The organism is Paenibacillus oralis, from assembly GCF_003863965.1.
GTDB classification, from domain to species: domain Bacteria; phylum Bacillota; class Bacilli; order Paenibacillales; family Paenibacillaceae; genus Fontibacillus; species Fontibacillus oralis.
Window position 1 is genome coordinate 64,569 of record NZ_RRCN01000002.1, and the last position, 57,671, is coordinate 122,239.

Consider the following 57,671-nt stretch of genomic DNA (forward strand, 5'->3'; position numbering starts at 1 on the left):
GTTTGGAAGATCATATGCATCGTACTTCTTCCGAGCGCATGCTTGATCAAGCAGCGCGTTTGTTATCTCCTTTGTTATAAATCTCAAAAATTACATGGAATTGAATCGAAGTCCAATTTACACATGTATATGGCGAAGGGGGAGAAGGCTTCCAACGAATACAAGTAATATCGGATTTGGGCAACAGTCTATGGTGCAAATATCACGCCCGGCATATAGTGTAGAAAAAAAGGAGCTGCATCATAGATGATCATGATGAAACCGATTGAAGTTGAAGGTCATCAGGTTATAAGTATCGAGGTCGCCCTGCCCAAAACAACACTTCTGGCCATCACAACCGATCACGGATATATCATGTGCGGCGCGCTGGATATCCGTTTGTTAAATGAGAAATTAAACGATCGCCGCATTGTCGCAGGACGCGCAACCGGGGTGCGAACCATAGAGCAATTGCTGGATGCCCCACTCGATATGGTTACTACAGAGGCGGAATTACGCGGAATTCGCCCTGGAATGAAAGGAGCAGATGCGCTTTTAAAGATGGTAAGCGGGGGCAGGTAATTGTTGAGTCCATTCTTAAGGAAAGTAGGGGGATTTTTTGTTAACGGGTCTGCATATTGTCTTCCTTGGAGGCGATGCCCGGCATCTTGAAATCATTCGGTCATTCACTGACCTGGATGCAAATGTTGCGGTAATCGGTTTTGAAGATTTGCACGAACAACTTCATGAAGTCCATTATTCCAAGCTTACGAAGGAGGTTCTTCGCAAAGCGGACATATTGATATTACCGGTTGTCGGTACAGACGACCATGGCAGAGTAGAATCTTCATTTTCAGCTGAAACGCTATTGCTGAACAAGGAATATATGTCTTCCTTGCCGAAACACGCAAAAGTCTATACTGGCATAGCCAAGTCCTACTTGAAGAACCTTTGCGCGGAACTGGGGATCGATCTGATTGAATTATTCAGCAGGGACGATGTTGCCATCTTCAATTCCATTCCCACTGCGGAAGGCGCCTTAATGATGGCCATTCAACATACGGACATTACCATACATGGTTCGCGTTGTATGGTGCTGGGCTTGGGGAGAATCGGTCTTACGTTAGCCGGTATGCTTCACCGCCTGGGGGCACGCGTCAAAGCGGGTGTGCAGAAACCGGAGGAGTTTGCACGTGCCTGGGAGATGGGGATTGAGCCGTTTAATACGAAAGATTTGTACGATGAAGGCGTAAATGTGGATATTATTTTTAACACAGTTCCGGCGCATATTCTTAGTTCTCGTGTTTTAACCCGTATTCCGCATCACGCTATCATTATTGATTTGGCTTCCAAACCTGGTGGGACTGATTTAGCAAAACGGCTTTTTGCACCTTAGTTCCGGAACAACCGTGGTTCAAATGGCCCTAACCAGCGCGGTTCTTGCCGACCTGCATATAACGCGAGTACGTTATGTCAATTGATCCAGGACGAACGGAGTCGAAACCGAGAGCAAATGGACATACTTTCCTGTCCTTCCGGGATATGAGATCGTGAACACTGAATAACGAATCAATTGAAGGTGTGATTACTTGTGTATACTTGATCATAGAGGCTGGCAACTTTGCCGGCCTCCGTCTTATTTTCGTAAGAATTCGGATGATGAAGTGCGTGGTGAAGCGGCTCTTTCGCAGATCACAAGTCGGTTCCGTTTCCATGGCTAGCGTTCGGGGACTCCAAGTTAAGTTGGTCTCGGAATCTTGTTCCAACTGTTACAAATGACCTATATAATAGAGTACATACATAGGTTCTTAACAGAAGAACGTTACGTATGCAACTATACGCTTATTGCACAGTCGGAGGTTACTTGCACAATGGATATTTCAGATTTGCTTTCGCATCCTGTCGCCCACCACGCATTTCATTATACACTTGTCGGAAAAGCTATGGTTCGGCTCGGCGGGGAAGTGGAAATGGTCAATCGCTCGCTATGCAACATGCTGGGCTATACAGAACAAGAACTGCTGCGAATGAGAATACATGATATCATTTATACGGAAGACGTTCCATTATATAACGGATCCATCAATGACTTGTTAGGCGGTAATTCCGATTATGTCGAAATGGAAAATCGTTATATTTGTCTTGACGGCAGACACAAATGGGGAACGACAACCCTATCGATCATCGAAGTGGAGGAATATCCGGAAAGGATATTCTTGATCCAGATTCAGGAGATCACGTATCGCAAAAGGCTTGTTGAATTGAACGAGGAATACGCGGATAAATTCAGAATGCTTGCTGACAATCATTCCGATCTTGTTTACGACGTCATGTTGGATGGAAGTATCAGCTATGTGAACCGCGCCTGCACGAAATTATTGGGCTATGACTTATACGAATTGGAAAGAACACTTGGAGACATCATTTGGAAAAGTCTGGAGCACGTGACGGAAACGTATACCAATGCCCCGTTTGAAATGGAAACTTCAATTGAAGCGAAAGACGGCCAAATATTAAAATTCAGCGTATTGCATATCCCGAATTTCATTCAGAATGAACTCGTAGGGCTGCATTGCATCGCAAGGGATATTACCCTGCAATCCAGTATGGAAAAGGCCCTGAAGCACAGCGAGAAAAAGTATCGTTTGTTAGCGGACCACACGGGGGAAATGATTGCTACACTGAATATCAATGGCATTATCTACTACATATCGCCGGCGTGCAAACCATTGCTGGGTTATGATGCGACGGAATTGATAGGAAGACCTGTCTGGGAACTGTTCTATCCTCCCGATATAGAAAAATTGGACAACTCGCAAGAGTGGATGAATGAAGACGGTTATGTCAACATTTTGCGATTACGTCGAAGAGACGGCTCCTTTGTTTGGGTGGAGGTCGTAAGCAACACGCTACGGTACGATTCGGGCAATGTTCGTGAAATAGTTAAGGTTTTTCGAGATATCACGAGCCGAAAGACGCTGGAAGACGTCCTGGCTACTCAAGAACGTGTCATGAGTGGTATTGTCGAAATGATGGATGTCGGCGTTGTGATTTGTGATGAAAATGGGATATTGACAAGCATGAATAGAGCCGCAAGACAATTGCACGAATTCGTACAGATACCTCTTTCGCCCGAACACTGGAGTTCTGTATACGGATTGTATCAAACAGATGGAAAAACGCTGTTGAGCAAGGAACGCGTCCCGCTTTATCGGGCGTATCGAGGCGAAAGTTTCCGGGATTTAGAAATGGTGGTTAAAAAGTCGAATGGCGAGCATCGCCTCATTCTCTGTCATGGGAAGCCGATCATTGTTCAAAATAAAATTGTGGGCGGCATTTGTGTCATGCATGATATTACCGAATTTGATGCAGCCAAGCAATCTGCTCATCAGGCAGACAAATTATCCATAGCGGGTCAAATGGCCGCGGGAATTGCGCATGAAATTCGAAACCCGCTTACCGCGCTGAAAGGATTTCTGCAATTGTTAAGCGCCGGCAAAGAAAAAGGAAGTAAGTATTACGATATTATGAAGGAAGAATTAACTCGTATCGAACTTATTCTAAATGAACTACTGGCTTTAGCCAAACCGCAAGAGATGAACATGACACAGCATGATCTTTCTGAACTGATTCAGGATATCGTCGTGCTACTTCAGACGCAGGCCACATTACATAATGTAGAAATTCACTCTCATCCAACCAAGGAACCCGTGCAGATCCGGTGCGATGGAAATAAAATCAAACAGTTATTTATTAATTTGATTAAGAATGCCATTGAAGCGATGCCTGAAGGGGGAACCGTCTGGATCGAACAAGTGCAATGCGATGAATGGGTTAAAGTAAGCATAAGGGATAATGGTGTTGGAATTCCGCAAGAATTGTTGCAAAAGATCGGACAACCTTTTTTTACACAGAAAGAGACAGGGACAGGTCTCGGGCTATCCATTTGTTATCAGATTGCAGAGTATCACAATGCGAATATTGAGGTTGCAAGCGAGGTTGGCGAAGGTACAACTTTTACCGTATCCTTTCCCATCGCTCTGTAACGGCTTATAGGTATAATCTTAGAAATCGGGTTCCACTTCGTGACGAGAAATTAGCTGGCTTGTTTACTGCAGTTTGCACATGATAAGTGGCCGGGAAGGGAGTTAATGGAGGAAGCAAATGGAGGACGTTAATAGAGATGAAGCAAATCGTAGAGTTCCTTATGAATTCCGATCAAATGGATATTGGACTGGCTGTCGTTGATTCAGAAGCCAGAATTTTATGGTTAAATACAACCATGAACACATGGTACTCAGTAACCCCCGAAGAAGAATTCCCTGCACACTCGGCAATACAAGCGATCGTGGGGCAAGTATTGCAGGATAAAAAGAATTACCCGGGAGTACTCGTACAAGAGAAGTTAGATGGCAAAGTGCGATCCATGATCGCCTATGTATACCCTCAGTTAAAAGGGGAATGTTTTGTTCTAATGGCCGATATCCAAGATTTTCAACAGTACGTGCAAATTCAATGTGAGAAAGAAAGAAGGGAAACGATTGGGCATATGGCGGCGGGCACAGCCAATATCATTTTAAATCCTTTAGCGGTAATCAAAGGGACGCTTCAACTTCTGGAAAAAAGTTCGAAGGATTGGATCGGCTACACTTAGTTGGACAATAAAAATAAGGGCTTGTAGAATAGACCTATCATACGAAGGAGCGGATTTCTACAATGCCAAAACAACAACGACGTACCTTTACCGCAGATTTTAAAAGACAAATGGTGCAGCTCTATGAGAATGGGAAATCTAGGGCTGCGATTGTGGAGGAGTACGACCTCACAGCTTCTGCTTTAGACCGCTGGATCAACCAAGCTCAGACTACGGGTTCTTTTAAGGAAAAGGATAATCGTTCGTCAGAAGAAACCGAACTAATGGCGTTACGAAAAGAGAACCAACGCTTGAAGATGGAGGTAGATATTTTAAAGCAAGCGGCGCTGATCATGGGACGAAAGTAGCTATCATTCGGAATAACCTCGATAAATACTCGGTATCAGCATTGTGTAACGTCCTGCAAATCGCTAGAAGTACGTACTATTATGAAGCCAAAGAACGACAGAATGAAGATGTACTCGTACAGGCGATTGTGGATATCTTCCATAAGAATCGAAAAGCCTACGGTACACGAAAGATCAAAACCAAACTCCAGGAACAAGGACTCACCGTGTCCAGACGGCGTATTGGCCGAATCATGCGCGAGCAGGGCTTAGTCTCCACCTATACCATAACCCAGTTCAAGCCCCACAAGACCGCCCCTAATGAGGCAGTAACGACGAACGTGTTAGATCGTGAGTTTGATCAGGCTGAAGCTAAGCGCTTCGTGGTCAGCGATCTAACGTATGTTAAGGTTGGGCACCGCTGGCACTACATTTGTGTCCTCATTGACCTTTTCAATCGAGAGATCATTGGCCATAGTGCAGGTCCACATAAGGACGCTGCTCTAGTTTCGCGCGCCTTTGCTACGGTAGAAGGCGACCTGAGTCATATCCAGTGGTTTCATACGGACCGTGGAAGTGAGTTTAAAAACCAGAAAATGGACGAGCTTCTGAAAACCTTTGAGATCGGTCGATCGTTAAGCGCCAAGGGTTGCCCTTATGATAACGCTGTGGCAGAAGCTACCTACAAGGTTATGAAAACGGAGTTCATCTATCAGATGGAGTTCCAGAACCTTGATCACCTGCATTTGGAACTATACGACTATGTCAACTGGTTTAACAAGCATCGAATTCATGGATCATTAGGGTACATGACGCCAGTTCAGTATCGCCAAGCAGCCCTTAAAAAAGCTGTCTGATTTAATGTTGACAATCCAGGATCATGTTTCCGTTTTGCAATTTGCGGCATCTCCGCCTCATCAGAAAATGACAGGATACTTTAAGCTGCTCGATGAGCAAATTCAGACGATCGACAAAGCGTTGCAGCGGTTTTTGCTCTTTGGGAAACCTTTTGAATGGAAATTTGCTCCTGTTTCTGTCCTTTCGTTTATGCAAGAATGGGTCCCCGATATACAGGTTCAAGCGTTGGAGAAAACAGTACGTTTCGCTCTGGAATATCCGGAGCGAAACGGTTTTGTGTTTGGACACCCCAAGTTGCTGCGAGCGGCGCTGCAAGAAATCATTGACAACGCATTAGATGCAAGTCCCCCAGGTTCTGTCTTAACGCTCCGAATAAACATTACGGATAATCATATCCACATCATTGTTCGCGATCAAGGAGCAGGAATTCCAAAAGATCTGCAGTCCCGAATCATCCTACCGTTTATTACAAGTAAACCGGACGCTATCGGATTTGGGCTTAGTTTCAGTCATGCTATGATCGCAAAAATGGGGGGCTCTTTGAATTTCGAAAGCTCGGAGGTCGGCACAAATGTTATCGTTCAATTACCGACATTTACGGGAACAACTTAAAATTGTCGGTAACATTGCTGTAAATGCCAATGGCTACACAACAAACCCTCAAAAAATTTTTTCGGGGGCTATTGCCGGGAGTTTCTGACCAAAGGCATATTCCAATTCAACTATGCAGGGTAGCAAAGAATAATATTTTCCGAAGAGTACAAAATAAAGCTGAAAAAAAAGATAATGTGACAATGGAGGAACTTACATGCCGCTCATTCCTTGGGATTCGTTTCGCAATACCGATCTATGGAGAAGGGATTTGGAAAAAATTTTTAACGAAGGTTTTCCTGAAATAGGCGCGCGTCTGGGATTTGCTACCCCTCGTATTGATGTATTTGAGACTGAACATGAAGTGATTGCTTCTTGTGAAATCCCTGGTTTGGATAAAAAAGAAGACCTTCATATCGATGTGGATGAAAACATGCTTACAATTAGTGGGACCATAAAGCAAGCGAATGAAGTGAAGCAGGAACAAATACATCGCAAAGAACGGTTTGTCGGACGGTTCCAACGGTCGGTGTCTTTGCCATCACGCGTTCAAACGGAAGGAACGACAGCCACGTACCGCAACGGTGTCCTTGAAGTTCGCATGCCGAAATTAAAAGCCGATACCCAACGGCAAATTGATGTGCAGTTTCATTAAAATGAATTGTGAGATCACAATATAGGCGTTACATGAAAAATGGGCGCTTGCACATAATAAGCTTTGGGGGATGAAGTCCTACCATATTGAAGGAGGTCAAAAATCGTGTATCAACAAAACCTTTCACAGCAAGCAAGCCAATGCGCGCAGATTATTCAACAGTTGATCCAGCAAACCCAGCAATCGAGCAACATGTATCAACAAATGTTGCAACAGGAGCAGCAAAACGCCGCCCAACTGGATCAGCTGGCCCAGAAAGAACGTCAAGCGGTTCAAACCATTCAATCTGTTCTGCAAGGACATCAAACTGCCATACAGCAGATGCAGCAGGCGATGCAAATTTGTTCTCAGCTTCAACAAACAGCGCAACAACAACCCGGCTTGCAGAGTGCGGGCTGGCCAACGGCTCAGAGCTGGCAGAATCAGAATTTGCAGCCACGGCAATATCAATAAAACAGCAAGTGAAAACGATCGTATTCTTTAAAAAGAAGGCGGTCGTTTTTTCACTTGACGATGCGTATACCCCAAAACCATCCAAGCCAAGGCGCGCTGGTTTGCCCGGGATGCTGAAGGCGCTGGGCGAAGCAGAGGTGCAAGTCACGTTCGGCATGCTGCCTCTTGCGCGGCATTTGCGACTATTTGCAAAGAAAACAGGGTAAGCTTTTAGCGGCGGACATTTGTCCATCGCTTTTCTGGTTGCAAAAAGGAATTTCACTCCCGTGAAACTTGAATTGTTGAACCATGCCGAATTGCCCAGCAAGAGGCGAGGATCTGACCATTAAAAATGTGTATGTACCACGAACCCCGATTTTGTGGAACACGTGAACCGATACGTGAGGGATGTTGAGCAAGGAAGACCCGTTTAGCGGATTTTTCGAAGAATTTAGCGATATGGTTCAGCGAATTTTTCCAAATGTCCAGAGTAAATTGAATGAGGATCCTGCCTTCATAGGCGGGGGATTTTTTTCGCCTATCTGATTAGGGATTTTGGTGCTAGGAAAAAGCAGATTGTACACTTCGTCCTTCATCTCGCGGCTAATTCGTATTTTTTGCGACGTGTTCAAAGCCTTCTTTGGCCAGGGCGTGGTATGATTGATAACCGGCTTGCCCGCCGGGACGGCGCGCAGTCCACTTTTCTCTGTCGGCCGCTCATACCGACGACGAACTAACCAATGCCGCCACCCGCATATGCGAAGGATACCATTAGAGTCGCTGTATCACTTCTCGTACAGGCTACCAAGGCGCTGGCGCCGACAGCATTTATCGCATTAAAGTATCGCTGAAGGAGAGGATGAAAAACAGGAAACCGTCTACGGAAAGTTAGCGTATAGTATGAAAAATAACAGGACAACGAGGGCTTAGTACAAAAATTACATATACATCTTTCGTCTGGGAACGTTTAAATTTCTGCCTGTTTAGTTCTGGAGAGACAAATAGACTACCATAACTAACAATCGTGGTAGCCTATTTGCTCTAAATGCAAGGAGGGGACTGTACCCCACCATTAGTATATACACCGAGGAGGTTGTATAAGTACGTACAATTATCGAGGCGGAACGTGGCCCGATTAAACATTTGATTTTTAGATGTATTTGTGGTAATTTAAGAAAAGTGAATTCACGATTTACACAGCGACGTGTGTGTAATCAATAAAAACTCAATTAGAACAAGGGGTATTGGGGAATTACACAGTGTACGTTCTTCAATATTGCCATTTTGAAACACGAGAGCGTGAAAACTGTAAAATGTCCTCTAACTCCATTTGTGCTGCGGTTATGGTTTAGATACTGTGTAATCTGGAACATCATTAGAATGAATGAAAAAGCATTGCGGAGCAATTAGACCAGGAGGCAATATGACCAGTCAAAAGTACCATCTTGATGCACTGAATATACGACTTTCACATGAACGGTCCTATTTAGCTCAAGCTAAAACTGAGAAGGAAAAAGAGATTCGCAAAGTGTGGATTAAACAAATTGAAAAAGAGATTGCAAGAGAGAAAAAAATACTCGGCATGGAAGAAGTTGAGGTAGATGCAATCAGTGATGATGATTTGTTGAACAGTTTGCTTTCTTAAGATTTTTTTCTCTGGCCTAGAAGGTACGGAGCCATTCGGTTGGTTTAAACAACTCGACATGAGGTTTAAGTCTGTCTTCAGACGACAATCCCCCAGGGATTAAACCTTGTGCCGAGTTTTTTTAATTTTATTCTTCTGAAAGGAAACGATCCAATGAATAAGTTTGACATTCGTGCCATTGAGCATGAGAGACATGCATTAAAGCAAATTAAGAAAACCGGCAGCTTATTTACATGCACAAATCGTGAAAACTTTATCAAAAAGGTAGATGGAAAATTCATTTACTTTCGGACTAATCACAGTAAATCTATACACAAAGTACCGCGAGAGCATGTTCGCAAGGCTATTTCATTCTTACTTTATAAGAGGAGTGTAACTAGACAACAACTCGAAAAATTCCACAACTTTAGTTCATTTCTTATGGGTTTCCTTCGTTTGGCGCTTGTGGATATTAAACAGATCGCTCGAATCCAAGTTCTAAGAACTCGGGCATATCGCATTGTCATGAAGGCGATCCGTTTCTGGTTTGCTGGTCTCGATAGAGATCCACAAATGATGTATATGGTGGGGGAATATACCCAGGCACCTGGTAACTGGATATTGATGAGTTACTGGAATCTACGTCATGATAAGCATGAAAACTGGAAGAAAAATGCCCGGAAACATAAATGTAAGATACTTTTGGATTCTGGAGAATTCTCGTACTTCAAGGCAAGAAGAAAATTAAGGGCTGCCCAACGTTTATTGGCAACGATGATCGAAGGCACATATCAATGGAGCCAGCAGCTTTTAATGATTGAGGAACTCAGACAAAGGGTTGCTCCAATTTCAATCAAAGAATACGCTGAGTTCGTTAAAAGACACCAAGACATTTTGTTCGGATGCTTTAATCTTGATGTGGTCGGAAACCCAATTCGTAGCAAGATGAATGCGAATTTTTTAAAATCACAAGGTCTGAATCCAATAGAAATCTGGCACCCTCAGAGTGGGTTTGAGGCACTAGGAAAGCTGGTGTCTGAGGATCACGATCTTATAGCTATTGGGGGGTTGGTTTTCCTCAGTGACGAAGAACGGACAGAGGTTCTTGACAATGTATTCGCTTTGTATCCAGACCAGCCGTTTCACATCCTAGGCTGCAGCTCAAGTGCATTATATCGGTATCCCATTCACTCCAGTGACTCCACTGGTCCAATTATGGGCAGACGTTATCTATCTCTGATTACCGAGACCGGACATGACAAGGCAGATGTCGACCATAGTTGGCATGAATGGAACGAAGATGAGGCACTTGTCTTTAATATTCGCCAGCTTTCAAGGCTGGAGGAGGCTTACGATGGGGTTCAAATTGAATTAGTGACTCCGCCCGTTATGCATACTGGTGTTCAATTGACGATCTTTTAGAAGGAGGGAAAAGATGATGGAATTTGTTAAGGCGCACTATTTTGATATCGCAGTTGTAATTGTTGCGATTTATCTTTTGATGAAAGTGAAACGAATGGCACAGAAGGTAATTGGTATTACCTTCAGCTTGGCGGCAATCGCTCGGGTTATTGTGATCTATACAAATCTTCATAACTGAGAGAGTTTACACAACACAATGAAAAAAGAAGCTCTGTAGTTAAATGGACAGGGCTTCTTTACTTTTTTTCGGGTATTCAGATGCCAGGTTCAACGAATTGAGTCTATATGAACCTGGCATTATTTATCCGGAAACAAAATCTGAAGAGCCTTTTTTTCTATTTGTGTTTTGGTGGGAAAGCAACGACTTTTCCTTCAGAGGCTCCGGCAATTTCGCGGTTTTTCTCGATAATCCGTCGTCTATCTTGAATGCTTTGGTCAAAGAATGTTTTTTCAGCGGCATCGGCACATTCCGGCACTTCTTCGCTAGGAAATGGTTTTGGAGCGAGCCCTTGACTTGTATATTCCATTCGGACAGGAATAGGTCGGCCGGATGCTTCGTATGCCAGACGTTGCCTTCTTTCGCAGTCAGCTCTCCAAGCAAATAAAATAGATTCGCCATAAGGCCGATCCGGGAAAAGATCACGCCAAGTAATTTTAGGTTCTTCCTCGTCAAAATGCTTTTTGATTATCCCATAGGACTTATTTGGGTTTGCCATAGTGAAAGCTCTCAGGATATTGGCATTCTGAAACAAAAAGAACGCAGCTACAGGGATGAATGCTTTTCCCCAACCTTCTGTAATGTTTGCAAATGGATTCATGTAGAGCATGCCGGCGATGATAAGTAGAATGGCAGTCGCGTTAACGAGAAACTGGAGCATCAGGGATTTACCAATGACCATCACTACTGACGGTTTGGAATAAGGGTCAAACTGTGTATATTTAGCGTTAATATACACACGGTCCCTGAAGTCAGAAACAACAGATCTATAAAATGGATCGAGAGCTTGGCTTTTAGCATCGCTGGTTAGTGCTACTGGAGGTGCCAATAGATAGTACAAATGGAGTGGAGCAATATACGGCGTATCCTTCCAGCGATAGAATTCCAATTCATAGAGCCGGTTTCTCATCTCTTCTACATATTTGAAGAATTTGTCTCCAGATCGGGTTAACAACAAGGTAGCAATTACGACCAGAATCCAATCCCAATAGTGGCCGAAGACATACCCAATGTAATGATTGTATTCGGTAAACGGTTTTTTATCCTTGGAGAACCACTGAACAACCATAGTGACAGGATAGGCTGCGATCGCCAAGAGAATTGCATTTTTTATGATAAACCATACTGGTTTAAAAGCATCTCGCATCTTGCTCACCTCTTAATTTGATGATGTATTCTCATTATACCGTCACTTCGTCAAACCTGCACTTTTCAAAGGGATGGACATGAAAAAATGGTTATGATAAGATCAAGATATACCTTGTTTTTATCTTTTGCCCTTCTCGGTGTCATGCGACTTATCCGAGTATTCTAATGATAATCAAACTTATTTTAACTTGAAAAATCGCGTTTTAATTAAAACGACCAAAGAGCCTGCTTTAGGCTGGATTTCCTTCTGGTTTTTTTAATTAGTACGCGTTTTTTTGCATTTAAAAAACAGAAGGGAGAACGATCATGAACAGCTATATTGAACAAGAGTTTCGTAAGTTGGTCAAAGTTTACGGCATTGCGGAAGTGAGCGCTGCTATTAGGAAGCTGCTTCCCCAACCCGCAAAACCTACCGGCGAAAAGAGAAAATAAAAGGTGAGTTGTCGATTGTCTATTTTAAATGATCAATTGGAGTTTTACTGAGGGACTTATGCGAATCACAAAGCATAATGTCCCTTTTTTATTTTTTTCTTAACAAATTTATAGGAGGTCAAGAAAATGGAGAATCGCATTGGTGTTTCATTTTCACCTAACGGCACTGTAAACAGCACGATTGTCAGCTTTGAGAGTTTGATCAGACAACTCCCCAATATGTCAGCGAGGGTTTCACATGTATCTTTCGAGAAGAATTGGCTAAAAATCGTATTTGATGAACAGAAAGGAAGCTCCGACTATACGGTTCAACATGAGGGCTTGTGCTTAAGTATGACATTGAAAAACCTCACCATGAGTGCTCTCAAATGCACCATTTATGAATTCATGAATCTATTGTTTTCGCTTCAAGTAAAGTATGGGGGGATTTACGACGTACAAAATCTTGTACTTCAAGATGGGGTGTTCTCTTTGGAATTGAAAGAATCTAAACAAGAACAACAAAGTCGTAGTTTAGACTACAAAGATGAGGACAGCCATAAGGCCAAAGACCCCAAACAGTTTATGGATTTAGCTGGCCGGTTGCTGTTAATTGATTCAAGCAATCTAATCAATGCTTGTTATTATGCTACTGCTGGGGGGAAGAAAGAGGAGGAACTTATGCGTTCTTCTGCTGGCGTGTACACCAATGCAATTAAGGCATTGATTGATCGATTCATAAGTATCGTTCGTATCTATGCCCCTACCCATTGTGTTGTGGCAATAGACCCGGAAAGGTCTGAGCTTTTCCGGAGGGATATTTACTCGGAATATAAAGCCAATCGTGATGGGAAAGAGAAGCCGAATTCCCTAGAAGAGCAGATCCCATTGGCTTATGAACTTTTTGATGCAATGAACGTCCCGCAACTGAAAGTCGAGCGGATGGAAGCAGACGATACAATAGCTGCTCTTACAAAACGGTGGATACGAGAGAATCGCGGTGATGTCATTGTATTAAGCAATGATAAAGACTTATATCAACTTCTGGATGGTAATGTGATTCAAGTACTGAGTGGAAATGTAGAAATGACACGTGATTTGTTTATTGCAAAGTACAGCATTACCCCAGAACAATTAGCTGATTATAAAGCATTGTGCGGGGAAGTTAGCGATAACATTCCCGGTGTTCCTGGAATAGGAGATAAGACCGCAGTGAAGCTTTTGACGGAGTATCAGTCATTGGAAGGGATCTTGACTAATGTCGGGCAATTGAAGGGGAAGGTAAAGGAAAATATGGAGCTCTACGCTGAAGACGCAAAAATGAGTAAGCGGCTTGCAATCTTGTATACCGATCTTCCTCAACTCGAATCCATCAATCTGGACGAACTGGTGATGAAAATTAACAAGGATGGCATGCGCAGAGTACTTGAGAAGTTAGAAATTAAATTAACTCGATCCGCTGCATAAGGCGAGAAAAGGGGGAAACCAATGATTATTTTAAATCACAATGCCGTTCTTGAAGCATCTCAGGCATATTTCAAAATGGTCTATAAATATTGGATATGCGAAGCTTCCTTGCAAAAAATCACTGAAGAAGTCGCTAAAATCGAGCTTTCGAAATTCTCGGAAGGGTTCCTAAACGAATATGAATCCTTTAAGAAATTATATGAGCAACACGAGGGAGATCTAACTGATATAGAAGATGGGAAGTCTGCTGCAGCCGCTCTGTTTATGGAGATGGTTTTACGATTTACCGAGAGGTTGGCCAATGCTAGGGAAATCGCTCTTGAAATCACTTATAGCGACCCAGAGCAGTTCACAGGTGGGCTTTCGAAAGAGTGGGGGACGTTTATAACGGACATTAAAAATGAAGAAAGGTAATTGCCAAACAATGCCGTGCATTACTGCACGGCCAGCCTGTTGAGAAACCCTCAACAGGCTATTTTTCTGTCTCTGCTACTTATGCCGCAAATCGTTATGAAATTGATGTGGATCATATTCTCCAACAATTTATTTCAGAAATCGAAACATTTGTATATCCACAAACGAATGATTTGTATAAAGTCAGGTTATTCCTGATTGCTACCCTGGCTTTTTATATGAATTATCGCTATATTTGCATCGTAAGGGTAATCACATCAAAGGATTTAGATATATGCTGCAAGGTTTAGAAAATTCAGCTATGATCAATAAAATGGTGGTTATTAATAAAAGCTCAATACAAAACATACTGCTTAAAACTAAGAAATGAAAATGCGTTGGCTATAAATTTTCAATTTGATTAACAATGTGGTGAGACTACACCCTTAGCCCTCGGTTGTAGTGCCTATGGAGTTATGGAGATATTGGATTGAGAAAAAAGACGGTTGAGTAAAATTCTCAACCGTCTTTCAGCCTGTTGAGAAACCCTCAACAGGCTATTTCTTTGTTTCTTTTCTTTATGTATTCACCGCGTTAATATGATATAATATAGTTATCCTAACAAGGCGGTGGTTGCATGCTTCGCTCCAATCCGAATGTGCAAAACAGCTACGAATTCGTTTGTTTAGAAGAACTTGTACCTCAAAATCATTTGCTTCGTAAGATCCATAAACACATCGACTTTTCCTTTATTCTTGAAAAAGTTAAACCTTATTATTGCGAGGATAACGGACGTCCCTCGGTCGATCCGATCATGCTCTTCAAAATGATGTTTATCGGCTATTTATATGGCATTCGTTCTGAACGCCAGCTTGAACAGGAGGTCCAACTTAATGTGGCCTATCGCTGGTTTGTCGGATTAGGTTTGACGGATCGCGTTCCGGACCACAGCACATTAAGCTTGAATCGCAAGCGACTTCAGGACAGCGATGTTGTTCAAGAAATCTTCGACCATATTGTATTCAAAGCTATTGAGCTGCGGATGGTCGCAGGCCGTGTATTGATTACAGATTCAACCCACCTCAAAGCCAACGCTAACAAGCGTAAATTCGTCAAACAAGAAGTTGAAAAGAGCGTTAAAACCTATCTGGATGATTTGGACGAGGCCGTTCAAACCGATCGAGCGGCTCATGGAAAAAAGCCTTAAAACCCCGGAAGGAGGTGACCCAGACCAAAGAAACAAAAGTGAGTACAACAGACCCCGAGAGTGGATATATGGTCCGCGACGGTAAACCGGAAGGCTTCTTCTATTTGGATCACCGGACGGTTGATCATAAATACAACATTATTACCGATGTACATATTACGCCCGGAAATGTCCATGACTCGACGCCTTATCTTGACCGCCTTGAACTACAAATCGAGAAGTTTGGGTTTGTTAAGACATTGGAAGCCGTTGCCCTTGATGCTGGTTATAACACCGCCGATATCTGCAAGAAACTCCATACCCGGAAGATTTATGCCGTCATTGGCGGTAGAAGCTATACCCCAGTAAAGGGCTTGATCGCCAAGTGGCGATTTAAGTATGATCACGAACGCGACTTGTATATCTGTCCACAAAAACAGGAATTGACTTATGCTACAACGGACCGGGAGGGTTATCGCCAGTACAAATCGGCCCCCCAGATCTGTAAAGACTGCCCGTTGCTTGGGGAGTGTACACGTTCAAGGAACAAACAAAGGGTCTTGACCCGGCATGTCTGGCAAGACAGCAAGGAGTGGGTAAAGCAAAACGGGCGCTCTCGCTCGGGCAAATATTTGTACCGCCTCCGATACCAAACGATTGAGCGAAGTTTCGCGGATGCCAAAGAGCTCCATGGACTTCGCTATTGCCGGTTTCGCAGCAAGAAAAAGGTCTTAGAGCAAGCGCTCATGACAGCCATCTGCCAAAACATCAAGAAGATCGCCAACCACCTGGCCAAGCTGGCTAGATAGGGCGATCTTCTTGTTTTTTAATACTCGAACTTCAGGAATTCATCTAACTTTTTCAAACAAACTCAAAACCAACAGAGCTTTGTCAACAGCCTGGCCGTGCATTACTGCACGGCTTTTTTGGTGCTCTGTAGCTACTTCCGTTTTAACTATTTTGGTGTTATTATTGGTTCATACCTTACTTCCAATTTTATCTTAGGTTCCCGCCAGCGCAGGAATCCATTCTAATGTAAATGCACTCACCTTTCGAGTGACCGAATTTTATTTCATAGGGCTAATTATGTCCTCTGAGATTTGGTCATTGGAAAGGCGCGTGCATTTTTTTGTGCCTGACAACCCATTTTATTTAGGAGGACAAGCGATGTTAACAACAGAAAGCAAGATGGAAAGAATGAACTATTTGGTGAACGAGGTCAACCGGCTCAACTATCACTACTACACATTGGATAATCCCCTTATGTTAGATCCGGACTACGACAAGCTTTATGACGAACTGGTTACGTTGGAAAAGGAGACGGGAACGGTTCTTCCGCAATCCCCCACTCAACGTGTAGGCGGTGAGATTCTTTCGGGATTTACCGAGCACACGCACCTGGCACGACTATGGAGCCTGGATAAGGCACAGTCGGTAGAAGATCTGCTTGCATGGGAAGAGCGCGTTAAAAAGGCAATTTCGACGTTTAACGCAGCGAATCCAAGGAACCCGCTTCCTGAGCTGTCATTCGTAATTGAATTGAAATTTGATGGTTTAACGCTCAATCTGACTTACAACGATGGGGTATTGGTTCAAGCTGCCACGAGGGGGTCGGGTGTTACTGGGGAGGGAATCCTCGCTCAGGTAAAGACGATCAAGTCGATTCCGTTGGAAATCCCCTACAAGGGTCTTGTTGAAATCCAAGGTGAAGGGATCATGAATCTTTCTGTCCTTGCCAAGTATAACGAAACCGCAGCAGAACCTCTGAAAAATGCTCGCAATGCAGCGGCCGGTGCCCTTCGCAACCTGAATCCGAAAGTGACAGCTGAACGTCGTCTGGATGCCTTCATCTATAATGTTGGCTACGCTCCAGATAAGTATTTTTCCCACCATAGCGAGATGTCTGACTTCTTGATTGAGAATCGATTCAAGGTCAATCCGTATACCCGTTATGTAGGGACGATCAAGGATGTTATTAGTGAGCTTGATTCCATAGTTGCGTGCCGTGCAGACCTTGATTTCTTGATTGATGGTGCAGTCATCAAGATTGCTGACATGCATACCCGCTCCGTCCTGGGATACACGGAAAAGTTCCCACGATGGGCCATCGCTTACAAATTTGAAGCCGAGGAATGCTCCACTACATTGGAGTCAGTCAATTGGGAGGTTGGTCGGACCGGCAAGCTGACTCCGGTGGCCATGCTTATGCCTGTGGAGATCGGCGGGGTTACTGTAACGTTCTGTACCATGAATAACGTGGCCGACATTGAGCGTAAAAACCTCAAGTTTGCTCTCGGCAAAGAAGTCATCTTGAGACGATCGAATGATGTCATTCCGGAACTGTTGGGAAAACTGACGGATGAGAATGATGGTCTCGAGATTGTTACGCCTACACATTGCCCATCTTGTAATTCGAAGTTGGTTCAACGAGGCGCACATCTATACTGCGAGAATAAGTGGGAGTGCAAACCACAAAAAGTTGGTTGGCTGACTCACTTTGCCTCCCGTGATTGCATGGATATTGAAGGCTTCAGTCAAAGCACGGCTGAACTCCTTCACGATAATCACCTGCTCCGGCACCCCGGTGACTTCTTTGATCTGCAAGAGGAGCAGCTGATCTACTTAGAGGGGTTTGGGAAAAAGAAAGCCCAAAATCTTCTTAAGGCCATTGAAAACTGCAAGACAAAAGGGCTTTCAAATCTGATCCATGCGCTTTCCATTCCAAACGTTGGTAAGACCTCTTCCAAAACTTTCGCTGAAGCTTTTGGTTCTTTGGAGCGCTTCAGCCAGGCTAGTAAGGAGGAACTTCTTGCCTTGTCAGATGTTGGGGAAATCGTTGCAGATAGTGTACTTGAATACTTCGCTAATCCAGTCACATATGGCATTGTTCGTATGATTCGGACGGCCGGTTGCGATCCAGTGTTTGAGAAGGTGGAAGTCAGCGTACCAGCAGATGGTTTATTCAACGGTAAGACCGTTGTCATCACCGGCACTCTGTCCACAATGGGGCGCGACGAGGCATCATTCATCTTGGAGGGACTCGGCGCAAAGGTTACTGGCAGCGTTTCGAGGAAAACGGACTTTGTGGTCTGCGGGGAAAATGCAGGTAGCAAAAAGGCCAAAGCTGAAACACTCGGGATTCGCATCATTTTGGATGAAGAGTTCATACAGTTGATCGGAATGCAGTAACTACACCAGGTTGGAGGCATACTTTTTGCGCCCCAACCTTTTATAAAATCCAAAGTACGATAAGAGGGGCTTTCTAAATGTAGTGGGACAGGACTAATCCGGAACAACTATTTCCTAATTATTATCGACTGAGGGCAGAAGCAGAATGTGACCGGGCGAGAACTGATCGTATTCGTTGGCAGGCATGCGGCGGTACGGATGTATCTGCTGAATGGTCCTCTAACGGCAATTTTTCATTGGTGATTAATCCCGGAGAAGTGGGAAACCAATTCTGCTATGTCTGCGGCCTTCATTCAAAATTCACTGGTCGAGGAGCTTGGAAAAGGTCTTACTACACCCTTTATGTTGGTGTGAAGTATGACACGTTTTCAAGCGAGTGTATTCTTCGAGTCAAAGTCACAAATCGTAAAAAAGCCCTTCTCCAAGTGCTTGAAGCCATCCAACACTATAAAAAGACAAACCACTTTTGGGGGGAGTATGGCCGAGAATTTGGCACCGAGACGCACGAAAAAAGCACATTTTTAAAGAGTAGCGGGAAGGGAGCCAAGTTTGGGTCTGCACTACCGGTGACGAAACATACAATGTGATCGATGGCAGCCATTTAGGAGAGAGGCCTTTGGACAGGTGTATTCTGGGTGTTCCAGCTCAATGAAGATTTTCGTTGGAGCGGCGATTCCTTGATTCTGTCGAATCGATCCTTTCATTGGGGGAGGCGTCATGTTACGGGAAGTTTGATTGGGACTTCATATCCTGGCTGCCCAATTGGAGGGGGAGCTGCCATAAACCAGATACAAGGATTGGTCGGCAAAGATCCGCTCGCAGTAAGTTTAAATCGCAGGGAATTGAAACAGGGGCCCAGATAAGGTCCCTGTTTTGCTTTGAAAAGGTGTGCAAAGTGAACACTCTTATGCTAATATTGTTTTATACCTATCATTAATATATTTTCCCTCTCTAGCAAGCGCACAAGAGAGCATTCTAACGTACTCAAAGCACTTTTTTAAGTGATTAAGGCTAAATTGCACGCTACCAGTGTGTTCTTTTACCCTTCACTTGAAAAAGTGCTTTTTTGCGTTTTAACGGTTTTTCGTGTGTGAAGCATTTGCAGGCACTAGCCTGTTTTTATCCAATCCCAGTATAGGAGTGGTTGTCATGCAATTAATCATTATCTGCTCATTGGTTTATGTTATCCTCACGGCGGCCCTGGTCTGTATGTTCAAACATGAATATAAAAAAGGGCGTATCTCTGCGAGGATGGTATTATTCCAATATGCCAACTTTCATGTTGTCGCATTGATTAGTATGGTTGCTGTGTATCAGAATGTAATTTTAGCCTAAATACGGTTTATACCGGCGCTTTAGAAAAGGATAGGTGGCTAGCCGCCTATCCTTCTTTAATTAAGAATTAAGAATGCTCGCAACAAGCGATCATTTTGTTTCTGAGGATTGATCGTTTGTTGGGTGCATTCTTCACCCTACAACCCAACTTTTTAAAAAAGGAGATGGAAGATGAGCAAGATCCCCCAATTCTGTGGAAGAGGTTCTCGGTTCGCGATGACATTGACTACTTTGAAGACTGGCTAGTAGTGAACCAAGGAACCACACCTGAACAGCTTCGTGAGTCTTTAATTGCGTAAGACAAGTCGTCGGGTCAAATTGGAAGTCATTTCGAATTCGAAAAATTGGTGCGAACAAAACCAGCTTCACCCAAATTGATTAATATCTATGAGGAGGAAAGAAACCATGGCAACTTTGGAATTGTCGTATAGCGAAATTATGGAATCGAATGTAACTGGAATTCACGCAACCATTTATGATGACAGCGGCCGCATCGTTGCTCGCTTTCGGAATTTTGATCCTGAAGCCGGGGAAACTTACGGGAACCAAGCCGATTCCTTTTTCATCCCTTCAGTTGAAACGGGTCTCGCAATGATGCGAAGCAATAAGGGGTATCATCAAATTCCGTTGAAAGAAGAGGACTTGGAGCAGAATTCGAACATCTTCGGGGTCTCGTTTACCACGGATCAAGTGCAAATCAGTATCCTTAGCAGCATGGGGCTCGTTACCGCTCAACTGGAAACAGAGGAGTCTTATCCAGGAATTCAAATACTTGTCGATGGTAACCTTTCTTCAGTGGTTGAATGCTGCGAAGACGAAGGAAGACTTATGATTCGTAACTATGTGGAATCCCATGATGTTCCGGTCTCCGTGAATGTTAAGACAGCCGATATCTCGATTCCAAAGGACTGGCCGGCTGAAATCAAATCGGTTTAGTTTATCGGACGATTGAAAAAGATTAATGGAGGGAATAGTCGAATGAATCACTACTTAGCAAATTATGAGCAGGGCATCGGCGACTTCAGTGTCGAGAGTCAGTGTGTTATTACTACTAACGGAGATGTAATGGAAGCTATTTCGTCTGTGTTCTCTCAAAATTGGGGCGACGAAACAATTCAGCATGATGGTGATAACTATCGGTGGTTTGATGCTGAGGAGGAATGCTATATCAAGGTTTTATCAATAAATCCGATCGGGGACGCCGATGCTGATGTCTTGAAGCAGTACATTGGGCATCATGAGGTAACTCTTGGACCCGTTATCCGCCATATCAGTAATGCCTGGGATAACCTCAGCATGAGTGATGTACAGGAGTTCTTGAATAGTCTTAGCAAAGAGTTCCCGAACATGCCATTTTACTTTTATGATGTAGAAAGTGACCGGTTCAACGAAGTGGGTCTCATTGCTGCAAGTATTCCCATGACGACCGACGAGGCGATCGCATGGTATTTCGGCAAGTTAGAAGAGAATTATATCGCAACTGGGATGGAAGCTGCAGATTTGAATACTCTTGAGAAATGATGAATTTGCAAAAGAGTTAAAAACATTCATGGAGGGCTCGATATGCCAAAAATCCATTGTAGAACAACCGGCGAAATATGGGAATGTGATAGATTAAAGCCACTTCAAAATGTTATCTCTGTACGTATCGTTGAAACAACTGAAGCTCAGAACAGAGATGACTTTGAAATAATAGAGGCGACAGAGGACCAGAAACAAAAACTAAATCATCATATCGGCCGCTGCTTAAGGTTTTCAAAGCAATTTTATGAAAATGAATTACGGTATGTTTTTTGTGAGGATTGGTTCATATATGCCAAGGATCGGTGTGGTAAGCTTTATTTTATAAATACCGAGTTGTGGCATAACTGGGCAGACCTTTCGGAAGAACAGCAGGACGACGAGAAAGCCGTTGAAAAGTATATGCTGCCTATTGCCAGAAAGAATTGGAATAGTTTGCGTTGGATAAGAGCAGACGAGAACCATTTCTCCGAAGTAAGTTTTCTTTTGTTGAGGTATCCAGCCTAGTAATCAGGCTTTAATACTCGATATGAAGCAGATATAATATCTCCTACAGAAGAAAGGTAAATTCATTTCAAAATAGTTTATATAAAAACAATGAAAATGAGGAAAAAGCCAATGGAAATCTTTACACCTTCATCAAATATACTTAAGTCAAATTTGTATAGAGAGGTGATTGAATCAATTGAAAGTATAGGTATGAATTTAACATTCTTTATGAAAGATAATCAACCTGAGTCTGCGCTAACAAGGTATCTAGCAAATAAAGAGGTACAAATTATATTTAAATCTTCTGAAATCCATTACGAAGCGCTATATTATCATGAATTGCTTCATGTAAAACTAAAATTATTGGGCTTTCCACAAATACGAAGGTTTAACAAAGTGAAAATTCCACTGTGGCTAAAAGAATCTATCAATTCGTTATCAAATACGTTAGATCATACTTACATCTTTGAAGAAATGAGAAAAATAGGCGTTAATCAATCTGAATTAAATCAGGCCTTTTTGAATGATGTACTCTTAACTGTTGAATTGGAGAATGTGGCCGACCTGTGTCATGCTGTTAACTTCCTGGAGTTAAACTTACGTAATGAGCAAGCATTCAATGAATTAAGAGATCAATTATCTCAAAAACAATATATTGGTTATAGGCTTTTTAAAGAAATGGAGAAACTTGTTGTAGATGTTTCAACACCTGAGAAAATGAGGGGGGCATACGCAAGTTTATTTAAATTGATTGATAGTTTTCTTTATGATCAATTTGGTAATAAACAGTACCTGGATTTAATATACGCAGTAAATCCTGGGTACCCGAATGACTTTTTGTATAAAAACTCCCGGGAATTGTTATATACCAAAGAAGTTTCAGATTTTGGATCTTATGTTTTTGTTTTAGATAGGATACATCATCAGAACTGTTTCTTATTGAGTGATAGCAATGGAAATAGTGTATCTAAAGAAATAATAAATGACTTTCTGCAGGAACGTACATTGGCAGAGGTTGTTGAATATTTTGAGCATAATTAGAAATACGTTTTTTCTTGAGAAAGGAGCTGCAATCTTACAGCTCTTTTCTCATATTGGTGGTTTGTACTCTATGTAAAAACAGACTTGTTATATCGGTGCTCCGTGGGCGTAGATATGTTGTTAAACTGATGGTCATGATGATGAACCTCGAGGGCTGACCACCGTTGTTGAAGTCTGTTCGAAACCCTTCTGGTTGTTTGCCGAAGAACTGCTACAATTCCGAAATTAATGGGGAATATGTATAAAAGGAGGGATGAAACTTTGATAGCAATAGGCGACATTTTGAAAAAGTATCCAGTACACATAGTAACCTTATATTTTTAGGTTACTCTTCTTCAATATATAAAAATAAATACTTGAAGTTTTAGGTGCATTATTGGGACCCGTTACTATTAATTTCATAAAATATACTGCTTCAATATTCATTATGGGAGGAATGTGTGTGATCCACCTATTCGTTAGAAAGGATGTTCCTAACGTTTTGATTCGGTTATTTCGTCCCTTTCCGCTTTTATCTATTCTTTGATTGCTGGTGTTTATGCAGTCATTTCAATTTTGGGAGGACACATTGAAACTCTTTTTCCCTTTCGCCATGGGTTCTGTTAGTCACGACGCTTTTCACGAAAGCGATCGGTGCAGTTTGTATGGCTGTCATTGCTTTATGCTTGTTGCAGGAGCGCCAAGCCAGATGGGATTAAGAAGGGGATTGTGCTATTCAATCGCAATCTTTTTTTCTTCAATCCTCTCCTTTATGATATAATATTTTCATATCCTAATCTCTGTTAATTTGTTCTTCTCCCAGCATGCGCAAAGGGAGCATTCTAAGCCAACAAAACACCTGACAAGGTGATCAAGATTGAAACTCACACGATTCGTGTGTCCTTCCTCCTTGGTCGGTTTGTCAGGTGTTTTTTGCACCTACAACACAATTTGATATAAGGAGTGACCAAGATGAAACAGGAATTCTTGCGAAGCGGATAGAAGATGTAATTCAACAAAATGGACGGCCCATGAATTAAGGAAAATCGCATCCGTTGAGCACTACTGATCCTCGTAATGAGAAAATGTAAAACATTCGTCGTGATGGAAATAAGACGTTTTCTGCCTTGCTAAAGGAAAAGCCAACTGTGCAAAAACCCACATCATGTATTTGTGTGAGAGTGTCCATAATCAAGGAAATATCATTTCTATTAATAAAGAGCGGGAGGGCTTTATGAATACAACAATCGGAAACTTTAAGATTTATGATTTGGTGGAAAAATGTATTGTCGAAAATGATGTTGCCATTACATCGAACAATGATATCGCTACGGTGTCCAAGTTTGAAGAAATCCAAGAAGGGCTCTTTCTTCGAGCGATTGGCCGGCGTGATAGGTATGTATTAATACCTGAAGTACCGTTCAATGATATCGCATCCGGAGCCCCTTTATATTCCGGTGATATTTTAAGTAACGGAAAGAATAACTGGGTCATTAAGTTCGACCTTGTGCGTGGCGTATTCTGCACGATGATCGAGTTCCCTGACGCATACAATCGATTGGAAGCCCTCCAGGAGTTTGGGTTTGAGAGGATCGGTAGTATTTTTTCTAATCCTGAACTCCTTACAGATAGGGAAATTGAGGTGTTCCTCTAAATGCAGTTCTTCTACCAGCAAATGCTATGCCAAACCTGCCCTGACAAGAGAAGGGTGCAGCAAGCATTAGATGAAGCAAAGCGGATTACTAACCGCCTTCGGGAAATGATGGACGACAAGAGCAGAATGTTGCATACTCAAAATGTACGGGCCACTCTTTTTCATACACCGATACAGTGCTCGGCGTCAGAAAATTCGTGCAATGAATTCAGCCAATATGAAAATGACCTTCGTCTAGCCGTGCGGGAATTGGAAGCCACTTTCCTGGCCTTCCAAGAGGAACTACAAGGTCTTGAGGAGAAGAAAGCCTTAGCTCGTAAAGGCCGCGCTTTTGATCTGTTGAGGGGCTATTATCCTAAAGCGGCTTGTCTTATGCGAAGGTAAGCAGAAGGGAGTCTTAAAACTGAAATTCAAGGATATTCCCAAATTCACTTCGGTACACGGTTATCAGATCAATGTTTTTCTTCATCAACTGAAAAGGAACATTGATGAGTATTTGGAGGCGGGACTTGAAATAAATCCCGATTTCCAAAGGGGCCACATTTGGACAGAGGATCAACAAATTCGATACGTGGAATATTTCTTACGCGGTGGAACATCAGCACGGATTATTTACTTTAACTCTCCGAATATCATGATGGGCGAGCTGCCGTTTGTCCTGGTAGACGGATTGCAACGACTTACCGCTCTTCTACGGTTTCTGAACAATGAAATCAAGGCCTTCGGATACTATTACATGGAGTTTGAGGGTCGGACCGATGTAAATCTGATTTTTGTCGTTAACGACCTTAAAACAAGGGAAGAAGTGCTTCAGTGGTATATTGAAATGAATAGCGGTGGAACGGTTCACAGCGACGAGGAAATTGCTCGGGTGAAAATGCTCCTTGAGGAAGAACGACAAAAGGTAGGCTAATTTATCTAAAGTGACAGGAGGCTTTATATCCGTGGTAATTGATATCGCTTTTGAAATGATGCGCGAACTCAACGGAGTGAAGTATATTTACAGCACGACTTTGACCGATTGTTTTCATGCGGTATGTAAAAAGTACGGGCTTGATCCAAAAGAACAAAATCAGGAAGACGCCGTTCAGAAAGTGCAGGCAGCCCTGCGGGTCACATACTAAACATCATCCTTCTCCCTTGGTTGGGATGAGTTGGTACAAGGGAGCGGAGCCCCGCTCCTTTGTAAGCAAAAAAGAAGCGGGTGGTCTCCCGCTTCTTTTTTTATAATCAGAATTCGCTCGGATGCGTAAGTATCGAGATCGTTCCTGATGAAGAAACTTCGATATCCGCGTGTGATTGGATCACAATTCGCTTTTTCTGCTTTTTGACTTCAACCGTTGCCGGGATTTGATTAGAGAATAAGACATCTCCATTTTTAAATATTTGTATCGTGAGAAGAGTGAAGTCAGCTTTTGCCGGCATCAGAACGAATTGCTCGCATTCTCTTCCTCCGGAAAATGCAGTGCGAAAGACTCCGGTAAACATATCTTCATTTTTCATGTTTACAACCTCGATGACCCAAGGGGAAAACCCTGGCCTGTCGTAGATCATGCTGCAGGTTTCTTGCGTTTCATCCTCAACTACGTAGTTTGGCATTTTGGAATAGACCTCCATTGTTTTTTATCTTTCCCAGTCTGAAGTAAGCTTCGAGAATTTCTTGAAATAGGCTTCGATTGATTCGTTGTTGGACTTTTGTTTCTGGTATCACATGATATTTTTGGTATCACATGATATTTTTGGTATCACATGATATTTTTGGTATCAAATGATACCATCATATTGACTGTTGAAAGTGTTTTTGTCAATTCTTTGCATACAAAGGTACCTATGATAGATATATTTTGTAAGAAGTTATAAACGGATATATTTGTTTGAGAGGGAATGTGCTTTGAAAGGCATAGGAATTTTGATGAAGCACGTACTGATCGTATATTTGCTCAACTCTTCTTTTTTTCATTATGTAAACATTATGAGATAAGGGCGAAGAAAGGGCCATTTCGGAGCAATCCATATTCTTCTTTCATCGTACCCTTTATGATATAATTCTCTTGTATCCTATTTCTCAATTTCTTCTCCCAGCGTGCGCATAGGGAGCGTTCTAAGCACATGAAGCACCTGACAAGGTGATCAAAAATCGAAATTCACACGACCCGTGTGTCTTTCTTCTTTGGTCGGTTTGTCAGGTGTTTTTTTTGCACCTACAACCCAAAAAGGTTTAAGGAGTGAGCAACATGAAACAAGAAATTCTTGCTAAGCGCATCGCAGATGTCATACAACAAAATGGCAGGCCCATGCACATTAAGGAAATCGCAACCTACTTTCCCGATAAGCCTGAATCGACTATTCGCGGAAGGTTATACACAAATCTTAAAAAGCGGTTTGAGCGTGTATCGAGGGGAGTATACATGCTGCTATCGGAAGATGGGGCCGCATTCGTTGTAGAAGGGGATGGAAGGAATCTTTCGGCTTTTGAGGATGAGAGCGTAGATGCCATTGTAACCGATCATCCTTGGAAAGATGAAGTGTCCAATAAAGGGACCAACCGTGTTTTTGACAAAACCTACGATCACACTTCGTTTCTCTATACCATTGAGGATTTTAAAGAAAAAGCGAGAGTCTTGAGGGAAGGTGCCTTCTTGGTCGAAATTCTTCCGGCAGAAAATGAAAATAACTGGAAGTATCTTTTTAAGATCAAGGCTATGGCTGAGGCAGTTGGCTTGAATTACTACGCGAAAGTTCCGTGGAAGAAAGGAAAGTGTGTTTATAACACCGGTCGCAAGAGCAAAAATAGTGAGGATATCATGTTTTTCGTGAAAGGCAAGGCTCGACCTCTCCGTCCGGATAAACAACGTGGCGGTTGGATGAGTGGTACTTCCTATATGCTTCCAACAGAGTTTGATTTCGAGCCCATTCCCCCTAAGAAAAGGATTCATCAAGCCGAAAAACCGGTTGAGCTTTATGAGGCTATCCTTGAGGCAATTACGCTCCCAGGGGAAGTGGTAGTAGACCAATTTGCCGGAAGCGGGAACCTTGGCCGCGCGACGATGAGGAAAGGACGAATCGCCGTTTTATTTGAGATTCTGAAGAAAAACGTAAGCCGTATGATTCAAAATCTCTCCATTCCAGAGCTAACTTTACAAGTGTAAAGGGAGGGAAGGTCTGCTATCCGCAGGCCTTTTCTTATCTTATTTAACATCTCCTGGTTTCGTGATATACTGAATACATACCATTTTTTTCTTTATGAACTCTTACTCTTCGGCACGAGCAGAGGAGCATTCTATTTAAGAAACACCTAACAAGGGTACTAAGGTTGAATTCACACTATCCGTGTGTCTATTCCGACTTTGGTTGCTTGTTAGGTGTTTTTTATTTGCACCTATAACCCAATTTTCTTTAAAGGAGCGAAAAGGATGAGAAATGCTTATGTGACATTCACCCGAACGGTGAGAGTTGAAAACGTCAATAAATCTAGCCGAAGCAAATCCGGGAGCGAGCTGTACAGGTTTTCTACTAGGCGGAAATGGATGACTTCTATGCGTCCGAAGCAAACATTCAATCCGTAGATATTGAGGAAAACGGTGAAGAAAAGAATGAAGAAGCAGGGTGATCAACCCACTTCACTTTTTTGTCCAAAAACCAAAACTAATCAAGGGAGCGATATTTGTGCAAAACAAAATGAATTTTCAACTTACACTGGGTTTATCCGACCCTATTCAAAACAAGGAAGAGGTTGCAAGAAACATTGCGAATGGTATCTTGAATCAAGTAATGGATTTTGGTATCACTGCCGAAGATGATGAGGGGTTTGCGAACGATATCATTATCGGATCTGAAGACGGTGTGCCACTTATTCATGCCGAAATTAGCCCCCATGACCTTAATCTAATTCCCATTTCCAATCTGACGGAGAATGAGGTTGCAGGGTACATTCAGAGGGAGGCTATTCGGCGGGTATCTCGTGGATTATCGACGATTTCTAGACAGATGGAATCTGATGATCGGTTCCGCGAATGGATCGAAGCAACGCCGTTCTTCAGCTTCTTTACGGGATGTATCGACGAAGTAAGCCGGGAAATTCTGCATATCGTCTCGGAATCTGAATCTGTTGAGGAAAAGCCGGTACCCGCCAATCGAATCAAAATTGATAATGTTCCCGTTGAGGGACTTATTTCGGAACAGACAAAGAAGGATACGCGGCCGGTGCTGGTTAGTCAAACCGGATTAGTTCATGAGCCGAAATATCAAGTGTTTTTCTCCCCGGTTCGCCAGCTCGAATCCGAGTTCGCCAAGTTTTTAAAAATGGAAACCGGACTTGACCTCACCATTTCCTTGGCTGGCGATGAGTTTGGTAATCTGTCCTTAAACATAAAAGAGGAGAATAACTCCATTACCATTGCGGGCGAAGAAATGACGGTTGCTGAGTTTCTGGACAATAAACATAATTACACCCTGTACTGCAACGATGAATCTCAAACCGCTCGGGATGTTGCTGCTCACTTCTTCGATATTCACGTCAACGATCTTGCTCATCTTCAGTATTTAGAAGACGATGATAATTCAGATAAGTCAGAAGTTCGGTTCTCGATTGCATCTTTTGCGCTTCAGCCCAATGATAATGAGGAAACGATCGGCGGGAGCTACATCGCACGCCGCGCGGTCAGCAATATGTTGTATTTCTTACTGAAAGCAGCTCAAGCTGAAATTAAACTTTCACTTTTGTACCCGGAATGCACTCACTTTGAGGACGTAATTTATGGGACAATATTAGAGTGGTCCAGTGATGTAGAGAAGCAGTCTTCTTCATGTGATCCGGCTTTTGATGCCTTCGAGGTCCTTCTAAAAGAAGAGCTTGTGGAGGGCACATACTTGGATGAGGGAGCTCAAAGTTTCCTTCAGAAAGTCGCGGCTGCTCTGGATCCCGGAAACGTCGACCCCCAAAAACTCGTCTTTTACCAGATCATCGAACGCCTGGCACTAAAAGCCGAAAGAATCCGCAGCGAACGTGAAGAAAACTAAAGTCAATGGTGGAGGTCAGGCCTGCAATGCTGCAGGCTTGGCTACTTCTTTCGGAGGGAAGGTGCTGATTTCGATCTCACCAGCCCGTTGTAGTAACCTAGGAGGTCTTGAGGAACAGATTATACTTTTATGATGCTCCAATCGTTTTGATTAATGTCCTGACTGCAGAGTTTGCTCCGGTCCATTTGGGAGTGTTCTTGGCTTTATCGGTAACATGGTTGATCGGCTTTACTTTTCGCTTTGCGATTGGGTTCAGCATACTATCGGCGGAAAAAAAGACCAGTTTGGGCTATTGGCCTTGTGCTTGCAGCATCTGCTTTGAGTTCTCATTTGCTTGAGAATATACTTTATATTGTAGGAGCATTAGCGATTTCATTTCTTATTTCTGAGTCGGCAGATAGAGAATCTTTACAGGTTTTAAGACAAGCTTGGTGAAGCGGATGTTGGTCAGCGGAACAGATGCCAGTGTATTGGATAGCTTTTTTATTTCGTGGGCGGTCGTATCTTCTGTCAATGCCGGACAGGTTATTGTGAAGACAAAGCCCCAGCTGCGAATGATAGAGAATAAACGAGCATATTTTAATCAAATAATAATGGGTGGTGCTGTCATGCAAGTATTAGCAGAGAGAATAAAAGAGGTCAGAATGTTAAGAGGTAAGACGCAAGAGCAACTTGCGGAGGGTGTTGGGGCATCGAGTGCGACGATTTCTAACTGGGAACGAAGCATAGCTAATCCCGATCCAGATCAGGTTGTCAAGTTGGCAGCGTTTTTAAAAACATCAACTGATTATTTACTGGGGATTACGGATAATCCTCTACTCCAGAGGAAGGAACCCAGCACGCTTTCGCAAATCGATTACGAAATTGATCAACTGAACAAACTTAGGGAATCACTCAAGAAAGCGGCACTCGAGAAAAAAGTTGAGGAGTATGTTGATCAACTTACCGAAAAGCCGGCAACTGGAAAAGATGATTTGCGACGCATGTTGCGCTTTTTGGCCATGGACGTAAGGGAAATTGAGAAGTCCTGAAAATAGTGAGATGCCCTTGCTATCGCAAGGGCTTTTTGATTTTACCCAAATATCTCAAAATCAACAAAAGTCGATACAAGTCTTTGCACTGAAAAAAGTTTTTTAAACTTTTACAATTACGGTTGTGATGATATTATTGTTTTATACCTTATCTTAATTTTTTTGGTCCTGTCATGCGACACATGGACCCATTCTATTTCGAAATGACGCTTAACGAAGCGTATCAATGCTAAATTGTGCAGGTCTGCACTTTTTTGGGGATTGATGCTTTTCGTTAGGCGTTATTTTTTGCCTAAACAACCCAAATACTTAGGAGAGGATGAGAAAATTGATTGATGGTCAGTTATTGATTTTCGATGTTTTGCCAGCACATGAAACTATTTCTGCAAGCGCAATTGAAAAGCCCGAAAACGTTGCAACTGAAGAGGTTAATGAACAAGAACCGAAACCTCTGGAGGATAGTGATTCAGGGTTTGATTTCGACATCATGGCCAAGTTTGACGCTGTTAAAATTGGAGGCAACATGTTGATTTCTGATGAGGATAAAGAATTTTGTGAACAGCATCAGATTCGCATTGATGCAGCGGTAGCACTCATTCTGAAGGCAAAACAATTTTACGTGGATAACGAAATGTCGAATATCTTTTTAAGTACGAAAAACCTCATCAAGGATCTCGATGAGAAATTAACTTCCAAGATTGACTCATTTGTCAGCAAGATCGTAACGCATTTCCGGACGACGTACTCTGTCACGATTAATCGTGAGAAGTTCCGGAAGTATGATCATACGATCACATACAAGGATGTCGTTGACGATATCCTGCTGCAGATGGACGGGATGAATTTCTCCGAAAAGGCGAATGAGGAAATCAAAGAAGCTGTCCGGAATACAATCTATAATTCGTCGAAGGTAAAAGTTCAGTCGCTGAAAGTGGCTATTGCGGACTATCTTTATTTCGAATCATGGTTTTCTGGTTCTTGGCTTAACAAGCGAGATGAAAACCTCGCCAAGCTTCTTCGTGGGGTGGAATTGTTTGAGTCTGGAAAGACCACGACAAGAGACACTTTGGCAATAATTGCGAATGATCGGATTCGTAAAGACTGGTTTGATGAATTCAGTTTCACGTTCATGAACAAATTCGAATCCCTGAAATGCTTCAAGAATGGTAAGGTCGAGCTTAAGTTCAAAAGTCATGAGCTGGCCCTTCAGTTTGCAAAGGAATATTTGAAGTATACCTAACCCAATTTATCCATTCCGGAGCGACACAGCAAACAGCAGAATTTATCTGCTTTTGCTGTGTTTTTTATTGATCCGAACTTACGGGAGGCTAATATGAAATACAAACATTTGGGGCGAATTATCCCGCAAGAAAAGCGAAAAGAGATTAACGAGAAGATTCTCCATATTATCGAATCGAAGATGGATTTCGGGATTACTCAATCGGATATTTACCAGGCTTACACGGGTGATGGTGCCCTTCACGGTCTCTTGCGATCCAACTTCAGTAGTTACTTTGACTATTCTGAAGCCAAGAAGGATATTGAGCAGGGCCAGTTCTTCACACCTCATTCCTTCTGCGAATTTCTGGTTGCAGCTATAAATCCAAGTCAGGAAGATTTGATTGCCGATCTGACCTGCGGAATGGGGGCTTTTATAAACCAGGCTCCTGTTGAGTCCAATGTATATGGGAGTGAATTGGACATTAAGGCATACAAGGTAGCGAAACATCTTTTTCCTGAGGCTCATATCGAGTGCACTGATATTCGTCTTTACGAACCGGAAGTACGATTCGATGTAGTGTTTGGAAACCCGCCATTCAATTTGAAGTGGGAGTACAAAAACGAACGATATCTGAGTCAATTGTTTTACTGCATTCGCTCCTTTGATCTCCTTCAGCCGGCGGGGTTTCTCGCTTTGATTGTGCCTAACAGTTTTCTAAGCGATAACTTTTCTGATGGCGGTATGATCGAGGAGATCAATAAGAGGTTCTCATTTATTTGCCAAATGGATTTGCCGGCGGATGCTTTCAAAATGTACGGCTTGGAGTCGTTCGAGACAAAGATGATGATCTTCCAAAAGAAGAGCGAACACCTATCGGCAGTTCCGTACTCTCAGGATAAGATCACGGTCCCTTCTTTCGATTTAGTCGGTGCGCGTTTTGTTCATGAGCGCTATATTAAGCCGCTCTTGGAGGACAAAAACAAAATCCGTCATAAGATTTTGTTTGAACAGAAGCATCAGGATATAGAAGCGAATGAATTCACGTTTCAGGTGAAGAAGCTGCTCTTCGATATTAAGCGTCATCCGATACTGGCCAAACATTACTCAAAATCGGTGGACTACGTGAATCGTTTTTATACGGAGAAAATGCCGGATGGAATGAGTGTTAAGGAGTGGGAAAAGAAGCGTTTGACCAAAGGGAAAGTGCTCGCTTATTTACGGAGAGTGGTTAAGAATCAGCACGTGGTTCATAAGGATGAAATCCGTCTCGTCAAAAGGAATTACAGCTTGAAGCTCAAGGCTTATAGTCCCAAAATGCAGGCAAAGTTGAACAAGCTGAAGACCATTACGGAGATCTCATTTAACGATATGGTTCTCAACGAGCGGTATCCCTTTGAAGACGAAAGCTTCATGAAGTTGGTAGATGAAAAGAAACTGGCTTACTTGAACCAATGCCAAGCCTTTGATTCCATGAAGCGAAACGCTGGCATTGACCAATATTTAGATCAGTTTCAAATCTTCGATTCGTCCCGGAATGAAGTCATTAAGCTGAATGAGAAGCAGCGGAACGATCTGGGGTTGGTCATGCAGAAGAGGTACGGCATTCTCAATTGGCAGCAGGGAAGCGGGAAGACGATCGCCGCCATTGCTTGGTATAAGCGGCTCTTGGAGAAGAAGGCGGTTCGCAATGTGTTCGTTGTAAGCGCGGCACTTGCGATCCATCTTACCTGGGAGGAGAAGCTGGGACACTTTGGAGAGAATTTCATCGTGATCCGTTCACTAAAGGACATCGAAGCCATCCAACCCGGTCAGATTGTCCTAGTTTCCTTGAAGCGTCTGCAGAAGTATAAACGGCAAATTATGAAATACCTTCGGATGCAAAGCCAGAAGGTGGCGTTGGTGGTCGATGAATCGGATGAGGCATCCAACGCCCGTTCACTTCAGACAAAAGCAATCCTTGCATGCTTCCGGAGATCTAAGTATAAGCTCCTAACGACCGGCACAACCACACGTAACAATATCGTCGAATTGTACCCACAGCTTGAGCTGCTCTACAACAACTCCATCAACATGATTTGCGATTGCGAATCTATTTATGAAGTGAACAAGGAAGGCGATATTGAGGAAAAGATGAACCCCGTTTTCAACCAGCCTTATCCGGCGTATGGGGGACTAAGCTTATTCAAGCAGTGCTTCAGCCCGGCGAAGGTTACAGTGTTCGGGGTTAAGAAGCACAATCAGGATATTTTTAATAAGGATAGTCTGGTTCACCTCATTCAAAAGACAATAATTACCCGTAAATTTGTAGAGATTGTTGGAAAGAAAATCTACAATCACATCACCCATCGAATTGTTCAAAACGCTGCAGAAAAAAGTGTGTACAGCAAGATCATCCATGAATTTCACGAGATGATGCACTACTTCTCCAGCACCGGCAACGTCAAGAAGGATAGTATGCTAAAGATTATGCGGCAGCTCCAGTTGCTGATCAAATCGACATCGTGCCCTCATTTGATGGACGAATACGGGTCGACGGTGCTGCCAAACAAGTATTATCACATCATGTCTCTTGTCGACCAGTTCGATGAAAAGGTCGCGATCGGAACAGTTTTCCTTGAGACGGCAGCCGAATATCAGCGTTTTATGCAGGAACGGTTCCCAAATCGGCCTGTATTCCTTATTAAGGGGGATGTATCGTTCTCGAAACGAACACAGCTGATAAAGGAATTTGAAGCTTCTAGCAACGGAATTCTCATAAGTACCCAGCAGAGCCTCAAGTCCAGCGTCAACATTCCGAGTTGTAACAGAGTCATCGTGGAATCACTTCAATGGAACATACCGAAATTGGAGCAATACGGGCGGCAGATGATGTCTGCGTAGCAATGTAGAGAGCCTGTATTAATACGGGAATCTACCGCGACTGTGTAGAGTCGTGACCTAATCCCTCCCCACGAACAAGAGCAAATCCTTGTATCGGCGGGTCAAGCTTGGAGGGTGAAAGTTGGGGCGTGAGCCGAAAGGATTGTAGGCAAGAGCGTCACTTCAAGGTGCGAATATCTAAGGTTAATAGGTTATTTATGAAGCTGAGATGGATGGGGAATTTTCCGGGCTCTAGAGCGAAAGAATCCTTGAAAAGCTCTATTCATTCAATGTGGGGTACAGTATTGGCCTTGCAAAGCCGGCAAAGCTGGTAGGACGGAACACTACATATGTCACCGTCTGGATGAACATGAACGCCGATGGCGTAAACCATTTGAAGGCAACCTAAGGATATTCAATGCGTGCTACGTTTTATTGCACTTACAAACCCTAGTCGTAAATGTAGTCGATTATCTATTTTTCTTTTGCATCCCTGAGTGGGGGAATTTATTCAGACAATCTCCCACTTGAAAGGGATTGTTGAGAGGAGAATATTGAATATGAAAGCTGTATGTCCTTATGATAAAAATCACGATAAATTTGTAACGGTTGCACACGTAACTCAAGACTGGGTGGTAACACCAGAAGGTGAGTTCCTTGAGGTGCTGGCTACGGTGGAGACAACTCATGGTCCTGACAAAGATAATACTTGGAGTTGCCACATCTGCGGAGCAGAGGCTATCATTACCGACTAATTACAATAGGGTGAAATAAGTGCAATAACAGATAACCTGCAAAGGAACCTGTATGGAGGGTGCTGGCTACCCTATGATAGACAGGTATCCGAAGGAAGCGTTAGAGTAATCGGGGCCAGGGAAAGCCTGTGCACACCTATGTCGAGGGACATAGGACACCTGCGCGGCGGTGACGCTGTGCACGGTGCTGGTGAATGACGCTAGGCTAATTTAAGCAATTCCGACCATTGAATAGGAGGTTGATCCTCTATGAATGTCATGGAACGAATTGCTTACCTGTCCAAAGTGGCTAAGGCGGACAAGAAGCACAGATTCAGCAAACTGTACAAAATCGTCCAGAACGAGGCAATGTTATCGTACGCATGGGACTGCATAAGAAGCAACAAAGGCATCAAGACTGCAGGCGTGGACCGGATGAATCGAAGCGGGTTTGAAGAGCGAAGGGACGAACATATCCTTACTCTATCAGCCCAGCTGCGTAACGGTGAATACGTGCCGGCACCGGTCAGGCGTGTTGAGATCCCGAAAAGTAATGGTAAAGGTAAGCGGCCATTAGGGATTCCCGCCATTAAGGACAGACTTGTCCAACAGGCGGTGAAGCTCATTCTGGAAGCTATCTACGAGCCGTTGTTCTCGGATTCATCTCATGGCTTCCGGCCACGTCGGAGCTGCCAAACGGCGATCAGCGAAATCGTTCCTAGAAAGTTCGACTGGGTAATCGAAGGAGACATCAAGGGTTGCTTTGACAATATCAAGCACTCAAAGCTTCTGAATGTCCTGCGTACCAGGATTGCGGATGAGCGGTTCATTCAACTCATCAATAAATTCCTGAAAAGCGGATATCAGATGGGATTTGGCACAGACGGGTCCAATCCAGTTTTTGCTACCAAGGACGGGACTCCACAGGGCGGTATTGTTAGCCCCATTCTGGCCAATATCTATCTCCATGAATTCGATAACTTTATGGCCCCGCGGCAGCAGAACATGGACCGGAAGAAGCGTAGAGACTCCAAGGAGTATGCGGACTTCCAGAACAAGTTGCGAAAACTGTCTAAAGCGTTGTCGGAGAATCGGACAACCTACAAGGTCGAACTGAAGGAGAATACGTCATCCAGTGAACACTCCGCGCGAGGGAATCAAACGTATTAGGAGACGGCTACAGGCGTTAATGGAGCTACACTCCAACAATCCTGCCTTCGACATGATTGTGGCGATCAACAGGGTTGTAAGTGGGTGGAGCAACTATCACCTGATAGCGAACAACTGGAGCTCAGTGGCCAACGCCTTGGGCAAGGAACTCTATTGGATGGTAATGCATTGGCTTGGACGGAAGCATAAGTGCTCGATTGCCAAGGTAATCGATTCTTACGTGGTCAATAAGATACACGTCTACGGAAAGACGAGACAGCGGATTCGTGCCAAAAGTGGAAACAAGCCGGTATTCCTGCGCTATTTCAGCGACTATAAATACCGAACTCCTCTGGAGGTCGCGAATAAAATCCGAGATGCGTTCGAACAGCATGGATGGCATTCTACTGACGATGACAAGGTGGAAAAGGAAACACTCGGCCGCCTAGTTCAGGGTAACTCACTGCGAGATAAACTTGAGGCTCTCCTCGGATGGTAGCTGTACAGAATGCGGTGGGGATATAGAAGTTCAACTCCACCACAAAAGAGTGGTCAAGAGGAATAAGCGGAGGGACGCACTCGCAGTAATTGCGGCGAGCAGAGACCTTCCGAAACAAACTCTGTGCCCTGAATGCCACGCTAAGAAACACCCGAACACTCGGGTAATCAACGGATAGGCTTAAATTAGTCGCGAGCCGTGTGCTGTGAAAGCAGCCCGCACGGTTCCAACGGGGGCTTGAGGGAAACATGCTTCGTAGTTAACCAGACTACGCTGTAATGCGTCCTCTCTCTACCCACCTGCTTCCGGTTTATCCGGTACAACAGCACAGAACAAAAAGAAATCCATATGGTGACCTATGACCACACGATTGAACAAAATCTCCTCGCATTGCTTATGAGCAAGGAACGCATCAACGAGTATATCAAAACCCTCGACTTCAAGGAGCAATCCGAAATTTACGACGAGTTCGGAATCGACTTGGATGTTCTCAATAGCGTTATTGAGAAAGAGGTGGATGAAGAAGGACGGGTGCGGTTGACTTGGGGGAACCAACAAGTCTCGTAACTATCCACGAATCGCTGAGAGAGCCGCGAAATATAACGCGGCTCTTTTTGCTTTCACTTATTTTTATGTTGAGTACAAAACGGAGCAAGGGTAATGCAATGATCCTCTTGCTTTTTTATCTTAATAAAATGGGAGATGAGTATGGGAGCTCTTTCGTTTGAGAATTTTATACGGCCGGTCCCTTTACCCATTATTGAGTATCAGGCTTGCCGGCAGGCCGAAATGCGAATTCCCAGACACTTTGAGACACCTGAAATTAGTGCGACCTATACCGGAAAAGGATTTATCCGGCATGCCCGTGTTAAGGGATTTATCTACGCTGAGGTTCCGATCGATCTTCTGGAAATATCCAAGACGGATTTAGCTCCAGAGAGAATGGGTCGTCTTGAAATGATCGGGGGTACTGATGATCCCATTTGGGTATTTATTGATCGGGATATGGAAAGTGACGGCCTGATTTACAGTATCATGGACGGAAATAATCGTGCCCAGTATCGTTCGAGCCGTGGTATTGAGACGATTCCGGCATTTGTAACGGGCCACGACTACCGGCATTTTTATGAAACGCTCAAAAATCGTGATCTATTAATCAATACCATTAAAAAGCTCGAAAAGATGGCACTTGCCTAATAAAAATATAGAGGAGAATACCTATGGAGAAGAACTACCGGGGATAAACGGATTGGGAGTTTATACTGCTTAAGGAGATTTTTGCAGAGAAGCTTTCCTTTGATGTGAAGTTTCATAAGGAGAAATACCTGGGCAGCTTGGTTAGCATCAAGCCCACCAAGAATGAGCGATATTATTGGAACAAAGCCCAGTTCGCTAAAGTTCTTGAATTGCTGGTGCAGCTTGGGGCCGAGTACAATCGAATTGGGGTACCGGAGAACATGATTCACTCGGTATATAATAACGAATTCTCTCATCTCGGATTCCGGTTTGATGGGTCCAATCAATTGTTCTTTCCCGGACTTGTGCCCAACATATGCATCAAACATGGATGTTTCGGAACCCGCTCTGCTGCTGAGAAATATAAGAAGAAGAATACGGGGAAGTTGTGCTCCGAACTATTAATCGGGATGCATCCGAAGGACTGTTATGTCTAGTCCGCATGCAAGGATCGTATGAAACTGGGCAAGTGGGAAGTGAGGACAAAAGCTGAACTTCATATGGTCGACATTTGGAGAAAAGGAAAGTTCCTTAACGGACCCGTTCCCAAGCCTTTATAACCGGATTTACTCCCGTTAAGGGATTGGATGATGAAGGGCTCCAGTATACGTATGACGGGATCATGGTTTATATGTATTTCCGTGCAACTGGAACTGAACTCGTTGGGGAACGCGAATTTCTGCCCTGTTTTGGAGAAAAAGTCAGAAACGTGGATGTCTCTTCCGACTTAATCGGCGGTACCCGTAAAGCTACTAGAAAAAATCCTCCTCTTGTATTGTAGCCTGCCTTATCCTAATCAACACTCAGGAGATCCTGTAAGACCAGGGATCTCCTTTTGTTTTTCTATCGTCTATGCTATATTAAATTCATGTCATGTCTTCATTTTCTTTTCCTGAGCCCTGGGGCGTGCAGGCATTCTAAGTTTTAATTCGATTCCCACAGGGATAACTTTGCCTATAATTTAATCCGCTTGAAGCGTAAGAGTGATCTATTAGAATCCAAACGGAATTCTAAAGGGTCGCTTTTTTTATTGTCCAAATATCCAATCCGGATGAAAGGAGTATGATGATGAAGTTTTCTCAATATCGATCGACCTGATGTTAAGCTAGAGTCCAACGAAATTGTTCTCAGCACGACCGAAGAACACCATAAGTTGGTTCTCTTCAATAAAGCTGGTTTACTGAATGTGTACGTGAAGCCATCCAAAATCCATGTGTAACGAAAAGAGGGAGGAGTTTTTATGCGTTCTACAGCTAAAATGACGATTGAGCAAAGTATCAAAATAAATAAATTTGTCCCAAGGAAGCCCAACTATAAGGACGAGCAGTTCTATTACGCGGGAATCTGGTGGAATGTCAGCAGCATGCTGGAGTACATCGAAGCAAAAGGTTTGCAACCCAGGGAGTATGCGATGGTCCAGTTGAGGACAGCGAATGACCTTGTAGAAGTGGATCATGAGTACGCGCTTACTACTGACCTCTCAAAGCCGGGGATTATCATTCAACTGACTCGGGAACATAGCCTTATGGTGGATGGTCACCATAGATTGTACCGGGCCATTGTCGAAAGCCGTTCAACGTATCCCGCATACTATCTGTCACTGGACGAACAGATCCATTTCATCACTGATCGTGACGGGCTAAATCGACTCAACTCGTTCAGGAAGCTAAGTGGGCAGCCGTTTAATAATGGGGAGCGGGAAGATCTGAGATGGAACAGATACAACTAAACAATAAACGGAAATATCAAAGAAAAAAAGGAAAGCATATAGCCATCGTTGGTGCAGAAATTACCCGATTACGGAATGAAGAAGGCATTACGACGATTGAACTGGTGGAAGCCTGTGGCGTGTCTGACGCGTCCATATCGCGATATGAGAATGACCTTTCAAAGCCAAGTCATAGAAGAGGGGAGTAGCAACCAGGTTGCTCCTTCTTATTGATCCGGCAATGCAACGGGAACCACTTCCTTTACATTTAATCGCATACCCAATATGATATAAGTAATTGAATACCTAAACAGGGAAGTACCCTCTTACATTGATGCGTTTTGTCATGTTAGAGGGTACTTTGATTTCATTATGGGGGTTAGCAACTTACCGTGATGGGATTTGCATTTGCTTTTCATCGGCAATGGAAGGTGATACAATGAATGCTATACAGTTTCCTTTCATCCCCGTCTCTCGAGCATGCGCAAACGAGAGCATTCTAACTAAGATGCCTCTTCAAGAGTGATTAACTATGTCCAATTTCGGACGGAATCCCCACTTTTTTGTGGAGTTAATCAATGCTGAAGGTCGCATCTTTTTTTGCGCCTTAAAACCGGAAATTAATTCCAGAAAGGAAGATGAAGATTGGAAAACAACAATTACATGGTCTGTTGGACAGATTCTGATGGACAGAAAAAGTGGGAGATCGTACCCGCCAAAGATGAAGTGCAGGTCGTTTCTGAACTCTTTTATCGTTCGCCATTGGTTTTTCCGATGTCAAGTGAATTGGATGGAAAGACGGATGGCGGTGTTGTAACTGTGGAGGCTCCACAGCACATTAAGACTCCCATTGGAAGTATTGCGGTTAACCAAACTAGCGATCCGAATTATCCTGGGGTTTATGTATCTGTCGATGACACCAGCTTGGTTTTGGTTGAATATGACCCAAGCCAAAGAAAACATGCTATTCGGGTTTGGAGCCAGGATGAGCCGGAGAATGATCCTGAGTACATTCAGATGATCGAGTCGAGATCTGCAGATCATTAATTGACCATACTTATACGGGGAGAGATATACTCATGGCTATTTTAACTGTAAATAAATCGGTCGATCGGAACGCATTGGAGCGTTTTGGTTTCTAGTTTGGAATCGCTGATTGGGTAGAGGCTATCATAGAAAACGAATACCTCGAAACCAATAAATATGAAGCGATTTTAACTTGCGGGAATGGGGATCAACTGTCGGTAATGTTTTATTTCGATGAGGACTCCACAACACTTTTGGGTGTAGACGAGGTGGTTCACGACCATGTATTGATGGGCTTCTCCTACAAACTGGAGACCACACCCGCATGGGATAAAATTCACACCGCCATTAAGGATTATGAGATTTGAGTTCATGCCGAACTTGATCTTTCATTCGAAAAGCGGCCCGAATTATACCCAGATGTTCGATTAAGGATTATTGGAGGAGGCAACGGTGTTTGGGAGCCTTCTTCTCCAATCGGAGGGGACAAATGAATCGATACTGTGTTGAATTTGTAAATGGCGGCCATAGCATAATCGAAAACAAAGAACCTTCATACGCTCAGTATGAACGGCAACAAACTCGCGGCAAAGATGGCCGGTATACGGAAATGGCTAGGTGCGAGATTTGCAATAAACCGGTAGGAGCCAACTACTATAGCGATGAACGGGTAGATTCCAAGTTTCATGGGCTCGGTCTAACTTTATGCAAAAAGGATGCCTTTACGTTGGCTAACCATACGGATGATGCAGCATACCGGATACTTCAAGAAGCTGAAGCGAAACGCAATCAATCGAAAGGGTAGGTAACCAGCATGGTTAATTATTTTTTTTAATCTAAAGGGAAATAGTAATCGAGCTATTCTTAGCATGTTACAGTAGTTAGCGTGGGATTTCTTTTTCCAACGATAACCCATGTTAGGGACGAAGATTTCATCAATCCTGAATTTGACCATTACCTGAGTGTACGCGAGACTGCAAGACTGTTTAGTTTGCCCAATTCCTTTTTCTTTTGTGGCAGTTTGACGGCCATTTTCGAGCACCTCGTGGATTACCGAACTTCTCACATTTTGGCAAAGATCATTAAAGATCAGGTGCATCCAATAATTAAGCGTGGGACTGTTTTGAACATAGAAAAACTTGATGAGATGTCTTAAAATGATTTTAATTTCGAATTATGAATAAGGAGTTATATATAACAGTGAACAAAAAAATGATTATTGATAATCTAACGAATCAGGAACTGGAATTTGCATTCTGGGAGATTGTCTATTATCGGGAGAATAGTGGTAAAACAGTTGATGGTGTTATTAGTTCTACCATTTACTTTTCAAAGGAGGAGCATGGCATCGTTTGGGACAAAGAAGCGCTCATATGTGAGATCTTGTTTGAGATTGCTCGTCGCAAATATGCTACCTAGGGTGATAATAACCAATCATAAGGGCAAGCTGCCTATCACGAATTGTAACAAACAAATTGAGAAGAACAGGAGAGGAGGTACTTTTCCTGTTTTTCATTTTTATTCAAAAATTACGGAGGTAATCTACCTATGAAAAAGATTGCACTTATTAGCTGCACGAAGAAAAAGCAAACTTACGAGTGTCCGGCCCAAGAATTGTATCTTCCGTCATCCTTGTTTAAGAAGGCGAAGCTCTACGTCCAGCGGAAAGAGTATGATGGATGGTACATCCTTTCTGCTTTACATGGTCTTCTATCGCCAGATCAGGTTGTAGCTCCCTATAATCAGACCCTGAACAGCATGTCCATCGTTGACATTAGGGACTGGTCGAAAAAAGTTGCTGACCAGGTCATTTCCCTTAATCCGAAAGAAATCCACTTTTACGCAGGGGATAACTACCGAAAAGAGTTGATTCCTCGGCTGGAGAAAGCGGGAATCGTCTGTTATGTCCCCTTAAGGGGAAAGCGAATTGGTGAACAATTGGCCTTCTATAATGAAGAGTTAAAGGGCTTTTAATCGTTTAGAGAGGGGCCATCCCGGTACCCTCTCTTTCATTACACTTATTAAGCAAATGATGGTATGATAGAAACATACCATAAGTTATTTTTTTCATACTCCAAGCTTGGGCATATGGAGCTTTCTAATTCTTTAATGCGCTCTTCTTTCGAGTGACCGATCTGTCTTTATGACAGAAATCCCTTCTATTCGGATTGGTCTCTGGAAAGGGCAGCGCATTTTTATTTTGCCCTAAAAACCAATTCTATTTTAGGAGGTGTCTTTGTGGCCATGCTTATTGAGAAAAAACAAGAAAGGAATATTACCATTGATTCTAATCGAGCGGAATCCCTAAGACAGCAGTTCACTACACTGCAGAAAGAAATGGTTAATCTGGGGATGGAACTAGGGCTATCTCACCCATCTGTTATCCGGATTAGCCAAGAGCTAGATGAAGTTCATAATCAGATGTTGAGGGCACGCGTTTAGAGCATAACCATTTATGTATGTGAGGAGTGTTTTGCGACTATGACGAAGAATAATAGATCGAGGTTTGAGAGTAATGTCTCGGACGTAGTCTCTGAAGCGGGTGGCAGATTGAAGTGCTGTGTTAAGGACTGCTCGGTTAACGCTAAAGAAATATTAGGAATAATTGATGACGGTACGTTCAGAACGGTTCTATGTCCAAACGACCAGGTCAAGTATGTGCTATGGATGTTGGAACACGAAAACATGGATCTAATTCCGTCATTACACACTGAAAAAAGCAGGTGTGAACTTTGTGAACAGAGTGCTATTCGCTTTGAAGTCTCAGAGACGACGTATGAGCTCTGTAGTCATCACTTGGAAAAGCTCATTCGACTGAATCTGAACCGAGAGGAATTCTCAAAACTATATCTGAAGCACGGGGATACCTACTTCCTCCATGATGATTTTTACTCCGATGACGGTGAGGCGATACAACCGGTTGAATAAGTTTAGTGAAGGGGAAGGATCATGCTTGATTCTTCTCTTTTCCTATCATATAATACAAACATACCATTTATTTTTTCATTTCTCCATCCTCTAGCCAAGGCATAAGAGGACATTCTATGTTCCCTAATTCTTACCTTATTTAGGTATGTCTATATTTTTTAAAATAACGCTCGTTTGCAGCGTCCAAATCATTTATTCTCGATTATCGAGGTTGATCTTTGGGCTTTGCAAAGGAGCGTTTTTTTGCTTCTACAACCCAAAATCTAATCACATTTAGGAGGAATAATTTCATGACTCGTGATCAACACATTGCTGCATCCAAATGGGCACGTTGGCAGGCACTGAGAAATCAAAAAATACACGGAAATTTATTATTAAAAAGTGGTTCAAAGTCTCTCACAAGCGCGTTCAACGAAGCAATCAGTAATGCTCGTTGAATCCCTAATCATTTTTGAATCAACTCTCATAGTGCCGATAAAGGTAATTAGGAACTTACACTTTAGTTCCGACAGCAGGGCTTTGCTCATTTTGGGCAAAGCCTTTTTTATTTTGTAGATGCAACGCATCAGAGTGAATTTAGAGAAGAACTAATTTGAAGAAGATTTTTCGGATTTAAATCCGTATGTATCCCCTTAGGATTTTCATTTCAATCAAAGCGAGGATAGCGCCGGCTCCAATCAACCATAGAGCGAACGTTGGGTTTTCTATTCGAAAGGTTTGTAGAATACGATAAGTAAAGACTAACGCAAAAGAACCATTAGAATAATGTCGAGGTTCAACCCGAAACAACCTTTCACTTCATGAAATCCGCTGCATTGCGGAAGATATTATACTCTATCGACTTAAGTTGATTTTGTAGCTGTTCCAATTCTGCTTCTTCGTCCCGAAGGATATGATAGGAGGACGATACCTCAGTAATATCATCCAGAATGGAGGTTCTGCTGTAAGTATTTGCTTGAATCAGAATGAACGGACCATTTAGCTGGTGAGCTTTCTTAAAAAATTCTCTCTCTGCCTCCATAAGATCCAGAAGTTCCAGTATAAACCCTACGTTATCCTCCAATGTTGCCGGATGGTCCTTAAAGTATTGGTTTACTCGCTCGTTGAACTCAGTTTCTGCCTCCATGCTGTAAAAATCGAATTCTGTACAGCCATCTTCGCCTTCATTTTCAAAGATTCCAACCTTATGACCGTCCAACATAATATACCCCATATAATACATACCACTATCCGTGACACTTTCAATGTATTGGTCAACGCTTATTCCTCGAATACTAGCCATAGATACTGCCTCACTCTCTACACAGATATCATTAGTATAGCAACATTAGGGATAATCAACCATTTTTGCTCTTAACTTTTCAAGGGAATGAAATAATGATAATATTGATCCATACCATTTTTCACTGTTCTTCTTTGTTTATTTTACTCCCCAGCATGCGCAGATGGGAGCATTCTATAAACGATTTGTTTCAATGCACTCTTCTTACGAGTGACTACCTGCATTCTTCTTATGCAGAACTCCCAATTGGTTTGGGTTTAGTCATTGGTAAGGGCAGTGCATTTTATTTTGCCCTACAAACATAATATCTCTAAGAGAGGAGTGAAACGCCCAGTGAACCTTAGAAAATTTCAGATGATCGAAAAGTCCGAGATCCCGCCTGTTAAAGCAGATGGTTTCCAGGTCAGTCGTGTGTAATAGTACACAACCCACGAAGATTTGCTACAAATCTAATGGCTACGCAAGTCGCCGCGATTAATTAAACAACTCGATCCACAACTTCTCAATTTATACCACAAGGTGTACTTCAATGCTCAGTTCGCACAATCCAAGCCGACCTTTAACTCAAAGGGCGTGGGAGGCATACGAGGAGTTGTGAAAATAATGATGATTCCTAAATTGGAGGTATGAACTACGTGAGTGAAAATACTTACTTGGCAGTTCTTGAATCGATGCGAAAATCGATCGACGAGAAACTTGTCCCCATGCGGCAGAATTATGTATACCATATGGAGCGAATGGGAGGAGCGGGCTGGTTTCTCATTGCTCTTAACCGATCGCTGTTTGATTTTAAAGGCTACAAAGAAGTTCGTCCAGATAATGTCGGCGTTTTGAAACAGTTTGCTGGATCGGCAGCAACAACCTATCTTGGATTCGCAGCGTTTAGCGGGCTTAGTTATTTGTTTCACTTCGAGCTCACTAACATAATGACTTGGATCGTTCCCTTTTTATGGCTCGTATATCGTGTTCGAACGAATATTAAGGATATGTGTACGATCGGGAATCTTAAGTTCGATATCAGAGCCTATAAGTTCAAGAATAAAGAGGAGTTCGAGATTTTTTCATCATTCTTGCACCATAAAGAGTTTACCTATGAAGGGCTTTACTCGTGGATTCGAGATGAGCTTATTATTAACGCATCCCGCCGCGGAAACGAGATCACAGAAATTCGTGAAGCATTCGAGAATAATGCTCAGGAACTCATGGAAAAGATCGAGGAGCTCTCAGCATACCAAGAGGAGAACGAAAAACTCAATCAGGTTATCAAACGGCTCGCTAAGTTAAGCAGACAAACACTCATGGCATATAAATACGCGATTAGTGAGCTGTACCGGCTACTTAAAGAGGAGGGGCTTTTTAATCCATATGACTTACGGATCTGCTCCGATTTCTCGTTGTTTGAATTACGGGGAGACTTGCTGTATCGTCTTTATGAGCAAGGGAACTCAACAACTCCTCGTGTGATATCAATTAACGATCCGAGATACCGCACATGGGCTGCGGTTCGGGTGATCCAACACCTTTCCTTCCGTGAATACAGTAACCTTGATATAAACGGTGAAGGACGTTTTGTTGATTCATATCGGTTCGTGATTAAAGGAAGAACTTTTGTTTACAGCTTCCACTTTAATAACGAATCTAAAGAATTGAGAGGCCTAATTGAATCACGGGAAATGTACCGGCTGATTCAGGGCATTCTGCTCCATCTTGAAGAGCGAGGGATGTTGCTCAGTGAGGAGGCGATACGAGATGTCCAATAAAAACGGGTTAAGAGGCCAAGAGGATATCATTAATGATATTCTCAAAGTGCATAACGTCAACCAACCAGAAAAACATTCAGTTGGTAAAGGGGATGTAAAAACGATTTTCCATTCTCATGGTGAACTCATACGTAAACTGAAAGACATCGAAGCAGATATTAAGGCATCTCCAAGGAAAAGCGGAATTCACTAGGAGAGGACCCTTAGGGTAGTCGGTTCTTTTGATTTTAGGGGTCTTGCTGTATACTAACCATAAGTATCATGAAGAGGACGGGGTTACTTATGGCAGAAAAAGCTAAAATCATCCCAATAGATACAAGCCGACTTCAACTGGATAGCTTGGTTTCCATGGAAGATCAGATTGATGGGTGCGTGTATGACTATAAAAAAATTACTGATGTCTATAAGGCGAAACGTTCGAAAAAACCGTTGATGTGAATTAACCATCAACGGTTTTTCTTTTTGTTTTACTCCTCGATTATGCCATTTTTTTATCTCATGGTATTTCGACAATATATGCTACTATCCAAAAATTCAGAAAGGTGTTAAAATTTAACTATATCTTACGATTTATCTTTTTCCTTAGTCCCGGCAGGCGCTAGGACTCATTCTAACCGTTGAATACGCTTTATCTTAAGGCGACCAATCTGTCTTCTGACAGTAATTCCTTTTGGTTTATTAAGATAGGGCGTATTTTTTAATTCCCTTTTTTAACTTGAGAGGAGTGAGTAATTCCATGCGAACCTGATTGAAGAAAAACCTTCTAATTTCGTATTGTAGTTGCTTTTTCCTTCTAAAGAGGAAAAATACTTTAGCGAAGCTAATAATTATTAGAAGCGTCGAAACCAAATCATTTTAAGTTAAGGTAGGTAAATTACATGTTGCTGGAGGTTAACAAAATTGAAAATCGAGAAGATCAAAAATTTATTGGAGGCGGGATTTCCCGATGTCAAATTTGTTGTTGAACATGACGACTCAAGACCAATTGTGCGTTGGACAAACGGCCCTGGAACGGATGAAGTATATGATGCAGCATCATTAATCGGGATAAGAAAAAGTGAACTCATCTGTTTTAAAACAGAGATTATAGCTGAGGAAAATTCTTCGTGGAACAAGGAGTAACGAGTAGTTTTGTAAATGAGATTACCTGGGTCGAATAATGCGTTATTCCACATCGTAGGCACTGGGAGTTCTGTTATATTGACAAAGACTGAGGCGGAGAGTTGGGAAGTAAACGAAATTAGGAGTGGCGACAGAATATCTGGGGCAGATAGTCATTTAGTTTGACCCAACCGGTACATTAATGTGGTGGTAATTCTACATACGAGTTGCAGGTGGGGCCAAGAAGGTAATGATGAAAAACAAGACTTTATTCACATCGTACCATCAAAAGAAATTGAGCTTAAAGCGGATATGGACGTTAATAACAACCGTCCATCTGCTAGCTTGCCCCAAATGTGGCACAGTAGGGATGTATGGAGAATTTTATTAGAAAAACCCGGCTAATTGCGACGGGTTTTTCTTTTTGCAAAAATGTTTTCAACTACCATTTTAAGTGGTAAAATAATGATATACCTTATTCTTTCTTTTCTCAGTCTGGCCATGCGGCAGGACTCATTCTAATGACGAAATGCGCTTATTCGTAAGTGACCATTTGTGTCTTTTTGACACCCAATGCGGTCATTTTACGGATAGGCGCTTTTTTGTTTGTGAAAAGGGCAGAATAAGTTTTTTATTTTAACTCTAGATATAGGAGGCGAAACTCTTGTTGGATCAAATTAATCGCTATTCCGGCTGGTTTACAGAACGGGCACGCAGATCGTCATGGAAACGCTACGTTGTCTTTACAAAGCTAACGCTCCCTTTAGATTTCATCATTCTAGTCCCGGAGCACTCGAACGATGTCTCTGAGATGCGTTTAATTCTAGATTCTCACGAGTTTCCGGAAATAACCCCCAAGCTTATTTTTGATCAAGAAGAACAGGTTGTTCTCCGGACGATGAACGGCGAATTAGTACTGAAACTGTTAATCCGAATTATAGAAAATGAACTAGCCGAATTCGAGGAAACAGGTACATTAAGCGGTAATTGGCGACACAATCGTGTCCAATATTTTTCGAAACTCAAACCGATCAATTTGCTGGTTCAAGATGGCGAACCATTTGCCTTGAGTCTTCATTAATGGGGTTCTTTAGCGAAGGAATATCGCTCGAAGCCAAGTAGGAATGGACTTTTAGTTCATTCCTTTTTATATTTTTATTCTGATCAGTAGTAGGTGAAAAGAATGAAATCTATCAAAATGGTGAGGAACTTAAAGACGACCGAACGTGATGGCAATACCCGATTGTACTTCGAACCAAGTGTACTCGAGGAAGCCGGCTTTAATGTTGGAGAGTCTGTCAAAATATCAATTCAACAAGATAGTATTATACTTTTTCGTGCACCTGACGAACAAAATTCAGATGGTATCATTTCTCGGCGTTTACGTCGGGGGTGGGAAAAAGCAAGGCCGTATTTCGACCGCAGCAATGCAGAAATATCTTCGGTTCTTCGGGCCAAAGAGCGTATCGATATCATCATTCGGGAAGGACATATAACAGTTCGTCATGAGCGTTCCTTTGACCTTACGTTATCGGAGGGCATGCTGCAGGGTGAGGAACTTCAAAAGCTTCGCCTATTGAGTCTTCCCTCCGGTATGGGCATGGCGACCGCCGCGCTTGTGAATACATCACTTTATGAGGCTGTAGGTGCCATCGATATGTGGCCGATTGCACTCGACGTTTACCGATTCAATTTCAGAAATGGTATTAGTCTGATGTCCGACATCAAACATTTGCATCCGGCTTATATACCACAAGCAGATGTTGTAATACTTTCCCCTGAATGTGATGAATTCAGCGCACTCGGGACCCAGAAGGCGAATGTTGCAACAGGGTTAGCCCCACATTATGCACGGCTAATTTGGGCCACAAATTGTAATGCGGTTTTGATTGAGCAAGTGGCTCCTTATTTCAAGTCTCGGGCTTATCACCAGTTGCGTACTTTGCTTATTGCCAGCGGATTCAACAGATTTTACGAAACCCAAATATGTGCCCATGATTTTGGAAGCGTAGCTGGCCGAAGACGTGGTTATGCGGTTGCTTTTCATGGGGACATCAACTTTGTCTGGCCAACACCACCTCGAATTCCAGATCGTTTTAGGAAAACAGTAGGCCAGGTTTTAGGTAATGGCTGGGAAGAACGAGGACAGTGGAGTACGATTGAAAACTCTCCTATGGAGAAACTCCTTGCCAAAAAAAAGGAGAACAACAATTTTAACGCGGATCGCAACTATACCTTAGTTGATTTGGATTCGAAACGAATATCTGCAGTCATAAGCGCTTATCGAAGAACGCAAGTGACGAGCTCATATCTACGCCATCCCGACGGAAAACATTGGCGACAGTTCACTTCGGATGAACTTGGATATGGATTTTTGAGTCTTCCGGATTGGTTTGAATGGCCTGACGGTGGGTACGTATCCGAGACCAGAAAAGTTGAACTCATTGGACAAGGTGTCGACTGTACTGTTTTGGCAGCAATCGGAAGCGAATTGGCCGTCTCCTTGATAGGGGAGAAGGTTAGGGCAAAACGAGAAGATATTGAGCCTTCATTATTACAAAACCGTTCCGGCCAACTTGAATTAATCTTTTAAGACGAGTGGCGACTTCACATGGGGGTCGCTTTTTAAATGAATTCTACTTGAATGGAGTGGAGTTACATGGGTACATGTAAACAAGAATCCCCGAAAGTAAAACTGATTCGAAACATAAGAACCAGCGAGAAGGCGGGAAACACCTGGATTTTCCTTGAGCCGACCGTTTTAGAGGCTGCTGGATTTGAGATCGGTGATGGGGTAAGTCTCACTATCGAACGCGATGCTTTGATTTTCCGTAAAACGGATGATAAGACACACATTATTTCTAGAAGAAAAAGGGCTGGGTGGAAGAAGGCTCGGCCGCTGATGGATAAAACAAATAAGGAGATTAGCGCTGTGATCCGGGCCAGGGAGAAGATTGACATCCTTGTATCGGACGGCATGTTAGTGATCCGGCACTCTCGCAGCTTTGATCTTGCCTTTATTCGGCAGCCTATGCTAATGGGGGGTGACCAAAAACAGATCCGGACCCTATCGGTCCCCGGAGGCGCTGGAGTGGGTATAGCTTGCCTGGTAGACACAGGATTTTTCTCCTCAGTAGGCTCCCTTGATCTTTGGGCAGAAGCGATAGATACCTATCGACATAATTTCAGGGAAAGCCTATCTTTATTTACGGATTTGAGAAACGTTCATAACGACTATATCCCTGCAGCTGACATGGTACTTCTCACTCCAGAGTGCATAGAGTTCAGCATGCTTGGAACAAGGAAAGAAGATATTGCAACTGCACTGAGTCCTCATTATGCCCGCGTTGTATATGCTTCAGGCGCAGATTATGTGCTTGTGGAGCAAGTGGTTCCATACTACAAATCTCGCGCATTTGAGCAGCTCAACACGTTACTTCGCATCAAATTTCCTTACAGTTCAGGCCCGGTAATGCTTGATGCATACGATATGGGTAGCGTAGCTGGTCGTCGAAGAGGGTACTGTGTCTACAGCACTCGGCCGCTTAATTCTTTCCAGATGCCGACACCTCCAAAAATCCCCGAACACCGCCGTCCTAATCTAAAGCAAGTTCTGAGCGGGATGGATGTATTGGAGGGGGATTGGAAACCAATTGAAGGCACAGTAATGGAGGGGCTTTTGAAAAAGAACGGAAATAACAATTTCCGTGCGGAGTCCAATCATACGTTGGTAACACTCGAAAGCACCCGTATTTCGGCTTTTGTCACCCATTACCGGAAGGTACAAGTTACGAGTTCTTATTTAACTCACCCGGACGATCCAAGTATGTGGAGAATGTTTGAACCTCACGAAATTTCCAGGATTCTCGGGGTACCGGAATGGTTCAAATTTAATTCTGAAAGCATCAGCGATGCTACTAAGACTAAGCTTCTTGGTCAAAGTGTGGATGGTAATGTCATAAGAGCGATCGGGGTAGAGCTTGCAACATATATCATGGGCAATTGGCTACGAGATCAAGTTGGCTCACCCCAATTCATTGAAGAACAAGGGCAACTGAGCCTTTTCTAATATTGCCACTAAAGGGAAGGTCCAACTGGGCCTTCTCTTATCATAGGAGGAGAATAAGTCTCCAGGAGGGAAACTACAATGAGCCAATTAACTGGACAACTAACACTTTCTTTTGACTCGGAAGAGAAGGATATAACAGTAATTCCAGATGTAGAAGTGATTCGGGATCGGGATTGCACAATTGACACCCCAATATTACACGGTTATCAGCCAGAATCTATATACGGAAAAGGTGTAGAGATTTACCCCGCTGTTCCCGGTAAGACAGATACGCCACACATGAAAAAGTATTATCTTAATAATCTTGATCCTTTGGAAAGCTATGATTATTTTTTTTCGCTATTTAGTGGAGGGAAAGACTCTGTAGCATCTGTATTGAACTTGCTTGAGCTAGGGGTTCCGAAAGATAAAATAATTTTGATTCATCACGATATTGATGGTGGATCTGAGAAAAAAATGGATTGGCCGGCAACAAAAGCATACTGTAAAGCCTTCGCAGCTGCCTTCGGATTGGAACTGAGGTTTTCCTTTAGGGAAGGTGGATTTTGGGGCGAAGTTTACAGGTATGGCTCTAAGCAACCTGTTCAATTTCAAGACGCTGATGGTACTATGAAACGCATTGTTCCACAAGCCTGGGCGAGAAGCTTAGAATTGAAAAAGTTGATGCGCAAAACTGAACTTGAAGATGACATGGAGCTTTTTAAAAGGTATGACGAAGAACTCCGCAGCTACGGCTATCGTTTTAAGTTTCCAGCTAAAGCAGCCGATCTTTCTTCAAGGTACTGCAGTGGTGTCTTAAAGATCGAAGTTGGCTCGGTAACGATCGCCCATCAGGTTGATACGAAGAAGGACTGCAAGATTATGGTTCTTAGTGGTGAACGGCGTGGGGAAAGCACTAACAGATCCAATTACAACATGATGGAATTACACAGAACGCATGCACCGGTGAGGAATAAACGGGTTGTTCACCATTATAGAAATATAATTGATTACTCTGAAAAGGACGTATGGGAAATTCTAAAAAGGAATAAGGTGAGCCCACATCCTTGTTATTTAGCCGGGTGGGGGCGAGCGTCATGTGCTGCGTGTATCTTCAGCTCACCTTCACATTTTGCGGGGTTAAGGGAACTTCTCCCGAAATATTATGAACAAATTAAGAGTTCAGAACAAGAATTGAATTTCACCCTCGATAATAATAAGTCTATTGATGAATTCGTGGGGAATGCTAAGAGTTGTGTTGATCATTCTCAAAAGAAAGCAATATACCAACTTGTTTCAGGAGACATAAAAATCGAGGATATAATCCTACCTGCGGAAGAAGAATGGACATATCCATCTGGCGCTTTCCGCCAAGGCGTGGGTGGTCCTTGTTAATCCTATATGTAAAAAGAGCCCTTACAAGTAAAGGGTTCTTTTCATTTATTTTGGGAGGTATATGTTAATTGCAACGTTAGATTTGATTTAAATAGAAAAGGTGACTTGTTATCTGTTCGTGAGCTTGATTGCAATACTTGGTGTTTCTGAATTTAACCGGGACCTAAAAACAAATGAAGGTAATGACAGCTCTGTCGATAATCTTCTATGTGGGCATGCCTAAATAATTATATATATGAACTCTGTTGGATTAACATGTTTTCGAAAAAGTGGTATCATAGAGTCATACCTTATTTTTCTACCTCTTGTCCTGTCATACGACTCATGGACTGATTCTATTGCTTCGAAATGACGCTGAACCACAGTGTATCAATCTGTGGTTGGGCGTTATTTTTTTGCCCATACAACCCAATAACCCATTTTTAGGAGGAATTTTTGTGGAGAATTATTTTTGTCAAAAGGTAGATTTAAGAAGTCGAGCAGCAATGGTTCAATTTCTAACTTCGCATTTTCGGTATAACACGATGAACTCGTGGAATAACAGCACGAGTTACGCGAACAATGTTAAGGTGAACCGAATTATCCCTCGCGAGCACCAGGATCAAGCGTACAATCTCTTAGAACAGGAAGCAGTGTTCCACCATATCCATGTTCTTTTTTCAGAGTGGGCAGAGCAGTATCATTACCGCTGGCATGCCGGTTTTAATGGGCGTAGCGGTGGATACATTGTTCTGTATCAAGGGCAAGCTGAAAGTCCAAAAAGTGGACCAAAATCGTACTGTTTGGAATGCGGTCAACACAATTTCAAATTGGTGCCACCCGAGAACCCTACTCCAGAACAACGGTTAATTCTTCTTGTTCACCAGAATCAAACCTGGAGAGACGCTGTTATCTACGAAAATAACGAGGAACTCATTAAGAATCTTGGTTTTGAACGAGAAGCAGCGCTGGCCATATTTGCTGCCGAGAAAAGGAAAATTTCTCAAGGCGCTGGCGAATTCAGTTCATCTAACAAATGTGGAAAGTGCCATGCTCCTGCGAGAGTTAATTACGAGACACCTCCTACGCGGTTTAACATATTCCCTGTTCGTTCGACGGATATGGGCGAAGACTTCCATTCCGAAGATTGGGACATGGAATCACTGCGTGATAGGGTTCGACTTGTCCAGAGCTTTGATCAATTGTGTGACCAAGTTCGAGCTCTTTTCATCGCTTATTGCAAAGACTATAGAGTCGAAGAAGTAGAAGTCATGGTGCCACAGAAAAGAAAAATTCTTAAGCCTGTTGAGGTTTAAGTTGGTATGGAAAGGAGCGAAGCAGCTGTCTTCGCTCTGTTCTTTCACTTTTTAATTCCAAAAAAATAAGGAGGAGGAAAGGGCCTTGTTTATTCAAATCGGCCGCCTACAATGAGCGTAAAGGAAAATATCAAATTGATCCTTCAAAAGGTGTATCAAATCAGTCGTAAGAAAGAGACTCCTCGCATTTGGCTGCAGCATCTTGTATGCGAAGCAAGTGGTTTTGTCCCAGGTCAGGAGATTTACATTAAATTGAACGAAGAGGATAAAGAGATTCTGATCCAGAATCGCGAATTCGAAGAAGGGGATTCGGAAAGCATTCATCAAGTCCATGTCTCCTCGAGAATCAACAAAGTAAGTGGGGAGGCAAGGCCTCTTGTTGATTCGGCACGGGATTCGTATGCTTCGGTGATTTCTGTACAAGATAAGGTTGAAATATGCGTGTATAGTCTGGGCGGATACTCTCGCGTTGTTGTTCGACCGCTTCGCTTTAAGCTTTTCAACACTGAGACTTTCGAGACACCTAGCGACGAGAGAATTCGGCTTCTGAGCATTGCGGCAGGCGCGGGAATCGGAACGAGCTATTTTCGGTCTACCCAGTATTTCACCCCCGTTCAAGAAATCGAGATGGATGAGGATTCTGCAGAAAATCTGAAGCTAAATTATCCAAATTCTTTTTTGTTCCACGGTGACCTAAGAGACTGCAATGTCGTGTCGAAGGCTGACGTTGCGTTGGTAACGTTACCGTGCAATGAGCATTCCAGTTTGGGGGATGGGAACCAAGGGGTGTTTATCAACCTAACTTTGGCGGCGGCTAAGATTATTAAGGCTGCTGAACCTCGAATCGTTTTTTTTGAAAATGTTCCGGCCTTTTATAAGACCCGAGCATTTACGGATCTACAGGCTTTGCTTATCAGAGATTACCCATATTGGATTGGGCCAGTAAAACTCGAAAGTCATGATTTTGGTTCCATCGCGAAGCGAGAGAGGAGCTATTCTCTTGCTTTTCGTTACCAGGAGGATATGATGAAATTCAGAGTCCCTTCACCTCCTAGCAAAGTTCGGAGAAAGAAGCTTAAGGAATTCCTTGATTCGAAAGAGACGGAACACGAGTGGAAGTCGTTGGAGAAGTGGCTTGCCTCATTCAATTCGAAGGCAGATAAAAACAATGCGTGGGCCAATCGTTCAACTGACCTAACGTTTGTGGACGAAAATGCGACGATGATCCAATGCATACCTAAGCGTTACCGTTCCCATTGTGCCAGCAATACTTACGTTATGAATCCAGACAAGCAACAATGGAGATTCTTGACCGTTACCGAGTTGCGCCGCATTTTCGGTATACCAGATGATTTCAAGTTCTCCATCCATACGCCTCTCTGGAGGATTTATGAGCAAATTGGGCAGTCCGCATGTGGTCGTGTTTTCCGTGCATTTGCAAATGAAATTGCTGCAGTATTCTTCGAGGCTATGCTGAGAGTGCCTTCTCCTGAGAAGAAGGATGAGGATGTTCTTCCTTTTGAGCTGGACGCAGATGGTCAGTTGCAGCTACTGATGATCTAATATCTATGAATTTGGGCCGGTGGGTTATCCGGTCCTTTTTCTTTTCAATTGTAAAAGTACATGATACAATAAGGCCATACCTTATCATTTTCTATCACATTTTTCTTATCCTCGGTCCCGGGACTTATGAGGAAATTCTACCTTACACTAATGCGCCTTCAAGCGAAAAAGACTTAATTGGGGATCTGCGTCCTTTATGTCTGTACTTTGAACGACGTTTTTTATATGATAATGGAAAATGCGTTTATCAGAGTTACTAATCACTGTTTTTCAGGTATTAGTGGCCGTGATAGACGCATTTTTTGCGTCTTACAACCCACTTTATTCACAAGGAGAGGATGTCATGAAACTTGCAAAAAGCCAAAAAAAAAGCCGAGTCGTAGTTCATGTCTCGGGGGTGTCGCAGACGTGGCGAGCACCAGAGGTGATGTTGAAGTCTGTTTGCTGGTTTTCGAAAATTTTGAAGAAACTCCAAACATGGGTGACAAGGATTCTCGCTTGATCAACTGTCCACATTGCGATAGAAACGGTAGCGTTTATGAGTGGAATGCCACGACTATCCATGCCAAAACGGATTCCGATTCCAGTGGGGGCGTTACTCGAATTCACGAAGCTGAACCTGAAGACGAATTTCATTGTCCCTATTGTTTTGAAGTTTCGACATTTGTCGATCTAAAAATCTTTAAGGAATAAGCAATTCACTTGCTCTTTCCAAAGAGCCATTTTAATGACAAAAATATCTTATGGAGGGAATTGAGATGATTCAATTAGCACTTTCTCTGGATGGATCAGCTACACTTGTCGAGGAGATCGTACCTATCTACATAGAAGATGGGGATTCTAAGGAAATGCTCGGTAACCCCGAGATTGAGGAAAATGTTTCTGATGCTCAACTTGCTTTCGCTTTTTAATCCATGCATGGCGTGTCAAAGGCCCGGGAACTTTCAACCAGGCCTTTTTTATTTTTATTCACGATAAGGAGAATGCCGGATGAATGGGATCATGGTTTTGTTTTATGACCCTAACTATGGACTCGCCATTGAAGATGCTCTTGAGAAATCAGGAGTTTCATATTCAATGTTAAAGACACCTGAAATGTTGTTTGAGGTCGATCCTCTGTTTTGCAAAACGATGATCGAAGCAGATACAAATAAAGAAACGTTGAAGGGATTAAAGGATTCACGTCAGCTCAATATCGCAGGAGCTTTTGTGAAATTTAACGATCGGTATGAGTCCATCACTTT

General features: G+C 42.9%; 57 protein-coding genes (1 of these 57 only partly in view). 54 read left to right on the plus strand and 3 right to left on the minus strand.

Features of this window, described 5'->3' with window-relative positions:
* The first annotated feature begins 246 nt into the window (after positions 1-246).
* From EHV15_RS33990 to EHV15_RS36815, 11 genes are all read left to right on the plus strand, one after another.
* On the plus strand, positions 247-561 hold the full coding sequence (locus tag EHV15_RS33990) for a YunC family protein (protein WP_023559069.1): 315 nt from the start codon (positions 247-249) through the stop codon (positions 559-561).
* 37 nt (positions 562-598) lie between these two features.
* Positions 599-1,375, plus strand: coding sequence for a dipicolinate synthase subunit DpsA (gene dpsA, locus EHV15_RS33995; protein WP_246062077.1), 777 nt, complete (start codon positions 599-601; stop codon positions 1,373-1,375).
* 475 nt (positions 1,376-1,850) lie between these two features.
* Positions 1,851-4,025, plus strand: coding sequence for a PAS domain-containing protein (locus EHV15_RS34000; RefSeq protein ID WP_023559071.1), 2,175 nt, complete (start codon positions 1,851-1,853; stop codon positions 4,023-4,025).
* A gap of 137 nt (positions 4,026-4,162) precedes the next feature.
* Positions 4,163-4,633: a nitrogen regulation protein NR(II) gene (locus EHV15_RS34005; RefSeq protein ID WP_246062078.1), complete on the plus strand. Its 471-nt coding sequence runs from the start codon at positions 4,163-4,165 to the stop codon at positions 4,631-4,633.
* Between the two features lie 62 nt (positions 4,634-4,695).
* Positions 4,696-5,816 (plus strand): IS3 family transposase gene (locus tag EHV15_RS34010; protein ID WP_128635708.1). Its coding sequence is split into 2 segments (ribosomal slippage): positions 4,696-4,945 and positions 4,945-5,816, totalling 1,122 coding nucleotides; the frame shifts between segments, so codons are not numbered across the junction.
* A gap of 4 nt (positions 5,817-5,820) precedes the next feature.
* Positions 5,821-6,429 carry a sensor histidine kinase gene (locus EHV15_RS34015; protein WP_246062079.1) on the plus strand — a complete coding sequence of 203 codons (609 nt, stop codon included), beginning with the start codon at positions 5,821-5,823 and terminating at the stop codon, positions 6,427-6,429.
* Between the two features lie 196 nt (positions 6,430-6,625).
* Positions 6,626-7,063 carry an Hsp20/alpha crystallin family protein gene (locus EHV15_RS34020; protein ID WP_054943631.1) on the plus strand — a complete coding sequence of 146 codons (438 nt, stop codon included), beginning with the start codon at positions 6,626-6,628 and terminating at the stop codon, positions 7,061-7,063.
* A 105-nt stretch (positions 7,064-7,168) separates the two neighbouring features.
* Positions 7,169-7,516: a hypothetical protein gene (locus EHV15_RS34025; protein WP_028406244.1), complete on the plus strand. Its 348-nt coding sequence runs from the start codon at positions 7,169-7,171 to the stop codon at positions 7,514-7,516.
* A 1,402-nt stretch (positions 7,517-8,918) separates the two neighbouring features.
* Positions 8,919-9,140 carry a hypothetical protein gene (locus EHV15_RS34030; RefSeq protein ID WP_128635709.1) on the plus strand — a complete coding sequence of 74 codons (222 nt, stop codon included), beginning with the start codon at positions 8,919-8,921 and terminating at the stop codon, positions 9,138-9,140.
* Positions 9,141-9,293: 153 nt separating this feature from the next.
* Positions 9,294-10,541, plus strand: coding sequence for a hypothetical protein (locus EHV15_RS34035; protein WP_128635710.1), 1,248 nt, complete (start codon positions 9,294-9,296; stop codon positions 10,539-10,541).
* A 13-nt stretch (positions 10,542-10,554) separates the two neighbouring features.
* Positions 10,555-10,719 carry a hypothetical protein gene (locus EHV15_RS36815; RefSeq protein ID WP_178076101.1) on the plus strand — a complete coding sequence of 55 codons (165 nt, stop codon included), beginning with the start codon at positions 10,555-10,557 and terminating at the stop codon, positions 10,717-10,719.
* Between the two features lie 157 nt (positions 10,720-10,876).
* On the opposite strand, the gene EHV15_RS34040 is transcribed toward EHV15_RS36815, so the two are convergent.
* Entirely contained in the window at positions 10,877-11,905 is a 1,029-nt protein-coding gene (locus EHV15_RS34040; protein ID WP_128635711.1) for a hypothetical protein, read from the minus strand.
* Positions 11,906-12,213: 308 nt separating this feature from the next.
* On the opposite strand from EHV15_RS34040, the gene EHV15_RS37980 reads away from it, so the two are divergent.
* From EHV15_RS37980 to EHV15_RS34100, 13 genes are all read left to right on the plus strand, one after another.
* Positions 12,214-12,339: a hypothetical protein gene (locus EHV15_RS37980; RefSeq protein WP_281281740.1), complete on the plus strand. Its 126-nt coding sequence runs from the start codon at positions 12,214-12,216 to the stop codon at positions 12,337-12,339.
* A 126-nt stretch (positions 12,340-12,465) separates the two neighbouring features.
* Positions 12,466-13,785, plus strand: a complete 1,320-nt coding sequence (locus EHV15_RS34045) for a 5'-3' exonuclease (RefSeq protein WP_128635712.1) — start codon at positions 12,466-12,468, stop codon at positions 13,783-13,785.
* Positions 13,786-13,806: 21 nt separating this feature from the next.
* A complete protein-coding gene (locus tag EHV15_RS34050; RefSeq protein ID WP_128635713.1) occupies positions 13,807-14,199 on the plus strand; it encodes a hypothetical protein in 393 nt (130 codons plus the stop codon).
* A gap of 616 nt (positions 14,200-14,815) precedes the next feature.
* A protein-coding gene (locus EHV15_RS34055; RefSeq protein ID WP_128635714.1) for an IS1182 family transposase occupies positions 14,816-16,173 on the plus strand; the annotation gives its coding sequence in 2 pieces (ribosomal slippage) (positions 14,816-15,383 and positions 15,383-16,173; 1,359 coding nt in all).
* 358 nt (positions 16,174-16,531) lie between these two features.
* Positions 16,532-18,553 carry an NAD-dependent DNA ligase LigA gene (gene ligA, locus EHV15_RS34060; RefSeq protein WP_246062080.1) on the plus strand — a complete coding sequence of 674 codons (2,022 nt, stop codon included), beginning with the start codon at positions 16,532-16,534 and terminating at the stop codon, positions 18,551-18,553.
* 1,740 nt (positions 18,554-20,293) lie between these two features.
* On the plus strand, positions 20,294-20,824 hold the full coding sequence (locus tag EHV15_RS34065) for a hypothetical protein (protein WP_128635715.1): 531 nt from the start codon (positions 20,294-20,296) through the stop codon (positions 20,822-20,824).
* 42 nt (positions 20,825-20,866) lie between these two features.
* Positions 20,867-21,409, plus strand: a complete 543-nt coding sequence (locus tag EHV15_RS34070; RefSeq protein WP_128635716.1) for a hypothetical protein — start codon at positions 20,867-20,869, stop codon at positions 21,407-21,409.
* Positions 21,410-21,451: 42 nt separating this feature from the next.
* Positions 21,452-21,916, plus strand: coding sequence for a hypothetical protein (locus tag EHV15_RS34075; RefSeq protein WP_128635717.1), 465 nt, complete (start codon positions 21,452-21,454; stop codon positions 21,914-21,916).
* A 111-nt stretch (positions 21,917-22,027) separates the two neighbouring features.
* A complete protein-coding gene (locus EHV15_RS34080) occupies positions 22,028-22,939 on the plus strand; it encodes a hypothetical protein (RefSeq protein WP_128635718.1) in 912 nt (303 codons plus the stop codon).
* A 1,213-nt stretch (positions 22,940-24,152) separates the two neighbouring features.
* Positions 24,153-24,572, plus strand: coding sequence for a hypothetical protein (locus tag EHV15_RS34085; RefSeq protein ID WP_178076102.1), 420 nt, complete (start codon positions 24,153-24,155; stop codon positions 24,570-24,572).
* Positions 24,573-24,956 (plus strand): hypothetical protein, encoded by a 384-nt coding sequence (locus EHV15_RS34090; RefSeq protein WP_128635720.1) that lies wholly within the window; start codon positions 24,573-24,575, stop codon positions 24,954-24,956.
* A 112-nt stretch (positions 24,957-25,068) separates the two neighbouring features.
* Positions 25,069-25,485: a DUF262 domain-containing protein gene (locus EHV15_RS34095; protein ID WP_246062081.1), complete on the plus strand. Its 417-nt coding sequence runs from the start codon at positions 25,069-25,071 to the stop codon at positions 25,483-25,485.
* A gap of 31 nt (positions 25,486-25,516) precedes the next feature.
* On the plus strand, positions 25,517-25,696 hold the full coding sequence (locus tag EHV15_RS34100; protein ID WP_128635722.1) for a hypothetical protein: 180 nt from the start codon (positions 25,517-25,519) through the stop codon (positions 25,694-25,696).
* 106 nt (positions 25,697-25,802) lie between these two features.
* Here EHV15_RS34100 and EHV15_RS34105 read toward each other — a convergent pair whose 3' ends face one another.
* Positions 25,803-26,171 carry a hypothetical protein gene (locus EHV15_RS34105; RefSeq protein ID WP_128635723.1) on the minus strand — a complete coding sequence of 123 codons (369 nt, stop codon included), beginning with the start codon at positions 26,169-26,171 and terminating at the stop codon, positions 25,803-25,805.
* Positions 26,172-26,806: 635 nt separating this feature from the next.
* On the opposite strand from EHV15_RS34105, the gene EHV15_RS34110 reads away from it, so the two are divergent.
* The 17 genes from EHV15_RS34110 to EHV15_RS36820 all read left to right on the plus strand — a co-directional run bounded on the left by EHV15_RS34110 (position 26,807) and on the right by EHV15_RS36820 (position 44,420).
* Complete coding sequence (locus EHV15_RS34110; protein ID WP_128635724.1) at positions 26,807-27,721, plus strand: DNA methyltransferase; 915 nt, start codon at positions 26,807-26,809, stop codon at positions 27,719-27,721.
* Between the two features lie 517 nt (positions 27,722-28,238).
* A complete protein-coding gene (locus EHV15_RS34115; protein ID WP_128635725.1) occupies positions 28,239-29,591 on the plus strand; it encodes a hypothetical protein in 1,353 nt (450 codons plus the stop codon).
* 440 nt (positions 29,592-30,031) lie between these two features.
* The gene (locus EHV15_RS34120; protein ID WP_128635726.1) at positions 30,032-30,622 is read left to right on the plus strand and encodes a helix-turn-helix domain-containing protein; all 591 of its coding nucleotides are present in this window, start codon (positions 30,032-30,034) and stop codon (positions 30,620-30,622) included.
* Between the two features lie 328 nt (positions 30,623-30,950).
* Positions 30,951-31,862, plus strand: coding sequence for a hypothetical protein (locus tag EHV15_RS34125; RefSeq protein WP_128635727.1), 912 nt, complete (start codon positions 30,951-30,953; stop codon positions 31,860-31,862).
* A 93-nt stretch (positions 31,863-31,955) separates the two neighbouring features.
* Positions 31,956-34,724: an N-6 DNA methylase gene (locus tag EHV15_RS34130; RefSeq protein WP_128635728.1), complete on the plus strand. Its 2,769-nt coding sequence runs from the start codon at positions 31,956-31,958 to the stop codon at positions 34,722-34,724.
* Between the two features lie 539 nt (positions 34,725-35,263).
* Positions 35,264-35,458 carry a hypothetical protein gene (locus EHV15_RS34135; RefSeq protein ID WP_128635729.1) on the plus strand — a complete coding sequence of 65 codons (195 nt, stop codon included), beginning with the start codon at positions 35,264-35,266 and terminating at the stop codon, positions 35,456-35,458.
* Positions 35,459-35,707: 249 nt separating this feature from the next.
* Complete coding sequence (locus EHV15_RS34140; protein ID WP_128635730.1) at positions 35,708-36,607, plus strand: reverse transcriptase domain-containing protein; 900 nt, start codon at positions 35,708-35,710, stop codon at positions 36,605-36,607.
* The gene (locus EHV15_RS34145) at positions 36,573-37,085 is read left to right on the plus strand and encodes a group II intron maturase-specific domain-containing protein (RefSeq protein ID WP_128635731.1); all 513 of its coding nucleotides are present in this window, start codon (positions 36,573-36,575) and stop codon (positions 37,083-37,085) included. The genes EHV15_RS34140 and EHV15_RS34145 overlap by 35 nt, the downstream gene beginning before the upstream one ends.
* Before the next feature lie 348 nt (positions 37,086-37,433).
* Positions 37,434-37,652 carry a hypothetical protein gene (locus EHV15_RS34150; RefSeq protein WP_128635732.1) on the plus strand — a complete coding sequence of 73 codons (219 nt, stop codon included), beginning with the start codon at positions 37,434-37,436 and terminating at the stop codon, positions 37,650-37,652.
* Between the two features lie 141 nt (positions 37,653-37,793).
* Positions 37,794-38,282, plus strand: a complete 489-nt coding sequence (locus EHV15_RS34155; protein ID WP_128635733.1) for a hypothetical protein — start codon at positions 37,794-37,796, stop codon at positions 38,280-38,282.
* A gap of 1,279 nt (positions 38,283-39,561) precedes the next feature.
* The gene (locus EHV15_RS34160; protein WP_128635734.1) at positions 39,562-40,050 is read left to right on the plus strand and encodes a hypothetical protein; all 489 of its coding nucleotides are present in this window, start codon (positions 39,562-39,564) and stop codon (positions 40,048-40,050) included.
* Positions 40,032-40,238 carry a helix-turn-helix domain-containing protein gene (locus EHV15_RS34165; protein WP_128635735.1) on the plus strand — a complete coding sequence of 69 codons (207 nt, stop codon included), beginning with the start codon at positions 40,032-40,034 and terminating at the stop codon, positions 40,236-40,238. The genes EHV15_RS34160 and EHV15_RS34165 overlap by 19 nt, the downstream gene beginning before the upstream one ends.
* Before the next feature lie 436 nt (positions 40,239-40,674).
* Positions 40,675-41,076 (plus strand): hypothetical protein, encoded by a 402-nt coding sequence (locus EHV15_RS34170; RefSeq protein WP_128635736.1) that lies wholly within the window; start codon positions 40,675-40,677, stop codon positions 41,074-41,076.
* A gap of 1,179 nt (positions 41,077-42,255) precedes the next feature.
* A complete protein-coding gene (locus EHV15_RS34175) occupies positions 42,256-42,474 on the plus strand; it encodes a hypothetical protein (RefSeq protein ID WP_128635737.1) in 219 nt (72 codons plus the stop codon).
* Positions 42,475-42,603: 129 nt separating this feature from the next.
* Entirely contained in the window at positions 42,604-43,029 is a 426-nt protein-coding gene (locus tag EHV15_RS34180) for a DUF6884 domain-containing protein (RefSeq protein ID WP_128635738.1), read from the plus strand.
* A 270-nt stretch (positions 43,030-43,299) separates the two neighbouring features.
* Entirely contained in the window at positions 43,300-43,497 is a 198-nt protein-coding gene (locus EHV15_RS34185) for an aspartyl-phosphate phosphatase Spo0E family protein (RefSeq protein ID WP_246062137.1), read from the plus strand.
* A 776-nt stretch (positions 43,498-44,273) separates the two neighbouring features.
* Positions 44,274-44,420: a hypothetical protein gene (locus tag EHV15_RS36820; protein ID WP_178076103.1), complete on the plus strand. Its 147-nt coding sequence runs from the start codon at positions 44,274-44,276 to the stop codon at positions 44,418-44,420.
* 356 nt (positions 44,421-44,776) lie between these two features.
* On the opposite strand, the gene EHV15_RS34190 is transcribed toward EHV15_RS36820, so the two are convergent.
* A complete protein-coding gene (locus EHV15_RS34190; RefSeq protein ID WP_128635740.1) occupies positions 44,777-45,265 on the minus strand; it encodes a hypothetical protein in 489 nt (162 codons plus the stop codon).
* Between the two features lie 635 nt (positions 45,266-45,900).
* Here EHV15_RS34190 and EHV15_RS34195 point away from each other — a divergent pair.
* The 13 genes from EHV15_RS34195 to EHV15_RS34245 all read left to right on the plus strand — a co-directional run.
* Positions 45,901-47,025: a hypothetical protein gene (locus EHV15_RS34195; protein WP_128635741.1), complete on the plus strand. Its 1,125-nt coding sequence runs from the start codon at positions 45,901-45,903 to the stop codon at positions 47,023-47,025.
* The gene (locus EHV15_RS34200) at positions 47,015-47,218 is read left to right on the plus strand and encodes a hypothetical protein (RefSeq protein WP_128635742.1); all 204 of its coding nucleotides are present in this window, start codon (positions 47,015-47,017) and stop codon (positions 47,216-47,218) included. Before EHV15_RS34195 ends, EHV15_RS34200 begins: the two co-directional genes overlap by 11 nt.
* 89 nt (positions 47,219-47,307) lie before the next feature.
* Positions 47,308-47,463 carry a hypothetical protein gene (locus EHV15_RS36825; protein WP_178076104.1) on the plus strand — a complete coding sequence of 52 codons (156 nt, stop codon included), beginning with the start codon at positions 47,308-47,310 and terminating at the stop codon, positions 47,461-47,463.
* A 462-nt stretch (positions 47,464-47,925) separates the two neighbouring features.
* The gene (locus tag EHV15_RS34205) at positions 47,926-48,147 is read left to right on the plus strand and encodes a hypothetical protein (RefSeq protein WP_128635743.1); all 222 of its coding nucleotides are present in this window, start codon (positions 47,926-47,928) and stop codon (positions 48,145-48,147) included.
* A gap of 643 nt (positions 48,148-48,790) precedes the next feature.
* Positions 48,791-49,207, plus strand: a complete 417-nt coding sequence (locus tag EHV15_RS34210; protein ID WP_128635744.1) for a hypothetical protein — start codon at positions 48,791-48,793, stop codon at positions 49,205-49,207.
* A 102-nt stretch (positions 49,208-49,309) separates the two neighbouring features.
* Positions 49,310-50,719, plus strand: coding sequence for a DNA cytosine methyltransferase (locus EHV15_RS34215; RefSeq protein ID WP_128635745.1), 1,410 nt, complete (start codon positions 49,310-49,312; stop codon positions 50,717-50,719).
* Between the two features lie 66 nt (positions 50,720-50,785).
* Complete coding sequence (locus EHV15_RS34220) at positions 50,786-52,195, plus strand: DNA cytosine methyltransferase (protein ID WP_128635746.1); 1,410 nt, start codon at positions 50,786-50,788, stop codon at positions 52,193-52,195.
* 78 nt (positions 52,196-52,273) lie between these two features.
* Positions 52,274-53,569, plus strand: a complete 1,296-nt coding sequence (locus tag EHV15_RS34225) for a phosphoadenosine phosphosulfate reductase domain-containing protein (RefSeq protein WP_128635747.1) — start codon at positions 52,274-52,276, stop codon at positions 53,567-53,569.
* A gap of 437 nt (positions 53,570-54,006) precedes the next feature.
* Positions 54,007-54,864 (plus strand): hypothetical protein, encoded by an 858-nt coding sequence (locus tag EHV15_RS34230; protein WP_128635748.1) that lies wholly within the window; start codon positions 54,007-54,009, stop codon positions 54,862-54,864.
* A 252-nt stretch (positions 54,865-55,116) separates the two neighbouring features.
* On the plus strand, positions 55,117-56,427 hold the full coding sequence (locus tag EHV15_RS34235; RefSeq protein ID WP_246062083.1) for a DNA cytosine methyltransferase: 1,311 nt from the start codon (positions 55,117-55,119) through the stop codon (positions 56,425-56,427).
* Between the two features lie 408 nt (positions 56,428-56,835).
* The gene (locus tag EHV15_RS34240; protein ID WP_128635750.1) at positions 56,836-57,120 is read left to right on the plus strand and encodes a hypothetical protein; all 285 of its coding nucleotides are present in this window, start codon (positions 56,836-56,838) and stop codon (positions 57,118-57,120) included.
* 65 nt (positions 57,121-57,185) lie between these two features.
* Positions 57,186-57,338 (plus strand): hypothetical protein, encoded by a 153-nt coding sequence (locus EHV15_RS36830; protein ID WP_178076105.1) that lies wholly within the window; start codon positions 57,186-57,188, stop codon positions 57,336-57,338.
* 79 nt (positions 57,339-57,417) lie between these two features.
* Positions 57,418-57,671, plus strand: partial view of a hypothetical protein gene (locus EHV15_RS34245; RefSeq protein ID WP_128635751.1) — the 5' portion only. Its footprint extends 13 nt past the window's final position; 254 of the gene's 267 nt are visible here — the first part of the coding sequence; its start codon is at positions 57,418-57,420; its stop codon lies off the right edge, out of view.

Bases quoted from the DNA above. Each gene is read 5' to 3' on its own strand.
- EHV15_RS34045 (WP_128635712.1), top strand. From the start codon at position 12,466: ATGGAGAATCGCATTGGTGTTTCATTTTCACCTAACGGCACTGTAAAC.
- EHV15_RS34150 (WP_128635732.1), top strand. From the start codon at position 37,434: ATGGTGACCTATGACCACACGATTGAACAAAATCTCCTCGCATTGCTT.
- EHV15_RS36825 (WP_178076104.1), top strand. From the start codon at position 47,308: ATGGCAGAAAAAGCTAAAATCATCCCAATAGATACAAGCCGACTTCAA.
- EHV15_RS34090 (WP_128635720.1), top strand. From the start codon at position 24,573: ATGCAGTTCTTCTACCAGCAAATGCTATGCCAAACCTGCCCTGACAAG.
- EHV15_RS33990 (WP_023559069.1), top strand. From the start codon at position 247: ATGATCATGATGAAACCGATTGAAGTTGAAGGTCATCAGGTTATAAGT.
- EHV15_RS34190 (WP_128635740.1), bottom strand. From the start codon at position 45,265: ATGGCTAGTATTCGAGGAATAAGCGTTGACCAATACATTGAAAGTGTC.
- EHV15_RS34110 (WP_128635724.1), top strand. From the start codon at position 26,807: ATGAAACAAGAAATTCTTGCTAAGCGCATCGCAGATGTCATACAACAA.
- ligA (WP_246062080.1), top strand. From the start codon at position 16,532: ATGTTAACAACAGAAAGCAAGATGGAAAGAATGAACTATTTGGTGAAC.
- EHV15_RS34020 (WP_054943631.1), top strand. From the start codon at position 6,626: ATGCCGCTCATTCCTTGGGATTCGTTTCGCAATACCGATCTATGGAGA.
- EHV15_RS34005 (WP_246062078.1), top strand. From the start codon at position 4,163: ATGAAGCAAATCGTAGAGTTCCTTATGAATTCCGATCAAATGGATATT.
- EHV15_RS34065 (WP_128635715.1), top strand. From the start codon at position 20,294: ATGGCAACTTTGGAATTGTCGTATAGCGAAATTATGGAATCGAATGTA.
- EHV15_RS34135 (WP_128635729.1), top strand. From the start codon at position 35,264: ATGAAAGCTGTATGTCCTTATGATAAAAATCACGATAAATTTGTAACG.
- EHV15_RS34225 (WP_128635747.1), top strand. From the start codon at position 52,274: ATGAGCCAATTAACTGGACAACTAACACTTTCTTTTGACTCGGAAGAG.
- EHV15_RS34185 (WP_246062137.1), top strand. From the start codon at position 43,300: ATGCTTATTGAGAAAAAACAAGAAAGGAATATTACCATTGATTCTAAT.
- EHV15_RS34140 (WP_128635730.1), top strand. From the start codon at position 35,708: ATGAATGTCATGGAACGAATTGCTTACCTGTCCAAAGTGGCTAAGGCG.
- EHV15_RS34130 (WP_128635728.1), top strand. From the start codon at position 31,956: ATGAAATACAAACATTTGGGGCGAATTATCCCGCAAGAAAAGCGAAAA.
- EHV15_RS34080 (WP_128635718.1), top strand. From the start codon at position 22,028: ATGGAAATCTTTACACCTTCATCAAATATACTTAAGTCAAATTTGTAT.
- EHV15_RS34070 (WP_128635716.1), top strand. From the start codon at position 20,867: ATGAATCACTACTTAGCAAATTATGAGCAGGGCATCGGCGACTTCAGT.
- EHV15_RS37980 (WP_281281740.1), top strand. From the start codon at position 12,214: ATGAACAGCTATATTGAACAAGAGTTTCGTAAGTTGGTCAAAGTTTAC.
- EHV15_RS34015 (WP_246062079.1), top strand. From the start codon at position 5,821: ATGTTGACAATCCAGGATCATGTTTCCGTTTTGCAATTTGCGGCATCT.
- EHV15_RS34085 (WP_178076102.1), top strand. From the start codon at position 24,153: ATGAATACAACAATCGGAAACTTTAAGATTTATGATTTGGTGGAAAAA.
- EHV15_RS34120 (WP_128635726.1), top strand. From the start codon at position 30,032: ATGTTGGTCAGCGGAACAGATGCCAGTGTATTGGATAGCTTTTTTATT.
- EHV15_RS34200 (WP_128635742.1), top strand. From the start codon at position 47,015: ATGTCCAATAAAAACGGGTTAAGAGGCCAAGAGGATATCATTAATGAT.
- EHV15_RS36815 (WP_178076101.1), top strand. From the start codon at position 10,555: ATGATGGAATTTGTTAAGGCGCACTATTTTGATATCGCAGTTGTAATT.
- EHV15_RS34030 (WP_128635709.1), top strand. From the start codon at position 8,919: ATGACCAGTCAAAAGTACCATCTTGATGCACTGAATATACGACTTTCA.
- EHV15_RS34050 (WP_128635713.1), top strand. From the start codon at position 13,807: ATGATTATTTTAAATCACAATGCCGTTCTTGAAGCATCTCAGGCATAT.
- EHV15_RS34180 (WP_128635738.1), top strand. From the start codon at position 42,604: ATGAAAAAGATTGCACTTATTAGCTGCACGAAGAAAAAGCAAACTTAC.
- EHV15_RS34165 (WP_128635735.1), top strand. From the start codon at position 40,032: ATGGAACAGATACAACTAAACAATAAACGGAAATATCAAAGAAAAAAA.
- EHV15_RS34155 (WP_128635733.1), top strand. From the start codon at position 37,794: ATGGGAGCTCTTTCGTTTGAGAATTTTATACGGCCGGTCCCTTTACCC.
- EHV15_RS34035 (WP_128635710.1), top strand. From the start codon at position 9,294: ATGAATAAGTTTGACATTCGTGCCATTGAGCATGAGAGACATGCATTA.
- EHV15_RS36820 (WP_178076103.1), top strand. From the start codon at position 44,274: ATGACTCGTGATCAACACATTGCTGCATCCAAATGGGCACGTTGGCAG.
- EHV15_RS34040 (WP_128635711.1), bottom strand. From the start codon at position 11,905: ATGCGAGATGCTTTTAAACCAGTATGGTTTATCATAAAAAATGCAATT.
- EHV15_RS36830 (WP_178076105.1), top strand. From the start codon at position 57,186: ATGATTCAATTAGCACTTTCTCTGGATGGATCAGCTACACTTGTCGAG.
- EHV15_RS34000 (WP_023559071.1), top strand. From the start codon at position 1,851: ATGGATATTTCAGATTTGCTTTCGCATCCTGTCGCCCACCACGCATTT.
- EHV15_RS34075 (WP_128635717.1), top strand. From the start codon at position 21,452: ATGCCAAAAATCCATTGTAGAACAACCGGCGAAATATGGGAATGTGAT.
- EHV15_RS34220 (WP_128635746.1), top strand. From the start codon at position 50,786: ATGGGTACATGTAAACAAGAATCCCCGAAAGTAAAACTGATTCGAAAC.
- EHV15_RS34160 (WP_128635734.1), top strand. From the start codon at position 39,562: ATGCGTTCTACAGCTAAAATGACGATTGAGCAAAGTATCAAAATAAAT.
- EHV15_RS34215 (WP_128635745.1), top strand. From the start codon at position 49,310: ATGAAATCTATCAAAATGGTGAGGAACTTAAAGACGACCGAACGTGAT.
- EHV15_RS34105 (WP_128635723.1), bottom strand. From the start codon at position 26,171: ATGCCAAACTACGTAGTTGAGGATGAAACGCAAGAAACCTGCAGCATG.